A 57,671-nucleotide genomic window follows, 5' to 3' on the forward strand; every position below is an offset into this window, starting at 1 on the left:
ACTGCACCGATGAGAGTAAATGCGATCAGTGCCAGGAAGAACCAGCAGATCGGGGTATTAAAGAATACGCCGACATTGCCGCTGGACTTTAAGAGTGCGGTACGGAAGTTCTTCTCCGCCATCGGTCCAAGGATCAGGCCAAGGATCGCCGGGCTTGTCGAGATCTTTACTTTACCCATGAGCCAGCCGATGACACCTGCGATCAGCATCGTTCCTACATCGTAGAAGTTGCTTCTCATCGCATAACTTCCGACTACGCAGAGGATGAAGATGATCGGAGTAAGGATCGTCTTCGGAACGCTCAATACCTTTGTGAAAAGGCGGATGCAGGAGAATCCAAGGAGTACCATAATCGTGTTGGCAACGAACATTCCAAGGAAGAAAAACTGGCCCTCACCGTCAACCTGTCCGGCGCTTAGAACGCGTTAATTCGTGTGATAGATTGATAAAACAGATGTAAATTATGTCTAAGTTTTCTAAATTTTATATAAATTTTTCCGCCAGGGACGCAATATGCAGTGCTCCCTTTGCGGATGTCGGAACAGAATCCTCCGGGACGAATTCCGTCACATGGTGGAAGAAATGTTCCTCTGTGAAGAGATCCATGAGTGCTTCTCTCAACGGATTCTTTCCATAGATCACAACCGTCGTATCCGCGTCGCATTTCAATGCGCCGCTGTTCTTGACTGCCTCCATATCGTTCTGCAAAACAGCGCCCAATACATAGCTTGCGATCTTCGTCTTATCCGGCTCTGCGAACGTATTTAAGATCCTCGCGGAAAAGCATGCGCGGCCGATCCCGGTCTTTTTTGCAGTCTCATATCCGGCGAGAACATACTCTTTCGCATAAGTCTCCTCAGAGGCGAAGGAATGACCCACTGCATCCGCGATCAAGGTGTCGTTTGTGATCACAGAGAGGAGCTCTCCGCTGATCGTCGTAAGGCAGCCCGTGATCTTTCCGGCGCAGTCCACAGAGACAAACTTTGTGTGGGAACCCGGAAGGACGAGAAGGTACGCCTGTCCTTTCGGAAGGCTCTCAACGACCGCAACCGTCTCCACTTCCTCACCGCGCATCATATCCATGGACTCAAAAGTCACAAGATCCAGCTTTCCGTCACGGTTCTTTACCCCCGGGATAAAGAGGATCGGAAGCGGGCATACGTCCTCGATCAGCACGCACTTTGCAGCCTCTGCAAGGTCTTCGGCAGATGCCGGAGCAACCACATGCGGGATCTCCACAAGACCCACATTGGAGGTGATCATTCCGGAAGCAACGACTTTCTTCACCTCATCATAAGTGATCCCCGCCTGTTTCAGGACTTCTTCAAGGCAGCCCCTGATCGCCGTTTTTAACCGGTTATTATTTCCATCGATCGCGGTGATGCGGACACCGATCTCAGACTTCGCGGATGCCGCCACCTCATTTTTTCCATTAAACAGGAATACGCGAGTGTTGGTCGTACCTGTATCGATCGTGATCGTATAATTTTTCATTTTTGACTGGTTCTCCCCGTTTCTTATTTTTCAGCAGCCTGTAACTGTTCAGTACCTTCACAGTTACGCGCAAAAATCCATTCCAAATCGGCTTCGCCGATGGGATTTTTGCCTTCAAGCCGATGTTTTCTTACGGTCAGCGCAGTAAATGCGCAGACCTACTGAATAGTTACAGCTGCCTTCACATAAGTCTCGGCAAGGGCCTTCAGCTCGTCATATCTGCCCTCTTCGATCATCTTCTTATTTGTCAGGCTGGAGCCGATCCCAAGACCGATGAAACCTGCTTTTAAGAAATCCGGAAGGTTCTTGTCATCCACACCTCCAACCGCGATCATCGGAATATGGTTGATCGGCGCCATGACAGCTTTGCAGTAGGAAAGGCCAAGGTTTCCGGCCGGGAAAAGTTTTACGACAGATGCGCCGTAACGGTAAGCATCGGCGATCTCCGACGGAGTCATCGCACCCGGGATCGACTCCAGCCCGCAGGCTACTGTCTCCCTGATCACAGACTCATCCACGTTCGGAGCAAGGGTAAATGACGCACCAGCCTCTTTTGCAGCGTGAACTTCCTCCACAGACATCACAGTACCCGCTCCGATCACCATCTTGTCGCCGAGCGCCTCACGGACCGCGCGGATCGCATTCGGTGTATCGATGAGCTTTGTCTCGGATTTCTGGTTGAATGTGATCTCCAGAAGCCGGACACCGCCGTCATATAATGCTTTCGCAACATCGACAACCTTATCGGATGGTACTCCTCTTAAGATCGCGATGATCTTATGTTCTCTGATCAGACTTTCAATTTTCTTTTCCATGTTTGTTTCCTTCCTCTGATGCAATGTATTTTACGTCACCTTGTCTGTGGGCCGAATCTTTGGCTCACAGACGACATTTATTTTCGCAGGCCTGTCGTCTCCGGTTCCGGGAGCCGCCCTGTCCGCTCTTTTTTTAGTATAATACGCCCGTCTTTATCCCGCAACAGCTTTTTCTAATCCTGTATTTCGCGCAAAAAGAAAAGGAGCCGTCCCCAAAGGAACAGCCCCTGTACGCTTATTAGTTGTACTTGCGCTTTCTTGCCGCTTCAGACTTCTTTTTACGTCTTACGCTCGGCTTCTCATAATGCTCTCTTTTACGAATCTCCTGCTGAATACCTGCCTTTGCGCAGTTTCTTTTGAATCTGCGTAAAGCGCTGTCCAGGCTTTCGTTATCTTTAACGATTACGTTTGACATAGCTCACACCTAACCTCCCTCCAGTTGTGTAATTGTGCATAATACAACTGTTTGGGTATTTTTTAGCACTGGTATGATTATATCATAAATTACACATTCGTCAACCCGTTTTTACCGGAAAAATACATTTTTTTAAATTTTTTTGATTATATTACGATTTTAACTATTTTACCTGCTCAGAAACGACTTCTGCAACCTTTGCGAGTGCGTCCGCAACGCCCTCCGGTTTCTTTCCGCCGGCCTGCGCCATGTTCGGACGTCCACCGCCGCCGCCGCCTACAAGGCCTGCGATCGCCTTGATGAGGTTTCCTGCATGAGCGCCCTTCTTCTGGGCCTCATCGGTCACAGCAGCCATCAAGTTTACCTTGCCGTCGAGAACAGATGCGATCACAACAACGCCCTCGCCAAGCTTCTCCTTTAACTGGTCGCCCAAGTTTCTCAGACCATTCATATCAACGCCGTCTGCGCGGACTGCGAGAACTTTTACGCCCTTCACATCCTGAACCTGATCCATAACATCGCCCATTGCCTCTTTGGCAAGTTTGCTCTTTAACTTCTCATTCTCAGAGTGAAGCGCCTTGATCTCCTCCATCATGGACTCGATCTTTGTCTGTAAGTCTGCCGGAGTGGATTTTGCTGCAGCCGCTGCCGCATGAAGCTCCTGCTCCACATTCTCATAATGATGGATCAGACCGTCGGAGGTCAGTGCCTCGATACGTCTCACACCTGCTGCAACGCCAGCCTCAGAGAGGATCTTGAAACAGCTGATCTCAGAAGTATTCTTTACATGGGTTCCGCCGCAGAGCTCTGTGGAGAAGTCTCCCATTCTTACGACACGGACCTTATCGCCGTACTTCTCGCCGAAGAGCGCCATCGCGCCTGTCTTCTTCGCGTCCTCCAGACCCATAACGTCTGTAACCACCGGAAGTGCCGCACGGATTTCTTTATTTACGATCGCTTCTACTTCCTTGATCTCAGCCGGAGTCATCGCGGAGAAATGAGTGAAGTCGAAACGAAGTCTGTCTCTTGTCACAAGGGAGCCAGCCTGCTCAACATGAGTTCCGAGAACGGTTCTCAGAGCCTTATGGAGGATGTGGGTCGCACTGTGGTTTCTTCCGATCAGGGCACGGTTCTCCTCATCTACCTTCAGAGTTACCGCCTCGCCTGTCTGGAACATACCGCTTACCATGTGTCCGATGTGTCCGATCTTTCCGCCCTGAAGGTGGATCGTATCTTCTACCTCGAACTTGCCGTTTGCGCTCTCGATCACGCCGCGGTCGCCGACCTGACCACCCATGGTTCCGTAGAACGGAGTCTCGGATGTGATGACACATGCCTTCTCGCCGTCTGTCACTGCGTCTGTGATCTCATCCTCGCCCTCTTCATCGGAAGCAAGTCTTACAAGAGCTGTCAGTCTGGACTCAGCTTCGAGCTTATCATATCCGACAAAAGCGGATGTTAAGGATGCGTCGAGTTTCTGGTAGATATCGTCGCGTCCCATGTAGTTTGTAGTCTTTCTGGCGCTTCTCGCAGTCTCTCTCTGAACCTGCATTGCCTTGTGGAAACCTTCCTCATCGACAGTGAGTCCCTTATCGTCAAGGATCTCCTTTGTCAGATCGATCGGGAATCCGTAAGTATCGTAAAGTTTGAACGCATCCTCACCTGCAAGGACTTTTGTTCCCTTTGCTTCCATGTCTTTTTCAAGGTCAGCAAGGATCTCAAGTCCTTTGTCGATCGTGTTTGCGAAGCGCTCCTCCTCCTGGTCGATGACGCGGAGGATCATATCTTTCTTCTCTTCCAGTTCCGGATAACCGTCCTTGGAGAGGTCGATCACAACCTGGGCGAGCTTTGTCATGAAGTTTCCTTCGATCCCGAGGATACGTCCGTGACGTGCAGCTCTTCTTAAAAGTCTGCGGAATACATAGCCTCTGCCCTCGTTGGACGGCATGATCCCGTCAGATGCCATAAATGTGCAGCTCTTTACGTGGTCAGCGATGATACGGAGGGAAACGTCTTTCTTGTCGTCCTCCTCGTATCTGCAGTGAGCCAGAGTGCCCACCTCGTCCATCAGAGCGCGGTTTGTATCTACGTCGAAAAGGGATGCAACATCCTGGCAGACAACAGCCAGTCTCTCAAGTCCCATACCAGTATCGATGTTCTTCTGGATCAGATCGGTGTAATTTCCGTGTCCGTCATTGTTGAACTGGGAGAATACAACATTCCATACTTCCATGAAACGGTCTCCTTCGCCGCCCATAACGTCCTCCGGACCTGTTCCATACTTCTCTCCGCGGTCATAGTAGATCTCAGAGCACGGACCGCACGGACCTGCGCCATGTTCCCAGAAGTTGTCTTCCTTGCCGAAACGATAGATCCGCTCTTTCGGGATACCGATCTCCTCATTCCAGATACGGAATGCCTCATCGTCATCAAGATAAACAGACGGGTAGAGACGGTCAGCCGGGATTCCCACGCACTCTGTCAGGAACTCCCATGCCCAGTGGATCGCTTCTGTCTTGAAGTAATCGCCGAAGGAGAAGTTGCCCAGCATCTCAAAGAATGTGCCGTGGCGGGCTGTCTTACCGATATTCTCGATATCGCCGGTACGGATACATTTCTGACATGTGGTGACTCTGCGTCTCGGCGGGATCTCCTGTCCTGTGAAGTACGGCTTTAACGGTGCCATACCGGAGTTGATCAAAAGTAAGCTGTTATCGTTGTGCGGAACGAGGGAGAAACTCTTCATCGCAAGATGTCCCTTGCTCTCGAAGAATTTAAGGAACATTCTCCTCAGTTCGTTTACACCATATTTCTGCATGGTACTGCCTCCTGGTTACTGTTGTGTACTTTTTTTATCTCTGAATTTCTTACCCAGAACGATTCCCGCCAGGGCAACTGCGGCCAGAATCACAGCTTTGACGGCTGTTGAAACAAATGATGCGAAAAATGCGGACATAAAAACGCCTCCTTTTCCGGCTGTCCAAAATTCAGACGCCTGTGTTTAAAATGACACATTTGTACAGTTTCTATAATATTATTTTTTCGGGATCTGCCCGTAAAGCCGGTGGTCCGGTCTTTGGCGCAGATTCTCATAACTTATACTATAATCGTTTCTTGTTCGGTTGGCAAGATGTTTTTTACTTTTCCCCCGGATCTTCCCCAGGTTCCAGATAGTCCCCATAGCTCTTTAAGAGTTCATAGCACCGGTCCATTGTCATATTAGCCGATGTCCGGACATACTCGACGCTCTGGGCAGGTGTGCCGGATCTTTTTGCGCTGGCCTTATCTGCCGCAAGATCCCTCTTTTTGATCCACTCCACCTCCTCGTGCCGGAGCGATTCCGCCGCATTCTCGTCCATCGCTTTGTGGATCTCTGCGTAGATTATATTCAGCTCCCGGTCCCAGAGATTCCGCACATACTCCGCCGCAGCATACCGGGAAGTCTGGCTCATCGACGGATCATCCTGGTATTTTTCTGCCTCGGTCCGCGCCGTCTCAAGACGTTCTTTAAAGTCTGAGAGCGTATATTCCGCCGCAGATTTCTCGTTCTTCTGTGCCTCCGAAACGGCACTGCCTGTTTCCAGCGGGGATTTCACGGTCTCCTCAGAAGCCTGCAGATCTTTTGCTGCGTTCTCCGCCGCTGCCCCTTTTTCGCTCTCCTCCACTGCCATCTCATTCTCTGCCATTGCAAGGGCACTGACTTCCGCATCTTCCGGAGTCTGTGGATCCGGCGTTCCCGCCGCCTTCATCCTGTTTTCTACCGCATAGGGATTTCCCGCGTCCACAGGCCCCTGCGGCAGGGCATCCGCCTCAAAACCAACGACAGCCGCGGTATCCACTCCCCGTGAGGAAACAAACCGTTCCACTGCCCACGTGATGGATACCCCGGCTATCAGGATCCCGATAATGATCAACCATATTCTGCGTCTGCCCATATATGCTCTCTCCCGCTCTTTTCAGTCTCTTGTAACTGTTCGGTACTCTCACAGTTACAGCCCCTTTTACAGCTGCTGTCATTCTACTAAAAAGATACCATATCGGAAGATCTTTGTGAACAAAAAACGCAAATTAGTAATAGATTGTAAGACTTTTGTAAAAAGTGTCATCAAGCGACCGTGCAGACCAGCGGACTTTCATGCTGGAATACTCGGGCATTTGACAGTCCTAGTTTCCTACTCCTTCATCCACCAGCAGATTCCCTCCGTCCGCGGCGCCGGTGGCCAGCCGGTCACAGCGCTCGTTTCCGGGATGTCCGTCGTGGCCTTTGACCCAGTGGAACGTCACTTTATGCGGGTTCATCGCGGCAAGCAGCCGTTTCCAGAGGTCCGAGTTCTTCACCGGTCCTGTCTTCGGGCGGACCCAGTTGTTTCTCACCCAGCCATCGATCCATTTCTGGTTGAAGGCATCCACCAGATATTTCGAATCCGAATAGAGGTCCACCTCACAAGACCTGTTTAACGCCTCAAGTCCCGCGATCGCGGCCATCAGCTCCATCCGGTTATTGGTGGTCCGCACATATCCCGCGGACAGCTCCTTCTCGTGGAGAACCCCGTTTTTATCGATAAACTGGAGCACTGCTCCGTATCCGCCCGGCCCGTCCGGGTTTCCGCGGGCCGCTCCGTCCGTATAAAGTGTCACTTTCATGTCGTATTGTTTCCTCTCAGGATGTCTTATTTCATGATATTCCGGGCTCGCGCAGTCTTAAGCTGCTGTTAGAGATCCCATTTTTCGCAGAGTGCATTGACCTCCGCCGTAAACTTCTTGATATCCTTATTTGCACAGTCGCGGTTCTTCTGAATGATCCGCACCAGACGTTCTCCTGCAGCCACGAGAAGAGCGAAGATCGACTTGTTCTCCTTCTGTCTTGCAGTCTCCTTCTGGATCGGAACGCCGACGGTCTGTTTGAGCCATACACCCGCTGCCAGATCGAACTCCGATCCCGAGAACGGGGCGTCCGCCACAAGATCGTAATCCGTCCTCAGAAGGTTTGCAAACTTTGTACATACAAGGTCATCACCGTGTACCATGAACACACGGTCCGGTTTTTTCTTGAACGCGTTGATCCAGGCGAGAAGTCCTTCCCTGTCGGCATGACCGGAAAGTCCGTCCAGACGAACGATCTCCGCCTCGACATCGATCGTCTCGCCGAAGAGCTTCACGACCTCAGCGCCGTCGATCAGGCTCCGCCCCAGGGTGCCGACCGCCTGGTAGCCTGCAAACACGATCGTACACTCCGGTCTCCAGAGGTTATGTTTTAAGTGATGGCGGATTCGTCCGGCATCACACATGCCCGCTGCGGAGATGATGACTTTCGGCTCGGAATCAAAGTTGATCGCCCGGGAATCATCGGTGCTGACGGAAAGATTCAGTCCCGGGAACGCGATCGGGTTGATCCCGCGGTTCACGAGATCCATCGCCTCCTCATCAAAGCACTCGGAAATGTTCTTATTGAACACATGAGTCGCCTCGACGGCGAGCGGACTGTCGACATAGACCGGGAAGCCGTCATGTCCGGTGACAAGTCCCCCTTCCTTGATCTTACGGATAAAATAGAGGATCTCCTGCGTTCTGCCGACCGCAAACGCCGGGATCACAACGTTTCCGTGACGATCCAGTGTTCTCTGGATGATCTTCGCGAACTCTTCGATGTGCTCGTGGGTCCTGTCATGGGAGCGGTCGCCGTAAGTGCACTCCATCACCACATAATCCGCCTCATCCGTATACTGCGGATCCTTGATCAGCGGCTTATTCTTGTTTCCGATATCGCCGGAGAACACGATCTTTTTCTTTACGCCGTCCTCGTCGATCCAGATCTCGATGGACGCGGAGCCGAGCAGATGGCCGACATCAGTAAAGCGTACCTCGATCCCTTCACAGATCGTCAGGATATCGCCGTAGTGGCACGGGACAAAGTGCTTTAAGACGCCCTCAGCATCATTGACCGTGTAGAGTGCCTGAACTTCCGGATTTCCGGCACGTCTCGCCTTTCTGTTCTTCCACTCTGCCTCCATCTCCTGGATGTGGGCACTGTCCTTTAACATAATGTTGCAGAGATCACAGGTCGCCTGGGTCGCAAAGATCTGACCCTTGAAGCCCTTCGCGTAGATCAACGGCAAAAGGCCCGTGTGGTCGATATGGGCGTGGGTGATAAAGATGTAATCCACATCGGAGAACGGGATTGGAAGATCCGCATTCTCATAGACGTTTCCGCCCTGTTCCATACCATAATCGATCAGGATGTTTTTTCCAGCCGCATTGAGATAATGGCAACTGCCAGTCACTTCATGATCCGCGCCGATAAATGTCAGTTTCATGGAACCCCTCCTCGCGCTGCAAATCAGCTGTATTATTTGCATCTATTATAGCAAATTTCAGATAATTATGCAAATCATTCCTCCATTACTGTCATTGATAATTTTCTGTAGCGTATCCTGGAGTTTCATCTGGCAATCCTCTGTCATCTGGGAGATCTTCGCCTGCATGCCGTCCTCCACGATCTGTTCCACAGATTTTCCAAAGATATTCGTATCCCAGACGCCGTCCTCCGTCGCTTCCCCGTCCTTTATGTACGCGATCAGATCCTTCGCCTGCTGCTCGTTTCCGACGATCGGGGCGATCTCCGTCTCGATCCGCGCTTTGATAAGATTGATGGACGGAGCCTGAGCATGGATCTTCACCCCGTATTTGCTGCCGTGGCGGATCAACTCCGGCTCATCCAGGGAAATCTCCGTCTTATCCGGCAGGACGATGCCGTATCCTTTCTGCCGGACCTCCGCCAAGGCATTTTTCACCTTCTCATACTCGCCCTGCATCTCCGCTGAATCTTTTAGGATCTTAAACAGGCTGTATTCATCGCGCACCGGCAGTCCGGAGATGTCGCTCAGGACCTCAAAGTACGCATTCTCGTCGACGACGATCCGGATCGTCACGCGCCCGCTCGCAAGATCGAGTTCATCCGCGATCAGCTTTTTCACCGCCCGGTCTTCTTCCGGGACCGTCTCCTTCGGCACATCTTTCATCTGAACAGAACGTTTTAAAAGCGTTTCCGCCTCCGCGATCATGTCCGCCTTGATCGCATGGGTATCCGGCAGGATCTCCGCCCACTTCGGGATCTCGAGGTCGAGTTCCGTCACGGGGAACTCCAGAAGGACTGTCCCCAGAATCTCCTCAATGTCCTCCTTCTTTAACTGCTCACAGTTTGCCGCCCGGACCGGAACTCCGTACTGGTTTTCCATCTTAAGCGCCAGCGCTTTCGTATCCGCCGCATACGGTCTCGTGGAATTGAGCACGATCAGGAACGGCTTTCCGATCTCCTTTAGCTCTGAGATTGTCTGCTCTTCCGCTTCCCGGAAGTCCTCCCTGGTAAGCTCCCCGAAGCTCCCGTCGCAGGCCACGACAATACCGATGGTGGAATGGTCCCGGATCACCTTTCTTGTCCCGATCTCCGCCGCCTGGGTAAAGGGGATCTCGTAGTCGTACCAGGGAGTCTTCACAAGCCGTTCCTCCCCGTTTTCCGTGTGTCCCGCGGCGCCTTCCACCATAAATCCCACGCAGTCGATGAGCCGCACCTTCGCCCGGATCCCCTCCGCGAGTTCCAGCTCCGCCGCCTCCTTCGGGATAAACTTCGGCTCCGTGGTCATGATCGTCTTCCCAGCGGCGCTCTGCGGAAGTTCATCCCTGGTCTGCGACTTTTTCTGCCCGTCCGGAAGGTTCGGGAGAACGAGAAGTTCCATAAACCGCTTGATAAACGTAGATTTCCCGGTGCGCACGGGTCCCACGACGCCCACATAGATCTCGCCGCCCGTCCTCGCCTCGATATCCTTGTATACATGGAAATCATCCATAAAAATACCCCCTCGCATATACTGTTTCAGTGTATGCGCGAGGGGGATGTTTTTATTCACTCATGCGGCAGGTCTGTCCGGATCTTTATTCCCACGGAAGGTCGCTGTGCTCGATGCGCTTGTCGCGGAGCATCAGGTCAGCAACGGCCTCTTTCGCCGGTTTTCCTTCAAACAGGACCTCGTTGACCTGTTCAACGATCGGCATGGAGACGTTATATTTCTTTGCAAGCGCTCTCGCAGCCTTTGCGGAATAAACGCCTTCCACCACCATCTGGACTTCCTTCATGGCTTCCTCCATCGTGTATCCTTTTCCGATGAGGATCCCGGCACGGCGGTTTCTGCTGTGCATGCTTGCACATGTCACGATCAGGTCTCCGATCCCGGAGAGTCCTGTGTAAGTCTGATATTTTCCGCCCATGGCAACGCCAAGTCTCGCGATCTCCGCCATTCCGCGGGTGATGAGGGCCGCTTTTGCATTGTCCCCGTAACCAAGACCGTCAGCGATCCCGGCCGCCAGGGCAACAACGTTCTTCAACGCAGCTCCCGTCTCGATCCCCAGGACATCCGGACTCGTGTATACACGGAATACCGGGCTGATGAAGGTGGACTGGATATACTCTGCGATCTTCTTTTTGTGGGATCCCGCAACACAGAGCGTCGGGAGTCCGCGGCTTACCTCTTCCGCGTGGCTCGGTCCGGAGAGAACGGCTGTCTCTGCCATCGGGAGCTCCTCTTTGATGATCTGCGTCATTGTATCGAGAGTATTCTCCTCGATCCCCTTTGCGACATCGACAATGAGCTGGCCATCCTTACAGAACGGTTTCATCTTCTGCGCCGTACTGCGCACGAAAACAGACGGGACTGCCATCACAAGAAGGTCTTTATCCGCCATCGCCTTTTCAAGATCCGCAGTATAGATGAGTCCTTCCGGAAGTGTCACACCCGGAAGATTCCTGTGGGTCCTTGTCTTTGCCATCTCCTCGATCTCTGCCGGGATCGCGGACCAGAGTGTCACCTCATGTCCGTTATTTACCAGCAGTACCGCAATTGCGGTTCCCCATGTACCGGAACCGATAATACCAATCTTTTCCATGTTCAGGAACTCCTTTTTCTACGCCCTAAGGTTGATTTTCTTATGTACGCACCTGATGCCGGTTTATTTCTTTCCGCCCCAGAGCTTATTCTCCGTACCGGATAACAGTCGTTTAATATTTGCCCTGTGTCTCCAGATCGCCATCGCCATCAGAATAAAGGAGATGGCAAAAAACTCCATGAGACTTCCTTCGGACACACGGTAATCCCCCCGTGATCCATAGATCAGCATCTGGATGAAGAATGAGATCACGACCAGGATCGATCCCAGGGACACATATCTTGTGATGATCACAGCGCCGAGGAACAGAGCCGCACAGACGAGTGTCACGCGCCAGTCCATGGACACGAGGATCCCCGCCATGGATGCGATCCCTTTTCCGCCTTTAAAGTGCAGATAGCACGGGAAATTATGTCCAAGGACAACTCCGAGACCCGCATAGAGCACGTAGAGGTCTGTATCCGGGCTTGCTTTAAAGATGATCCGGGCTGCAAGACATGCGAAAACAGTCTTTAAAAAGTCGCCCGCAAAGACGATGAGTCCCGCCTTCTTTCCGAGAACCCGGAGCGCGTTTGTCGTTCCGGAGTTTCCGCTGCCGTAATTTCTGATATCGATATGGTTCATCTTCCCGTAAAGATATCCTGTCTGGAATAATCCAAACACATAACCCATAACAAGACAAAGCACTCTGCCCATCGCTTAATCCTTCTCCTTCCTCTCACGGATGATGAATTTCAGGGATGTTCCGCGGAAGCCAAAGGCCTCACGGATCTTGTTTTCCAGGTATCTCGTGTAGGAGAAATGCATTAACTCCTTATCGTTCACGAAAATTACGAAGGTCGGCGGTTTTACCGCAACCTGGGTCACATAGTAGATCTTTAAGCGTTTGCCCTTATCGGACGGCGGCTGCTGCATCGCGACAGCTTCTGTCACGATCTCGTTTAAGACGCCGGTCGCCACACGGAGCGTCTGGTTCTCGCGGACCATATCGATCAGCTCAAAGAGTTTTTCCATTCTCTGTCCGGTCAGGGCGGACACGAAGATATACTCCGCATACGGCATATAGGACAGGGTCTCTTTTAATTTTCTTGTGTACTCATAGATCGTCTTATCATTCTTCTCGATCGCATCCCACTTGTTGACAACGACGATCACGCCTTTTCCGCGGTCATGGGCGATCCCGGCGATCTTCGCATCCTGCTCGGTGATCCCCTCAACGGCGTCGATGACCATGAGGACCACGTCAGCGCGCTCAACGGCTGTTACCGTGCGGATGATGCTGTAGCGCTCGATATCCTCTTTGATCTTGCTCTTTCTTCTGAGACCGGCCGTATCGATAAAGATATATTCCGTGCCGTTTCTCACGATCTCCGTATCAACGGCGTCTCTCGTTGTTCCGGCGATGTTGGACACGATCACACGGTTCTCGCCGAGAAGCTTATTGATAATGGAAGATTTTCCGACATTCGGTTTTCCGACGATCGCGATCCTCGGACGGTCGTCCTCGCTGTCGTCATACTGGTCCTCACGGAAGTATTTTACTACCTCGTCAAGGAGCTCACCGAGACCGAGTCTCGACGCTGCGGATACCGGAACCGGATCGCCGATTCCGAGGTTGTAGAATTCGTATACATCATTTCCGAATTTTGCCATACTGTCCACTTTGTTGACCGCAAGAACGACCGGTTTCTTGGACTTTCTGAGCATGTCCGCAACCTTGGAATCCGCGTCAACAAGTCCCTGACGGACATCGACGATGAAAATGATCACGTCCGCGGTATCGATCGCGATCTGAGCCTGCTCCCGCATCTGGGCAAGGATGATGTCCTTGGAATCCGGCTCGATTCCGCCTGTATCGATCAGGGTAAAGTTGTTGTTTAACCAGGTGCAGTCCGCATAGATACGGTCTCTTGTCACACCCGGAGTATCTTTTACGATCGAGATCGTGCTGCCGGCAAGTACATTAAAGAGTGTGGATTTTCCCACATTCGGTCTGCCGACGATCGCCACTACTGGTTTACTCATATTCTTTCCTCATTTCTATACTTCGCCGTCCCAGTCCGGAATGACTTCTCCGTCTTCCGTGAGTCCGGCATCTTTCATTGTAAGCTCATATGCCCCGTGTTCCGCAGTCTGCTCTCTCGCCGCTTCCGGATCGAGGATCGCATCGACAAGGTCATATCCGCTTGATTTTACTATATTTATCGGAATCTGTAAAGCATCTTCCGCCTGGGTCTTTGTGATGTCATCCAGGAAAACTTCTTCTCCGCTTTTGAACATGACGGCCGGAAGAAGCAGTCTCTCTCCCAGCGGTCTTTCTTTCAGCTGTGCGATCAGATCCTGCCCCGTGATGAGGCCGGCCACCGTGATCTTCTCCCCGAAGAAGTCATTCCGGATCCGATATACATGGACGTTTCGTCCCGGATAGACCTTTTCGATCTCCCTCACAAGCCTTTCCAGATACGGGTACGGCAGGTATCCTGTCGCGATCGAGAGTTCTTCCTTCACCCCGTCGTCCTTCTTCCCGTCCAGGGCGTCCATCACCTCTTCCTGAAGGAGACGCAGCATGCCGACGCCATTTTCCAGCTGGATGTATCCGTCATAGCGTCCTTCCTCCGGCATCTCCCGTTCCGCCAGAATATACCACTCGTCGCTTGCATGGATAAAATGGATCCCGTGGCGCTCATAATTGATCTTCTGCCATTTTTCGATCAGGTCGATGACCTCACAGGCATCTTCCTTTGTAAACGGTTCCAGCGGATAAAGGCCGTCACGGTATTTGGAGAGTCCGACCGGAACAACCGACACACTCTGCATTACCGGCGCATACTTTGAGAGCTGCTCGATCGTGTACGCCAGTTCCTTTCCGTCATTGACGCCTTTGCAGAGAACGATCTGCCCGTTCATCTCCGTCTCCGCCTCGTAAAGCCGGTCGATCTTCTTTAACGCCTCCCCCGCAAACCGGTTGTGGAGCATTTTGCAGCGCAGCTCCGGGTTCATCGTCTGGACCGAGATATTGATCGGAGCCAGATGGAAACGGATGATACGCTCGATATCCTTGTCCTTCATATTTGTCAGGGTGATGTAGTTTCCCTGGAGGAACGAAAGTCTCGAGTCATCGTCCTTAAAGTAGAGAGTTTCACGCATTCCCGGCGGCATCTGGTCGATAAAGCAGAAGATGCACTTGTTGGAACATGACTTGTAGTCACTCATGAGTCCGTTCTCGAAGGTGAGTCCTAAGTCCTCCCCGCCGCTCTCGATCTCAAGTTCCCACTCTTCGCCGTCTGCTTTCCGGACGACCATCACGAAGCTCTCAGCGTCCGTCATATAATCATAGTCGAAGATATCTTCCAGTTCTTCCCCATCTATGGTAAGAAGCACATCGCCCGGCTCCAGTTCCAGTTCTTCTGCGATGGAACCGGGAGCGACTGCCGTAATTTTATGTCCCTGATATTTCACTTTATTTTCCCTTCCTGCATGGTTCTAAACACAATCATACCAATCTTCCTCCAATTTGTAAAGGAATGTTCTGACGAATTTTCATGCGAAACTATTGACGAAAAATGTCCGAAAATGGTATACTCGGCGTGGAATGCCTGCTCATCCCGTATAAATAAGGAAATGCAGGTCAAAAATATGATCGGACAGTCTGACCTGACAAGAGATCAGACCGCACCACTAAAAATCGGAGGATTATCTGACATGTCTAATCAGTACGTTTTCAACGACCGTCTGCCGCTCGCACCGCTTAAGATCGCTGCTCTTGAGAGCTGCCGTGATCTTGCGCAGAAAGTCAATGACCACATCGTAAACTTCCGCCGCAACGATACGGAAGAATTAATTCGCCGTCAGGGCAATTTACAGTACCGCGGCTACGATGTTGACTCCTACCTTCTCGACTGCGCATGCCCGCGTTTCGGAAGCGGTGAAGCAAAGGGAATCGTAAATGAGTCTGTTCGCGGAACCGATATTTTCTGCATGGTCGATGTGACAAACCACTCTCTCACCTACAAGATGTCCGGATATGTAAACCACATGTCCCCGGATGACCACTACCAGGACTTAAAGAGGATCATCGGTGCGACCGCATCAACTGCACACCGCATCAACGTGATCATGCCGTTCCTTTATGAGAGCCGTCAGCACAAACGTACTCACAGAGAGTCTTTAGACTGCGCAATGGCACTGGAAGAGCTGGTAAACATGGGTGTTTCCAACATCATCACCTTCGATGCGCATGACCCGCGTGTCCAGAACGCGATCCCGTTATCCGGCCTTGACAACTTCATGCCGACTTACCAGTTCGTGAAAGCACTGTTTAAACATGACAATACCTTAAAGATCGATAAAGACCACTTAATGGTCATCAGCCCGGACGAGGGCGCTATGAGCCGTGCCGTATACCTTGCCAACAACCTCGGCGTTGATATGGGTATGTTCTACAAGAGAAGAGACTACTCCAAAGTCATCAACGGAAGAAACCCGATCGTTGCCCATGAGTTCCTCGGAAGCTCTGTAGAAGGAAAGACTGTGATCGTTGTCGACGATATGATCGCATCCGGCGAGAGCATGCTCGACACCGCAAAAGAGTTAAAGGAGCGCAAGGCTGAGAAGGTTGTTGTATGCTGTACCTTCGGTCTCTTCACTGCAGGCTTCGACAAGTTCGATGAGTTCTACCAGAAGGGTTATATCGACAGCGTTGTCACAACAAACTTAAACTACCGTTCCCCGGACCTCTTCACAAAGGAATGGTATGTGGAAGCTGATATGAGCAAGTACATTGCTGCCATCATCAACTCCTTAAACCACGACGTTTCCATCGGAAACTCCCTGTCCCCGACAGACAAGATCCAGAAGCTCATCAGAAAGTACAACGAGGGACTTCTGTAATCCTGAATTTCAGAAAATCTTTTACGCCGCCCGGTTTCTATTATGGATCCCAGGCGGCGTTTTTAGTTTCATAAGAAAGTGCGGACTTTGGCTCGCTGTTCGCGTAAACTGGAAAAAGGGCGGGAACCCTGACACTTCTGCCGGGATTCCCGCCCCTTCTTATATTATTGCAATTTTTAGTTTCCGTTCGTACGTCTCACCTTGCTGATATCCAGCTTATCGGCTGCGGAGGAGTCAAACTCGACCGCAAACTGTACATTGTCAGGAAGTGCTTTCTTCTTCAGGACCTCGAAGTACTGGGATGCATCCTTGATGACAAGTCCTGTTGTATTCCAGTTGTCGCCCGGAAGGATCCATACCTTTACGTTTGCAACTTTCAGCTCATACGGAAGCTTCTGGGATACCCACTCGGTCTTTCCGTATTTGGACAGACAGTTATATACATCGCCCATCGTAAGTTTTCCAGTCGATCCGTCAAAGAGTTCCGTCTTCTCGTAAGTGTTTGTTCCGCCCTTGTCGCTTGCCTCCTGGAGCGTATCGGCATTCAGTTTCAGATTTCCGGAATTTACGGTTGCTGCCTGTGTCGGCTGCGGATTTGCCTTTGTGGTCTCCTTCACGGTTTCTTTTACCGCCGCTGTCGTCTCCTTTGCCGCAGCGGAAGTTTCCTCTTCGGTCTCTGCTGCCGTTTCTTCTTCCGTTTCATCTGCAGCATCCGTCTCATCGCCGGCTGTCTCATCATCCTCATATGGATTGTGATCCAACAATTTTCCGTCCACATCCGCGAAACGTCCGTCCGGAGTCGTGTCGTCCACCAGCATTCTTCCGTCATCCTCGAAGTAATATACCGCGCCGTCAAGCTGCTGGTATCCTGTCACTGCACTCGCATAGAGGCGTCCGGCCGCCGAGCTGAAGTAATAAGAGCCGCCGGTCTCATCCGTATACCATCCAAGTCTCCAGGAACCGTCCTTGTTAAGGCAATATGTATAATCTCCACCGCTGATCACGCCCGCGTCATAGTTGGACGGAGCCAGTGCGAACGCACGTTTGTAATATTTGGAAGCGCCTTCCACATCTCCGGCCTCCAGGAGTTCATCTGCTTTCGCATATGCCTCATCCGCTGCGGAAGAACGATAACTGTCCAGTTCCTCTTTATAGCTCTTATTTCCAGGTCTCATGGAAGCTGCCTTCTCCCAGAATTTCAGGCATGCATCCATATCCTCAAGTTCCATATAATAGGAGGATGCTGAATTTAAAAATTCATCCAGCTGCTCATCCGTCACCGTGGAATTCTGGTTGACAAAGCGCTCCAGTCCGCTCTGGACGATGCTCTCCGCCTCTTTTGCCTTTCCGGTATCAACATACACGGTGATCAGCATGGAATACGCATCGATCCGGTCCGGAGCCTCATCGATCACGGCCTTTAAAGTCTCGATCGCCTGGTCATTTTTCCCTTCGTCATAACAATACTGCCCGTAGGAAATTCTCGCCTCCAGCAGAGCACTTTTAATACTCTCATCGTTCTGATCCGCTTTCTGGAGGACTGCCACTGCGTTTTCGTAGTCATCCATCATGGAGTACGCTTCTGAGAGCTGTAAGGAGTTCTCCACGGTAACCCCGTCGATCTCCTGAAGCTTTAAGAGCCACGGGATCGCAGTCTCATAGTCTTCATTGTCTGTCAGGGCCTGGCAGATCGAGCGGATGCAGTTCTCCTGCTCTTTCTCCAGGGACGGATCTTTCGTCTTTTCATATCCCTGTTTTAAGATTGCCTCCGCCTCGTCATATTCCTCATTTCCGATATATGCCTTGGAAAGCTGGATATAAGCTTTGCTGTAATTCGGATCGAGTTCAATACATTTTAACAGTGATTCGATCGCACTCTCATAATCTTCTTCTCCAACATACCCGGCTCCTTCCTTATAAAGGCTCTCCGCTTCTGTTGAACTTGCCTGCGCTTCCTGGGTCACACCGTTCACCGAAGTGTCTTTCTTTCCGCACGCGGAGCAGAGTACAAGCGCCGCGGCCATGATCAAAAACCATTTTCTCATTCTAATTCCTCATTTTCTGTCGGAGCATTCTGCATCCCGGAAATCTTTTATCCGATCAGCAGGCTGTCACGTTCCAGTCTTTGTTCATAAAACGATCATCCATAAACTGTAACGATTTTTCCGTTCATTCGTCTGCATTTATAGCTTATCAGTTAATAACTATACCATTTTTCTCTCTTTCTGTCCAGATGGAAGTCAATGGAAAACTATGGCATAAGTTCGGCAAAACTGTGAACGTTCCGGGAAATCTCCTCACTCCGGTCAGGAAGTCTGTATTTTAACAAGACCACGGAAGTCTCTTACCTCTTCTGCAAGGTAATAGGCAGGGAATGGAATTTGCCTGTATCAGGCGGAACGTAAATATCTTTTGACCTCAACAAGTGAAAACACGCTTCGCGAGTTTCCCCTTGTTATCGCGACAGTCGCCAAGGTCTCGCGCAAGAGCGGACTTTGGCTCGTTGTTCGCGTAAAAAAGGGGACCAGCCTTGCGGCTGATCCCTGAATTCGTAGTCTGTTCGTAACTGTTCAGTGTCCTCACAGTTACGTGCAAAAATCCATTCCAAATCAGCTTCGCCGATGGAATTTTTGCCTTCCGTCCCATGTTTTATTACGGTCAGCGCAGCAAGTGAGCAGACCTACTGAATAGTTACCTCTATTCTTATCTTTCAAAAACTTTAAGCGTCCACTTCTCCGCCTGCGGTTCTCGCTTCCACTTCTTTCTTCTGTACATCGCCAGGAGCCTGCTCGTAACGGCTGAATTCATAGGAGAATTCTCCGATACCGCCGGTCATGGAGCGGAGATCCGTATTGTAGCCGAACATCTCGGACATCGGGACATCCGCCACGATCTCCTGTTTTCCGCCATGGAGAGAGTTCATTCCGAGAACGCGTCCTCTTCTTCTGTTCAAATCACCCATAACATCGCCGGTGAACTTATCCGGAACAACGACTTTCACAGAGGCGATCGGCTCTAAGAGAACAGGATTTGCTTCCATAAATCCTTTCTTGAAGGCCATTGTTGATGCCATCTTGAACGCCATCTCGGAGGAGTCTACCGGATGGTAGGAGCCATCGAGAAGAGTTGCCTTGATGCCGACTACCGGGTATCCTGCCAGAGGTCCCTTTAAGCAGCATTCCTGCACGCCTTTTTCAACTGCCGGGAAGTAGTTCTTCGGAACCGCTCCGCCGAATACTTTCTCTTCAAAAATATACGAGGTCTCAAGGTCGCCGGACGGTTCAAAGGACATCTTGACATCACCGAACTGTCCGTGTCCGCCGGACTGTTTCTTATAGCGGCCAGGAGCTTCCACTTTCTTGCGGATCGTTTCGCGGAACGCAAATTTCGGTTTGGAGAGTTCCACATCGACTTTGTAGCGGCCGAGAAGCTTGCTGACTGTAACTTCGAGCTGCTGGTCACCGATTCCGTAGAGTAAGCTCTGACGATTCTCCGTATCGTTCACAACGCGGAGTGTCAGATCCTCCTCCATCATTCTTGCGAGTGCGCTGGAGATCTTGTCCTCGTCTCCCTTTGTCTTGGCTGCAAAGCGCATATAAGTGTACGGTGTGGAGATCTTCGGTTTGTGGTATACGATCGGAGCAGATCTGAGGGCGATCGTATCGCCGGTCTGTGTCACGGAGAGTTTCGCTACAGCACCGATATCACCGGCCCTTAACTCCGGAACCTCGATCACATCCTTGCCTCTCAGCACGTAGACTTTTGCGATCTTTTCTTCTGCGTCTTTATTTACATTGTAAAGGGTGCTGTCCGGTTTTAATGTTCCGGTGCATACCTTCATTAAGGAATATTTTCCGATAAACGGGTCAACGATGGTCTTGAATACTCTCGCAGAGAGGGAAACCTCGTCATTGTATTTTGCGGTGAAATGCTCGCCGTTTGATACGTCAACGCCGACGCACTCGCCCTTATCCGGTGACGGGAAGTAGCGGTCGATCGCATTTAACAGCGCATTGAAGCCCTGGCAGTTGGTTCCGGAACCCATCATGACCGGAACGATCGAACCGTCGCACACATGAGTCTGTACTGCGGTATAAATCTCATCCTGCGTGAATTCTTCGCCGGAGAAGTAACGTTCCATGTACTCTTCACTCGTCTCGGCAACCGCCTCGATCAGGGCGTCACGGATAATTCCGAGGTTTTTCTTTGTGTACTCCGGGATCTCGCAGTCCTCATAATCGGACAGGTTCGTAAAGCGGCGGCCCTGCATCTTGACTGCGTTTACGAAACCGACGAATTTCTCGTTTTCGCGGATCGGCACCTGGAACGGAGCGATCTTTCTTCCGAACTTCTTCTCAAGTTTTAAGATCAGTTCACGGAAGGATGCGTGATCATCATCCATGTTTGTGACAAATATGATTCTCGGGAGTTTATATTCTTCACACAGATCCCATGCTTTTTCTGTACCAACTTCGATCCCTGCCTTGCAGTTTACAACAATGATCGCTGCGTCAGCGGCGCTGACAGCCTCTTCCACTTCACCAACGAAATCGAAGTAACCCGGGGTATCAAGAAGGTTGATCTTGATCTTTCCTTCTGCTCCCTCGTACTCGATCGGAACCATTGTAGTGGAGATCGAGAACTGTCTCTTGATCTCTTCTTTGTCATAGTCACTGATCGTATTTCCGTCAGCAACCTTGCCCATTCTCTTTGTAACGCCGGTCAGATAAGCCAGTGCCTCGGCTACCGTCGTCTTACCGGCGCCGCCGTGCCCTAAAAGTACAACATTTCGGATCTGTTTTGTTCCATAAATATCCATATGAATCCCTCCCGTATATGTTTTTTTGCCATTTTTTCAAAAGACTTCCGCAAATTACGGAGTTCAGATGTTCTGGCGATACTGCTTATTGCCTATGGTCATATTTTACCAAAACTTTTCGAATTTTTCAAGCTAAATATCGAAATTGCACAAAATATTTTCGATTATTTTTGGGATATTGCGGAAAACATGGGCGTTTTGGTGGAAAAGCTTTTAAAAATTGGGGTGGGATTTTTATTTTCTGCAATATTTTCAGGAGTGAGGAAGGATTTGTTTTTGCAGGTTGTCTCTGCGGTGAGTTTCCGGGTGGGAGTGCCGGGATGCGGGGAGGGTTCCTCTAAGCGTGCAGGAGACTGCTAAAGGCGGAGAACAAGGGACACGACTCGCTGCGCTCAGACAAGTGTCCCCTATTCTCCAACGCAGTCACCTGCGCGCCAAGAGGAAGCCAGCTCCCCGGACCAAGCACTCCCACCCGGAAACTCACCGCCTGCGAATGGAATGGCAGCGCGGGGTTTTTAATTTATAAAGTTTTATAGAATGTGAATAGGATCCCTCCTCCGCAGTCGTTACAGTGCCGTGCAGTTTTCTAAGTCAGAAAAAAGATGAGAAATGCATCGATGATCCGGGTCTTGATTTTGCCACTTTAAAGTGTTGATTTTTCTTGTTGACATTCCCACACCCATGTTATAAAATCGAAGAGATAAAGGAGGGCTTACAAAATGTCTGATTCTACTTTTGGTTTTATCGGTCTTGGTCTCATCGGCGGTTCGATCGCCAGAGGCCTGCGCCGCGCAAATAAAGATATTACCATTATGGCATACATGCGGACCCGCTCGAAGCTTGAGCAGGCAAAGAAAGAGGGGACGATCGATATCATCCTTGACGGGATCGATGAGACGCTCTCCGCATGTGACATCATCTTTCTCTGTACCCCGGTGGAGTACAATGCCATGTATCTGGAAAAGGTCCGTCCGTTCTTAAAACCGGGCGCCATTATCACGGATATCGGCAGCACAAAGACCGACATCCACAAGGCTGTGGAACGCCTCGGATATGAGGATGTCTTCATTGGCGGTCATCCGATGGCAGGCTCTGAAAAGACCGGTTATGAGAGTTCAACTGACCATCTTCTCGAAAATGCCTACTATATTATTACTCCGACCGCAAGATCGACTCCGGAACAGATCGACCGGATCCGCGAAGTCGCCCTGGCGATCGGTGCCCTGCCGCTTGTTCTGGATTACCATGAGCACGATTTTTCTGTCGCCGCGATCAGTCATCTCCCGCACCTTGTTGCGTCCAGTCTCGTCAATCTTGTCCATGACAATGATTCGAAGGACGAGATCATGAAGCGGCTGGCGGCCGGCGGTTTTAAAGATATCACGAGGATCGCCTCCTCCTCCCCTGTCATGTGGGAGCAGATCTGCATGACAAATACTGAAAATATCCTGACTCTCCTGAAGCGCTACATCGCGTCCCTGGAGTCCATCTGCGACACGCTCGAGCACCATGACGGAAGTGCGATCTACCGGATGTTCGAGGAATCCGGAAAATACCGTTCTTCCTTCCCGAACCGCGGCTGCGGGCCGATCGAGCGCGATTATTCCTTCAGTGTCGATGTTCTCGATGAACCGGGATCCATCTCCGTCCTCTCCGCGATCCTTGCCGCAAAGGGCATCAGTGTCAAAAACATGGGTATCAATCACAGCCGTGAGGAAGGGGAAGGCGCGCTCCGCATTTCCTTCTATAAAGAAGAACAGAAAAATGAGGCAGCAAGTCTCCTGAAGAGTCACAACTATGTCCTGACAAAATAACAAGTGAAAACACGCTTCGCAAGTTTCCCCTTGTTATCGCGACAGTCGCCAAGGCCTCGCGCAAGCGCGGACTTTGGCTCGTTGTTCACGCAAATAAAAACATCGAGGTATTTACTATGAAACTCCATAAAGCAGCTCATATCCGGGGCGAGATCACCGTCCCGGGCGATAAATCAATCTCCCACCGCAGTGTCATGTTCGGCTCCATTGCGAAGGGGACCACGGAGATCCACAATTTCTTAGAGGGCGCTGACTGCCTTTCGACCATCGGCTGTTTCCGCCGCATGGGGATCGAGATTGAAAATAAAAACGGTACCGTCATCGTCCACGGAAAGGGCATGCACGGGCTGACCGCCCCGTCCGGGACGCTTGACTGCGGAAATTCCGGAACGACAACGAGACTCATCTCCGGCATTCTCGCTCCTCAGAATTTTGATGTAACGCTGACCGGTGACGAATCGATCCAGAAGCGCCCCATGAAGCGGATCATCGAACCGCTGTCCATGATGGGCGCTGACATCAAGAGCATCCGCGGCAATGACTGTGCGCCGCTTAAAATCTGTGGAATGCCGCTCGCAGGCATCCACTACACATCAAAAGTTGCCTCCGCCCAGGTGAAATCCGCCATTCTTCTCGCAGGTCTCTATGCAGACGGTCTCACGACTGTCACTGAGCCGCAGGTATCGAGAAACCACACGGAACTCATGCTGAAATTTTTCGGCGCTGAACTGGAGTCCAAAGAAACTTCCGTGACGATCTGGCCGGCAACGGAGCTTTTCGGCAACCGGATCGATGTCCCGGGTGACATCTCCTCATCCGTCTATTTTGTCGCAGCCGGCCTCATCCTGCCAAATTCCGAAGTCCTGATAAAAAATGTCGGGATCAATCCGACAAGAGCCGGACTCATCAAAGTCTGTGAGGCGATGGGCGCTGATCTGACGCTCTTAAATGAGAACCACGGGAACGCGGAGCCAACGGCCGATCTCCTCGTCCGTACCAGCAGCTTAAAAGCCTGCACCATCGAAGGGGATATCATCCCGACGCTCATCGACGAACTTCCGACGATCGCCATGATGGCATGTTTTGCAGAAGGTACCACCGTGATCCGCGACGCCGCCGAATTGAAAGTAAAGGAATCCAACCGGATCGCCATCATGGTCGAAAACCTGCGTGCGATGGGCGCTGATGTCGAAGAGACCGATGACGGCATGATCATCCACGGCGGAAAGCCGCTCCACGGCGCTGTCGTTGACAGCCATAAAGATCACCGGATCGCAATGACCTTCGCAGTTGCCGCGCTGGCCGCTGAGGGGGAGACGGAAATCCATGACGCAGACTGCGTGAATATCTCCTATCCGGCGTTTTACGAGGAACTGGAGAGACTGACAGAATAAGAGCAAAGATTCGTATAAAAAAGGACATGGAACCATCCAATAACTGATGGTCCATGTCCTTTTTATACGGATCGAACACACGTGAGACTTCATGCGTATTTTGTGGAAAGTCTAAAAAAAGGCAAAGAAAAAAGATAACCCCAGGCACATAGGAATGCTCAGTACTAAGTACCTACCCCATTTTGGGACCCAGTGTTAATCCTTCACAAGTTATCTTATTTGTATAATAATATTATGTTTGATCTTTGTCAATGTATAACATTAAACAGTAAAAAAGTATCATCACGGCAAGACCAAGCAAGAATACAAATCCAAGCAGGGCCGACATTTTTTATGGATCCTTGATCATCCCATTGCAATCCGGTACAAAAAGCATACGTCAAAGCACGGAAGAGGTGGCAAACATCATGTCAGACACGCTTCTGAATGATCCTGTAGTTGTCAATCACAGATAAAAATTCAACAGTAGACAAATCACCTTTTTTGCCCTCTTTCGGACCTACTTTTCAAACCTGTAAAAACACGAAAACCCCTTGATTTCTCAAGGGGTTTTGTAATCAGCTCCCGGCCGGACTCGAACCGGCGACCTACGCATTACGAATGCGTTGCTCTACCAACTGAGCCACGGAAGCACCTTTAAAAAATGCTGCTGCTTACGCAACAGCAAGTGACCTGTCCGGGAATCGAACCCGGGTTTACGCCGTGAGAGGGCGTCGTCTTGACCGCTTGACCAACAGGCCTTGGTTTGTATAAGTCGAGGCGACAAGATTCGAACTTGCGACCTCTGCGTCCCGAACGCAGCGCTCTACCAAACTGAGCCACGCCTCGATTACGTACGTAAGTATAATACAGATTTGCGGAAATGTCAACAGCTTTTTTTGATTTTTTTCTATTTTTTGCATTTTTTCTACATTAGCTACACTTTTGGCGTTTCTTCACTGTAAAACAGTCTCCTGCCAGGGAGTCTCTGGACTCCGCACCCTCTCCCACAAGCTGCTGTCAAAGGTTTTGTATACTATTTTCACTCTTCTTGCGGATCACCTTTTCATTATCCTGAATTTCCGCAAAGAAATTAACAGAAAAGTTTTCCATTTTATCAAAATTGTGGTATAATATCTGTACACAAATATATTCATCAGAGGGGGCGTTCTTATGAAGGCAATCAGAATCATTCTTTCTATCGCAATGCTGGTCACTGCCGGTCTCGGCGCATTCAATGTGATCCCGCTTCGGACCGCATATTTCACACTGATCATTCTCGTTGCCGTTACGGTCTGTATCCGCATCACCCGCAGGATCATCAGCAATGACACCCCGCACACAGTCGTCCGCATTATCAGCGAGATCATCGCATCCCTCTGTATTCTAGGATTCGCGTTTTTTACTTACCGCACGATCGGATAAATGTTCATAAATCGCAAAAGCCTGGCATCGCATATATGATGCCAGGCTTTTCTTTTACATCATCTTCTTGATCGTCTCGCAGAGCTCCGCCACTGCAGTCTCCTCATTCCCATTCCGGATATCTTCCACCACACAGGTTTTGATATGATTTGACAGCAGGACCTTGCAGAAGCCATTCAGTGCAGACTGCACCGCCGATACCTGGACCAGGATATCCGGGCAGTAGCGCTCGTCCTGGACCATGGCTTTGATGCCGCGGACCTGTCCTTCGATCCGGCTCAAACGGTTTAAAAGGTCCTTCTCTTCTTTTTCTGTCCTGTGTTTGTGGCGGCAGTGACAGACTGCATCATCGGTCCCTGCATCCGCAGCCGCCGCGTTTTCTGCCGCTTCTGCACCTGTTTCCATATTTATGTTCATTGCCCCGTCTTCCCCGGAACAACATGATCGTTTTTCCATGTGCGACCTCCCAAATTTTTATATGTCCATGATAGCAGGAAAAGCCGCCCCGGAAGTATTTCATCCCGGGACAGCACATCTTCGGCATCTGAGAAAATGCCATGATCCGTCTGAAAAACTGATCAGCCGATCACCTTATAATCCTTATCCTCGATCGCTTTCTTTAACACTTCTGTCGGAACATCCTTTGTAAGTGTCACAGTCGCAGTTCCTTTTACGTGATCTGCCTCTGCTGCAGATACACCGTCGATCGCCTCGAGCGCCTTCTTTACAGTCGCCTCACAGTGACCGCACATCATACCTTCTACTTTCAGTGTCTTTTCCATAGTTTTACTCTCCTTCTCTTTCTTATGAGATTTTGTTTTTATCTTTTTGTCCCTGTCGGAACGCCGGATATCAAAGAAATTTAAACGCAGGGCGTTGGATACGACGCAGAAGCTCGATAAGCTCATCGCCGCAGCGCCGAACATCGGATTTAATTTCCACCCGAATACCGGGATCCAGAGTCCCATCGCGAGCGGAATTCCGATCACATTGTAGAAAAATGCCCAAAACAGATTCTCGTGAATATTTGTGAGCGTCGCACGGCTCAGGCGGATCGCTGCCGGAACATCTGACAGGCGGTTCTTCATGAGGACCACATCCGCCGCATCGATTGCGACATCCGTTCCCGCTCCGATCGCAATTCCCATATCGGCTCTCGTGAGCGCCGGGGCATCGTTGATCCCGTCACCGACCATGGCAACCTTGCCTTTTTCTTTCAGCTTCCGGATCACGCTCTCTTTGCCGTCCGGAAAGACTCCGGCGATGACCTCGTCGACGCCGGCCTCTTTTCCGACCGCCTTCGCGGTGCGCTCATTGTCTCCGGTCAGCATGACCACATGGATTCCCATGTTCTGAAGCTCCCTGATTGCCTGCGGGCTGTCTTCCTTGATCATATCCGCAACGGCGATGATGCCGATAAGTCTCTCATTCTCTGCAAAGAACAGCGGAGTCTTTCCACTCTCCGCGAGAGTTTCCGATTTCTGTTTCATCTCTTCCGGCACATTCACATGACTTCCGATAAAGTTCATGTTTCCGCCGTAGATCGTATTTCCGTTTAATTTCGCGGAAAGTCCGTTTCCCGGAAGTGCCGCAAAATCTGCCACATCGGCTGCGGAAAGTCCCATTTCCTCACCTTTTAAAAGAACCGCCTTTGCGAGCGGATGTTCACTCTTCTTCTCGAGCGCATACGCCATCGATAAAAGTTCTGTCTCTGTGATCCCCTCCGCCGGGACAATGTCTGTCACGCGGGGTTCGCCGCTTGTGATCGTTCCCGTCTTATCCAGGGCAACGATCTCCACTTTGCCCGTCTCCTCAAGGGAAACCGCTGTCTTAAAGAGAATTCCGTTCTTCGCTCCCATTCCGTTGCCGACCATAATGGCAACCGGAGTCGCAAGGCCTAACGCACACGGGCAGCTGATCACAAGAACGGAAATTCCTCTCGCCAGAGCGAATGCCATCGTCTCACCCGCAAGGAGCCAGCCGATCGTCGTGATCACTGCGATCGTGATGACTGCCGGCACGAACACGCCGGAGACTTTATCTGCGATCTTCGCGATCGGAGCTTTTGTGGCTGCCGCATTGCTGACCATTTTGATAATCTGGGAGAGCGTCGTGTCCTCTCCAACTCTGGACGCCTCGCAGCGGATAAATCCGGACTGGTTTAAGGTTGCTGCCGAAACAAGATCGCCTGCTGCCTTATCGACCGGAATGCTCTCACCCGTGAGGGCGGACTCGTTCACCGCGCTGTTTCCTTCCAGCACGATACCATCCACGGGTATATTTTCACCCGGGCGGACAACAAAGACATCGCCTTTCTTGACCTGTGCGATCGGGACTGTGGTCTCCACGCCGTCCTTTTCGATCACCGCAGTCTTCGGTGCCAGCTTCATTAAGCCCTTTAAAGCATCTGTGGTGCGGCCCTTTGATCTCGCTTCCAGCATTTTTCCGACCGTGATCAGCGTCAGGATCATTGCCGCAGATTCAAAATAGAACTCGTGCATATATTCCATGACCGCGTCCATGTTTCCCTTTACCTGGGCATCCGTCATCATGAACAGCGCGTATGTGCTCCACGCGAAGGACGCACTCGATCCAAGGGCGACCAGAGTGTCCATATTCGGGGCGCCGTGAAGCAGACTCTTAAAGCCGCTGATGAAGAATTTCTGGTTGATCACCATGACGATCACGGTGAGAAGAAGCTGTGTAAGCCCCATCGCCACATGGTTTCCGTCGAAAAATTTCGGAAGTGGCCAGTTCCACATCATATGCCCCATGGAGAAATACATGAGGACCAGGAGAAAACCGATGGAGGAGACAAGTCTTTTTTTCAGGACCGGAGTCTCATGGTCTTCCAGGGCCGATTCATCGTAGAGCGCGCTGTCTCCGTCTCCATCTGATTTTTCTGCATCTTTTACGGACGCCCCGTATCCGGCAGCCTGGACCGCCGCAATAATTTCCGAGGAAGAAGCTGTCCCTTCGACTCCCATCGAGTTCGTGAGCAGACTCACAGAACACGAGGTGACGCCAGGCACTTTGGAAACCGCCTTTTCCACGCGGGTCTGGCAGGCAGCGCAGCTCATTCCTGTAACTGTATACTGTTCCATATCGTCGTTCCTTTCTGTTGCTGTATACCCATACCGGGTATATGTAAATAATAACATAGAATACGGAAATGTCAAGGGCTGTTATTGAGATTTTTTGTCACTGATCCGTATACATGCAATCCGCCAAAGTCCTGTATCATCGGTACTCTTCTTGCACATTCCATTCTTTTATTCTATAATGATCGTAAAATATTATTCAGGAACACTCTTCTCTTAAAGAACACCAGAATCAGAACAAACAGGAGGAACTAAAATGGCAGTTGTAAAACCATTTATATGCATCAGACCAGCAAAGGAACATGCAGCGGAAGTAGCTGCTCTCCCCTATGATGTGTATAACCGGAAAGAGGCATGTGCGGCGGTAAAAGGAAATCCTCTTTCTTTTTTAAATATCGACCGGGCGGAGACCCAGTTTTCCGATGATGTCGATACCTATGCGGACTGTGTATACGAAAAGGCAAGAGAGCTGCTCGATTCGCAGATCGCGGACGGGATCTACGTGACAGACGCAGGGGATCACTACTATCTTTACGAGCTGACGATGGACGGACGCAGCCAGACAGGGATCGTCGCCTGCTGTTCCATTGATGATTATGTGAACGGTGTGATCAAAAAGCATGAAAACACCAGGGAGGAAAAAGAACTGGACCGCATCCGCCATGTGGATACCGTCAATGCGCAGACAGGTCCTATTTTTCTGGCCTACCGGCAAAATACAGTCTTAAAGGAGATCGTTGCAGAAGAAAAAACGAAACCGGCTCTCTATGATTTTGTGTCCGACGACGGGATCCGCCACCGGGTATGGCGGATCGACGGAGCAGACCGGACAGACGCCATTGAAGCTGCATTTGCTGCGATTCCGTCCACCTACATCGCAGACGGGCATCACAGAGCCGCCTCCGCCGTAAAAGTCGGTCTGAAGCGCCGTACAAAGCATCCCGGTTATACGGGTGAAGAACCGTTCAACTATTTTCTCTCTGTATTATTCCCGGATGAGGAACTTATGATCCTCCCATATAACCGCGTGGTCAGGGATCTGAACGGGATGAGCACGAAACAGTTTTTTGAGAAATTAAAAGAAAAATTCGAACTGGAAGGAATCGGGAAAGAACCTTATGCTCCGGTTCAAAAAGGAACCTTCGGCATGTATCTTGGCGGGACATGGTACGCGTTAAAGATCCTTCCGCAGTACAGAAACGCTGATACGGTAAAGGGACTGGATGTTTCGATCCTTCAGGATCATCTTCTTGCACCGGTTCTTGGGATCGGTGATCCGAGAACCGATAAACGGATCGACTTTATCGGCGGAATCCGCGGATTAAAGGAGCTGGAACGCCGCGTTGGCGAAGATATGGAAGTCGCATTTTCCATGTATCCGACGTCCATCGAAGAACTTCTTTCCGTGGCGGACGCAGGACTCCTGATGCCGCCGAAGTCTACCTGGTTTGAGCCGAAGCTCCGAAGCGGATTATTTATCCACCGATTAAGCTGATCACAAGACGCCCGCCCAGTGTTCATTCACCGGACGGGCGTCTGACCAGTTCAAATCCTGAACCGACAATATAAAACTCTAGTAAAGCGGACATTCGCAATCCGCTTCGCTACTTGCTCATGAACGCAGTCGCTTCGCGATCTGTCAGTGGGAGCTTTCAACTCCCACTGACATAAGCATCCCACTCACCCCCCGCTTAGTGCTCCACACACTTGAAGCGGGGGAATGCTTATCTGCGTTCAAAATGAATGTCAACCGTTTTTTCGGGCGGTACACTTACTGTCTACAGGATCCTCCTGATCCTCTCCAGACACTCCTCCACCGTCTTCCGAGGCGCTGCCACGTTGATCCGCTGGAATCCGGCTCCCGTCTTTCCAAAGATCTTTCCGCTGTCAAGCCACAGCTTTGCATCATAGATGATCCTGCGGTCAAGCTCGGCCGGATCAATTCCTGTCTTACGGAAGTCAAGCCACAAAAGATACGTTCCTTCCCCGTCGATGACGTTTACGCCCGGCATATGATCTGCGACATATGTTTTCAGATAAGTGATGTTCTCCCGCACATAGGAAAGCATCGCATGATACCACTCATCGCCTTTTTTATACGCCGTCTGGGCCGCCACGATCCCCAGTGCGCTCAACTGGCTGATCCCCGCGGCATCCACTTCATGCTGGAACTTCTTTCTCATCTCCTCACCTGGGATGAAAATATTGGAAATCAGCATGCTGGCCAGATTGAACGTCTTGCTCGGAGACGTGCAGACCACGCAGAGATCCTCATATTCCTTCTTTACAGAGGCGAACACCGTATGCTCTCCCTGGAATACGAAGTCGTTGTGGATCTCATCGCTGACTACCTTGACGCCGTATTTCACGCAGAGATCTCCCATCCCGGTCAGCTCCTCCTTCGTGAACACTCTTCCGGACGGATTGTGCGGGTTGCAGAGAAGGAACAACTTCACATCATGATCCACGATCTGCTTTTCGAAGTCTTCCAGATCAATGTGATACCGGTTGTCCTCACCCAGTATCAGGTCGCTGCTTACGATCACACGGTCATTGTCCCGGATCACCTCCGAAAACGGATAGTAGACCGGCTGCTGGATCAGGACACTGTCCCCAGGTTCCGTAAATGCTTTCACTGCCATCGCGAGAGCAAATACCACACCGGGCGTCTTGATCAGCCACTCCTCCCGGATTTTCCAGTGGTGATGGCGCTCCATCCATCCGGCCACCGCATTAAAATACTCCTCCTGGGTATCACTGTAACCAAAGATCCCATGCTCCGTCCTCTCGATCAGGGCATCCACCACATAAGAGGAGGTCTTGAAATCCATGTCGGCCACCCAGAGAGGAAGCACATCCTCCGGCTTTCCTCTTCTCTTAGCGAAATCGTATTTCAGGCAGTCCGTTCCGCGCCGCTCCACGATCTCATCAAAATTCAAATTTCTCTCTGCCATGCTCATGCCCTCTTTTCTCTATTTATCTCTCGAAACAGTCTTATTGACCACACATCCGTGACCTGCTGCCGGCAACTTTTACGGCTTCATGACTGACATCAACCCCGTCATCTCCAGGCTTCCTTTGTATGCACATCAGCTTATCCTGTTACGGGATATTATTTCAGTGACTGAAATACACCCGATAATTCTGCAAGAAGGTCTTCGACATCTTCGATCCCCACCGATAACCGGAGTGTACACGGCGTGATCCCGTTTTTCAGGCGCACTTCCTCCGGCACATCCGCATGAGTCTGGGTCGTCGGGTATGTGATCAAGGTCTCCACGCCGCCAAGGCTCTCCGCAAACTTGATCATCCTGACGCTCTCGAGGATCTGCAGCGCATGTTCTTTGCTGTCCACATCGAAGGTGAGCATCGAACCGAAGCCTCTCGCCTGTTTCTTCATGATCTCATAGCCCGGGTGCTCCGGCAGTCCCGGATAATAGACATGTTTCACGACCGGCTGCTCTTTCAGCCAGTTAGCGATCTCCATGGCATTTTTCTGGGACCGCTCCATACGGATCCCCAGGGTTTTAATCCCTCTTAAGATCAGCCAGCTGTCGAACGGAGCAAGTCCGGCTCCTGTGGTCTTGATGATAAACCGCAGTTTCTCCTGGACTTCTTCGTTGTTTGTCACAATAAATCCGGCTAATGTATCGTTATGTCCACCAAGAAATTTTGTCCCGCTGTGGATCACGATGTCTGCGCCGAGTTTTAACGGATTCTGAAAATATGGGGACAGGAATGTGTTGTCAACGATCAGGAGGAGGCCGTGTTTTCTGGCAATCTCAGAGATCCTGGAAATATCGGATACATTCATCATCGGATTTGTCGGTGTCTCAATGTAGATTGCTTTCGTATTTTCCCGGATCGCGCCCTCGATATCGTCCTTCGAGCAGTTCAGACTGGTAAACTCATAATGATTCTTTTTCGATACATTGTCAAACAGACGGATGCTTCCGCCGTAGAGGTCCTCCTCCGCGATGATATGATCACCCGGCTCAAAGATCTCCATCAGCAGCGTGATCGCCGCCATTCCACTGGAAAGCGCAAACGCATCGATACCACCCTCCAGGCTGGCAACGACCTTTTCCAGGTGCTCTCTCGTCGGGTTCTGAAGTCTGCTGTAATCATAACCGGTACTCTTTCCGACTCCGACATGGGCGTATGTGGCCGTCTGATAGATCGGGTAACTCAGCGAACCATAATGTTCCGTTTTCCCTTCTGTTTCCTCCAAGTGTAAACATCGAGTGTTAATTCCTCTCTCCATATCATTCAACTCCTGTTCCAGCACAGTTCACAGATCTTTGAACTGCAGCTTCTATTATGTTTTCAATCAAATGTCCATATTCCTACTACATTAATAGGATATTTGCTAACAATCTACCACAGGAGGACCATTCTGTATAATCTTTCTATTTTATGGTTCGATATAAGGAAAAACTATAGCAATATCTCTGCCATCACTCAATGCGCGGCTGTGCTCTACACTCCGTATCGGTCAGCGCAACCCATACTTGACCGCCTCTTTATACTTCTGCTCCCGCATTTTTTCATTCTCCACCCAGGCCGTCGGGATCTCCGGGATCTTTTCGATCAATTCCCACGCACTCTCCTTTGTCATGCACGGTCTCAGTCCCGAGCCTGCATTCGTGACAGAGACATAGATCTTCTCCCTCTCATCTCCGACCGGACGCATCAGATAATATAATTTATTCTCTTTTTTACCCTGCGGATCCAGGTATAAAATATCCTCGATCTTACACACTCCGGTGACCGGTTTGCTGACAAAATCTCCAATCTCAAACATCATGATACTCTCTCCTCATTGAACGCGGTCCTCAGTTTTATCTCCCCTGCTCAGACTTCGCGCCTTTCAAGTGGCAAGCAACCACAAACTCGTCCCAGCAGGAGAAAACGATCAATCAAGATAGCTTCCGACTGGAGATGTATGATACTGTTTTTTGATCTCGATCACGATCGATCCGTCCTCATTCGTCTTTTCCGACAAGATTTTATATATTGCCCCGCTTCTCTCCAGCTGGATCTTATACTTCTCATATTCCTGCCGGATCATTTTCTTCGCGTATTCACCCGCATCGCCGTCATGACTGGAAAAACATACCGTCTGGATCAGGCAGGCCGCCTTGATTCTTTTCATTGTAATTACCTCTCATCTCTCATTCACATCCCCCGGATATTTCACCCCGGGACATATCCTGTGCTATATTCATTATAACAATTCTTGATTCAAAAGGCATTTTTTACAATTTTTCCCAGCCGCACTATTGGTACTTTTTACCATATCCTCTTTTTGTCTTTTCGATCAGCTTCGCGTACACACGCTCCACAAACCACGGTTCCGTGGACTTCTTCAGTGCTTCCTCCGGTGTAAACCACGCGACTCCGCTGTTCTCATCCGCCTTTACCGACACAGCCTCATCCGAATCCGCTTCCAATAGATACGTCACGTTCAGATGCAGATGGCTGGACACATATTTCCCCCTCTTTACATGCCCATCCACCGTCAGCGATTCCAGCGAAAAGATCTCCTCCGACACCGGACGCACCTCTTTGATCCCGGCCTCCTCCTTCACCTCGCGGATCGCGACTGCTAAAAGATCCGGCTCCCCGTCTGCATGTCCGCCAAGCCATGACCACGAATGATAAATATTATGGTACACCATAAGGACCTTGCTCCTGTCCTCATTTACCACCCAGGCCGACGCTGTCATATGCGCCACCACATTCTCCCTGAGAAATGCATCATCATGATTCCTGATCCAGTCTAAGATCAAAACCTTATCTGCCTCTTCCTGCTCATTGTAAGGAAGATATCTTCTTATCTGTTCCTCAAGTTCCTGTCGGTTCATCGTATAACCTCTCTCAAAATATCATTCATAAACCTTCAGTTCCAGCACATCCGGTCTTGCGTAATGCCCGACTGCATCATGTTCCATTTTGCAGGCTGCCGGAAGCTCCATATCCAGCTCTGCGTAAATGATCGTCTCCTTATCCCAGACAGGTTCTGTGACATAGTGACCATACGGATCTACAACGCAGCTTCCGCCGCGGCAAACCATCTCCGGCAGACGTGAAATTTCTTCTGGTTCATGCAGATCAGAAGGATAGGACGATTTTCTGACGATCATATCTGCATTGATAAAATAACATTTTCCTTCGATCGCAATATGCCGGATCGTCGACTGCCATTCCGGATTGTCATTGGTATTCGGTGAAATATAGATCGTAATCCCTTTCTGATAAAGTGCGACCCGCGCCAGCGGCATATAACTTTCCCAGCAGATCAGGCTGCCGATCGGGCCCCATGGTGTCTGCGTAACAGGAAAATACCCTTTATTTGCATCTCCCCATATCATCCGCTCGGAACCGGTCGGTTTCAGTTTCCGATGAACCTGGTATGTCCCGTCCGGCTCAAAGATCACATTGCTGTTATACAGCGTTCCGTTGACCGCATCCCGCTCTGAAAAGCCAAGACTGATATACACTCCCGCTTCCTTTGCCGCATCAGAAATCGCCTGAAATTCCGGATCTCCTACAACCATGGAAGCATCGTAATAGCGTTTCCAGTCGGCCCGTCCCTCTTCTGTCCGCTTTCCTACACTGAATCCGAAATTCATACCGATCGGGTATCCCGGAATAAAAAGTTCCGGAAAGATGATCAGATCCGGCTTTTGAGCCATGCTTTCTTTTATATATTCCTTCACTTTTGCAAGTGAAGCCTTTTTATCAAACATCACCGGCTCGGCCTGTACCAGTGCGACTTTGCAGACTGATCTTAAATCTCTCATTGCTAAATCCTCCCGCTTTCTTAAAAAATAAATTGAATGGCATAAAGACCGTTATACAGTCAATCTTTTCCTGTCAATAGTTCTTGAGATCTCACCTATTTTCCACTTCCGATCAGTTTTCAGCAATCATTACTGTTCACGCGCTGCACAAACAGCAACGGATTTTGCCGATACTTCGCATTCCAAATCGGTAAAACCTGCTGCCGCAACTGTATTACACGGAATTTTCAGTTCAGGAAATTCCCGCCGTGTACAGTAACCATCACTCAATTATCTGATAAAATGCGTCCGCACGACCGGCTCCTTCTCCGGAAGACCATATTTCTCTTTTCCGAGCTCAATACTCCTCATAAGAAATGTCATATTTCTCGCAAGAACACGCATCGTCTGCTTTCCTTCCTCGTCCTGCTCCGCCTCTCCCACTGCACGTCCGTGGATCGAATTCCAGTACTGGCTGGATGCGATCGGCATATTACTGATCGTAAAAAACTTGTTCAGCTCATCAAAAGTCGCCGAACATCCGCCGCGTCTCGCACAGACAACACTCGCTCCCACCTTCATCGTCTTATCAAACGACGTACTGTAAAATAACCGGTCCAGGACCGCGATCAACGTCGCATTCGCAGACGCATAATACACCGGACTCGCGACCACAAGCCCATCCGCCTCCTCAAACTTCGGCGCCAGCTCATTCACCACATCATCAAACACACACTTCCCGATCTCCGCACACCGGTTACAGGCCACACACCCTCTCACCGCCTGATTCCCGACCCGCACGATCTCCACGTCCACGCCTTCCTTCTCAAACACCTTCCTCATCTCATCCAGCGCGATCGACGTATTTCCATTCACTCTCGGACTTCCATTGATCATCAAAACCTTCATTCGTCAAAATCTCCTTTCAAAAACCTCATATCATCTATATTATCACAATACTTCATGATACCAAAGTGTATTTTTCACTCCCGCAACAATCCTCAAATAGCCACAAACAACCTAGCGATGCCGCGGGCGCCCACCGGGCCCCCGCGCATCGTCCCGCCCTCGCCAACACCCTCTCTCCCGTCTCAACCTTCCCTTAATCCCTTAATCCCTTCCTCCCTCACTCCCTCCAATACACAGCGCCGGGCGGGTTCCGGGCACGGACCGCCTTGATCACGGGAGCTGGCTTCCTCTTGGCTCGCGGAAGAATGCGTTGGAGTACATGGGACACTTGTCTGAGCGAAGCGAGTTGTGTCCCATGTACTCCGCCCTTAGCATTCTTTCGCAAGCCTAGAGGAACCCTCCCGGGATCCCCGAAGCGTCCGCGCCCGGAACCCGCCCGGCGCGTATCTTTCAATTTAAAAGTCAAACAACGACAACTGATTCGACTCCGGCAACCCCTTCAGGATCCCCAGCTCCTCCATCAGATCACAGATCGTCTTACTAACCTTCGTCCTGTTCCTGAAATCCTCCTTCGAAAGGAACTTCCCATCCTTCGCAGCCTCCTCGATCGAATCCGCCGCCTTCTCACCAAGCCCGTCAATACTATTGATCGAAGGCATCAGCTTATCCCCGATCACCTGGAAATGCCTTGCCTTCGCCCTATAAATATCGAGCGGCAAAAAATCAAACCCACGCGCATACATCTCCTGCACGATTCTCATATCCCTGAGCGTATCCTGCTCCTTCTTCGAGAGCGTATCCGCTCGCTTCTTATAATCCGCCAGATGATACTCCAGCTTCTCACGCCCGAGACACATGATCTCGTAAGAAAACGCACTCGCGCGAATGCTGAAAAACGCCGCATAATAAGCCAGCGGATAAAACACCTTGCAGTACGCGATACGCCATGCCATCATAACATACGCCGCCGCATGCGCCTTCGGGAACATGTACTTGATCTTCTTACAGGACCAGATATACCAGTCCGGCACCCCATGCTTCGTCATCTCCTCTTCCCACTCAGGTTTCAGTCCCTTACCCTTACGGACCGCCTCCATGATCGTAAACGCAAGACCTTCCTCAAGTCCCTGCTGGATCAGATAGATCATGATATCATCACGCGTACAGATCGCAGTCTGAATCGTCGCCTTGCCCTCCTGGATGAGCGTCTGGGCATTCCCCAGCCATACATCCGTACCATGGGCCAGACCCGCGATACGCACAAGGTCCGAAAAATACTTCGGCTTCGTGTCAATCAACATCTGCATCGCGAAATCCGTACCGAACTCCGGAACCCCGAGCGCGCCAAGCTTACAACCGCCGATATCCTCCGGCTTGATCCCCAGCGCATCCGTACTCTGGAACAGACTCATGACCTCCCGCGAATCCAGAGGGATATCCTTAACAGGATCAAGTCCCGTGAGGTCCTGCAGCATACGGATCATCGTCGGATCATCGTGCCCGAGAATATCAAGCTTTAACAGGTTGTGGTCGATCGAGTGGTAATCGAAATGCGTCGTGATCGTCTTCGTCGTCATATCGTTCGCCGGATGCTGGACCGGTGTGAACGAATAGATCATCTCGCCGAGTGGAAGAACAACGATACCGCCCGGATGCTGTCCCGTTGTCCGTCGGACGCCGACACAGCCCTGAACGATCCGGTTGATCTCACAGTTTCTCTTCCGCTCTCCATGCTCCTCAAAATAGTTCTTCACATAACCGTACGCCGTCTTGTCCGCCAGCGTACCGATCGTCCCCGCGCGGAACGTCTGGCCTTTACCGAAAATAACCTCCGTGTAGTCATGCGCACGGCTCTGGTACTCACCGGAGAAGTTTAAGTCGATATCCGGCTCCTTATCTCCCTTGAATCCCAGGAATGTCTCGAACGGGATGTCAAACCCGTCCTTCACCATCGGATGTCCGCAGACCGGGCACACCTTATCAGGCATATCACATCCCGCCATTCCGGCATACTTCTTCACCTCGTCCGAGTCAAAATCATAATAATGACAGTTCGGGCACGAATAATGCGGACTTAACGGATTTACCTCCGTGATACCGGACATCGTCGCGACAAAGGATGAACCGACCGATCCTCGGGAACCGACCAGATATCCGTCCTCATTCGACTTCCACACGAGCTTCTGCGCGATGATATACATAACCGCGAATCCGTTGGAAATGATGGAGTGCAGCTCTCTTTCCAGACGGTCCACAACGATCTTCGGAAGATTCTCGCCATACATCTCGTGTGCACGGTTGTAACAGATATTTCGCAGCGTCTCATCCGACTTTTCGATGACAGGCGGACACTTATCCGGGCGCACCGGCGCGATCGGCTCACACATATCGGCGATCATCCTGGTGTTCGTGACAACGACCTCGTAGCACTTGTCGCTGCCCAGATATTCGAACTCTGAGAGCATCTCCTCCGTCGTCCGCAGGAACAGCGGCGCCTGCTCGTCCGCATCCTTAAAGCCCATTCCGGCCATCAGGATCTTCCGGTAGATCGCGTCGTCCGGGTCCATGAAATGCACATCACAGGTCGCGCAGACCGGCTTGTTGAACTGCTCGCCGAGGGAGACGATCTTCCGGTTGATGTCCATGAGGTCATCCACCGTCTTCACCGTGCTCTTCTCGTCCCGCAGCATGAACATGTCGTTTCCGAGCGGCTGGATCTCCAGATAGTCGTAGAATTTTACGATCTTCGCAAGCTCCGCATCCGGAACCCCGCGGAGGATCGCCTGGTAAAGCTCTCCCGCCTCACAGGCCGAGCCGATGATCAGACCTTCCCGGTACTCATTCAGCACACTCTTCGGGATCCTCGGTCTTCTCGAGAAATACTTCAGGTGCGACCATGACACGAGGCGGTACAAATTCACGCGTCCCAGATCATTCTTTGCGATGATGATGACATGGTACGTCGGCATCTTCATGATCGTCTCGTCACTCACATGACTGAACTCCTCGAGCTGGTCGAGCGTCGTCATATCGTGCTGTTTTTTCAGCATTTCCACGAATTTCAGGAAAATTCCGGCAGTTGCCTCCGCATCATCGACCGCGCGATGATGATTTTCCAGAGAGACGCCGAGCGCCTTCGCCACCGTGTCAAGCTTAAATCGATTCAGGTTCGGGAGGAGCGCTCTTGCAAGCGTCACCGTATCGAGGACCGTCGGATCAAACGGCAGTCCCAGAAGTCCCGCATTGTGGGAGATAAAGCTCACATCGAAGGACGCGTTGTGCGCCACTAACGCCGCATCCCCGACAAACTCCAGGAATCTCGGCAGGACCTTGTCCACCGTGTCCGCGCCCATGACCATCGCGTCGTTGATCCCGGTCAGGCGCTCGATGTCAAACGGGATCGGGACCTCCGGATTTACAAACTCATCCATCCGGTCAATGATCTCCCCGTTTCTCACCTTCACGGCGCCGATCTCGATGATCTTATTCTTTGTCGGGGAAAATCCTGTGGTCTCGATATCGAATACGACATACTCGCCGTCAAGACTCTGGTTCCTGGAATTGACAACCATCTCCTTCATGTCGTCGACGAGGTACCCCTCAACTCCATAGAGGACTTTGAAGGTATCCCCCTTGTCGAGCGCATGGTTCGCGTCCGGGAACGCCTGGACGCAGCCGTGGTCCGTGACCGCGAGTGCCGGCATCCCCCACTTCTTGGCACGCTTTACGAGGTCTTTCACCTCGGAGACACCGTCCATGTCGCTCATCTTCGTGTGACAGTGGAGCTCCACACGCTTCACCGGGGCATTATCCACACGCTTGGACGTGAAGTCCTCGCTCTTTTTGATGCCGACGATGGAACCGATCGTGAGCTCACCGTCGAACTTGTCGATCGTCGTGATGCCCTTGATCTTGATGAAGTTTCCTTCCTTGATCGCCGCTGTCGCATCTTCCTCCTGGCCTTCCCTGAGGAACATTTTGACCGTGATGCTGTCCGTAAAGTCCGTGATATCGAAGATCATGAGCTTGTTTCCGCTCCGGAGCTCCCTCTTCTCCGCGCGGATCACCTTGCCGCGGATTACAACCTCGCCGATCTCACCGTCAATATCGTGAATATCTACCGCATCGCCTTCAAAATCGCGCCCAAACAGAACATCCGGATTCTCCGATTTCCGGTACGGGATCCTTCCGTCGGAACCTTTCCGGAAGCCGCCGGAAAAACCGCCTTTTCCCTTCTCGCCGAAAGTCTTCTTTGTAAAACCGCCGCCGTTCTGTCCACCACCGGCAGACTTTCCGTTCTGGTTTCCGCCGGGCTTTCCTGCCGCATCCGTCTTCTGCTTCGATGCTCCGGAACCAGACGCCGTTTTTTCTCCGGGGGCTTTTTTACCGCCGTCCGCCGCGCCGGACCGTCCTGCGAATCCGGAATTTCCAGCGCTCTGTGCTGTGATCCCGGCCCCCGCGTCTCCATTGCCGTCTCCGAACGTTCCGCTGAATCCGCCGTTCGCCGGACCTTCGTCCCACGGCGCACTTTCCACGGTGCCTTCCAGGTAATTCTCCTCATTCCGGGTTCCCATGATGAGCTCTCCGCCCGGCTTCATGAACACCGGCTGGTCCATCGGGTCCTTCTTCTCCGCTTCTTTATATAAAAACTCCACTTCCGCCGCAAGTCCGCAGCGCTCCGTAAAGATCTTCTCGAGGACACGCCCGACTTCCTTCGACCGCTCCCTGTAGATCAGGTTGTCCTCGATCGTCATAACCATCTTGTCGTCGGTCACAAATTTTGTGTCCGCCCGGCGGAGAATGTTGTACTCGATCATGCCGTAATTCTTAAGCTCCATGAGGATGCTGTCCCGGTAGACATCGTAGAGCTTCTCCGGGGTATACTGTGCCGACAGACGATACTTCTCAAGGATCTTGATCGTGATCGGTCTTCCCGGAAACAGCTGCTTCGCGATCCCGTCTTCCAGGGCATAAATGTTCTTTTTATGAATGAGTCTGGGACTTCTGATATAAACACGAATAGAGCTTCTGTCCTTTGTCATGGTGACCTTTTCCACCACGACAAGTTTCAAAAGCTCTTTCAGTTCATCCGCAATATGAAGCCCCGGGAAAACTTCAAGGAATGGTTTTTCCATACTTATTTCTGCATCTCCTGCATCTTCAAAAGTTCTTCCCGCAGAACGGAAAGAAGCTCATTTTCCGGTACCTTCTTGATGATCTCTCCCTTTTTGATCAGGAGACCTTCGCCGATCCCTCCGGCGATCCCGATATCCGCGCTTCTCGCCTCGCCCGGACCATTGACCACGCAGCCCATAACGGCAACTTTCACGTCAAGATCCATGCCGGATACCATATTTTCGACCTGGTTTGCGAGGTGGATCAGATCGATCTGGGTTCTTCCGCAGGTCGGACAGGAAACAACTTCCACGCCGCCTTTTCTGAGTCCCAGAGTCCTCAGGATCAGCTTTGCACTCTTTACTTCCTCCACCGGATCACCGGTCAGGGAGACACGGATCGTATCGCCGATCCCCTCATGGAGAATAATTCCAAGTCCTACGGAGGACTTGATATTGCCGGAAAGCAACGTTCCGGACTCCGTGATCCCGACATGGAGCGGATAATCCGTCTTTTTCGCAATGAGTTCATGCGCTGCCACGCACATCAAAACGTCGGAGGACTTGATGCTGATCACGATATTATCGTAGCCGAGCTCCTCGACAACGGCAACCTCCTTCAACGCGCTCTCAACGAGCGCCTCCGCGGTCACGCCGCCGTATTTCTCCAGAAGATCTTTTTCCAGGGAACCGCTGTTCACGCCCACACGGATCGGGATCCCGTACTCCTTCGCCTTATCCACGACAGCTTTTACGCGCTCCCGCGCCCCGATATTGCCCGGGTTGATCCGGATCTTATCCGCTCCGCTCTCGATCGCAGCGATGGCAAGGCGGTAATCAAAGTGGATATCTGCGACGAGCGGGATATGGATCTGTTTCTTGATCTCGCGGATCGCAGCCGCAGCCTCCATCGTCGGGACTGCCACGCGGATGATATCGCATCCGGCTTCCTCGAGGCGGTGAATCTGCTCCACCGTTGCCGAGACGTTCTCTGTCTTCGTGTTGCACATGGACTGGATCAGGACAGGATTTCCCCCTCCGATCTTTCTGTCCCCTATCTGAATTACTCTTGTATGATCTCTAAACATACATTTCTCTCCCAATTTCAAAAACTATAAAATGATCCTCAGATCATTAAAGATGACAAATACCATAAATGTCATGAGAAGCGCCATCCCGGCCATATTGACTGCGCCCTCGACTCTCTGGCTCACCGGATGTCTCGTCACGAGCTCCCAAAGCAGGAACACCAGCCGCCCGCCGTCAAGCGCCGGAAACGGGAGCAGGTTCATGACTCCGAGGTTTGCCGAGAACATGACCATGAGATTTAAGAGGTTCATCACAACCGTCACAAAGCCGTACTGCGTATTCTCCTCCACCGTCTGGTCGATGATCGTGACGATCCGCACAGGACCGGCGATATCGTTGGTCGAAACCTTTCCGCCGGCGATCATCTTTAAGCTGTCGATCACCGTGAGGATCCAGTAGCGCACCTCGTAGGCGCTGTACTGGAGAAGCTGAAGCGGGGATTCCGCCGCACTCCGGTATCCGCGCAGGATCACGCCGAGATAATATCTCCCATCTTTAAGCTCCGGCTGGATCACCGTATGTCCCGTCGTCCAGGAGGCAGAGCTCTCATCGTACCGTTGATATTCCACCTGCACCGAATCCTGTCCCGAATACATGAGGTACATGGAGATCTCTCTTGACAGATGGATCTTTCTGCCGTCAAGCTTCGTGATCACATCGCCTTCCTGAAGTCCTGCTGTCTGTGCAGGCATTCCCTCGGAAGTTCCCGCAAGGACCGGAAGATCGATCCCCGCCCAGGATAAGATCACAAACGAGAACACAAAAGCCAGAATAAAATTAAAAATCGGTCCGGCCGCGATCACCGCCATTTTCGCAAGCGGTCCTTTATCGAAAAAGGAAACTCCCTTCACATCCGGAATTTCTTCCTTTTCATCCTCATCTTCCCCGAATTCTCCCAGCATGGCGCAGGATCCGCCGAGCGGCAAAAGTTTTAATGAGTACCGGATCCCGGTCTTTTTGCTCACCCAGGAGAGAAGTCTCGGCCCAAAACCCACCGAAAACTCCACAACAGCGACCCCGTTTAACCTCGCCAGGAGATAATGTCCAAACTCATGGAACAGGATGATACCGCCAAGGACCACCACCGCTGCCAGATAACCAAGGTTCAACTTTATTGTTCACCTGCTTTCTATTATTCGTTAGAATCCCCGTAACTGTTCAGTACCTTCACAGTTACGCGCAAAATTCCATTCCAAATCGGCTACGCCGATAGGATTTTTGCCTTCAAACCAATGTTTTCTTACGGTCAGCGCAGTAAATGCGCAGACCTACTGAATAGTTACGAATCCCCACTGTTTTTTCAGGAATTCATACGTCTCCGCTTCCGCCTCGAGCACTTCGTCCAGGGACGGGTGAGCGATCTTTTTATGATGCTCCATCGCCGCCTCGATCATATCCGTGATCTCAAGGTATCCGATCTTCTTCGCGAGGAATTTTGCGACCGCGAACTCATTCGCCGCGTTGAAGACGACCGGAACGGATCCGCCCGCTTTTCCTGCATCTCTCGCGAGCGCCAGGCCGCGGAAATTCTCATAATCCGGCTTGTCGAAGACGATCTCCTTCATTGTCCAGAAATCCAGACGGTCTCCCTTCATCGGTCTGCGCTCCGGGTAATAGAGTGCATACTGGATCGGAAGCTTCATGTCCGGCGTGCCGAGCTGCGCCATCACCGCGCCGTCCTCAAACTGCACCATCGAATGGATCACGCTCTTCGGCTGCACAACAACCTGGACATCGTCCATTCCGACGTCAAAGAGCCATTTTGCCTCCATGACCTCGAGTCCTTTGTTGACCATCGTGGAGCTGTCGATCGTGATCTTCGCACCCATGGACCAGTTCGGATGCTTTAAGGCGTCCTCAACCTGTACATCTTTCATCTGTTCTCTCGTCCAGCCGCGGAATGGACCGCCGGATGCTGTCAGGAGGATCTTTTCAATCTTATTCCCGTGTTCCCCGTTTAAGCACTGGAAGATCGCGCTGTGTTCGCTGTCCACCGGGAGAAGACGGACTTTCTTCTCCTTTACGAGCGGGATGATCAGATGTCCCGCCGTCACGAGCGTCTCCTTGTTTGCCAGTGCAATATCCTTTCCGGCTTCGATGGCCGCCATTGTCGGTCGGATACCGATCATGCCTACCACCGCTGTCACGAGGATCTCATAGCCCTCCATGACTGCGATCTCTAAAAGTCCTTCCATGCCGGAGACGATCTTCGTATCTGTATCTGCCACACGGACAGCCAGTTCTTTCGCCTTCTCCTCATCCCAGACGCCGCAGATCTTCGGGGAAAATTCCCGGATCTGGCTCTCCAGCGCCTGAATATTTCTGCCCGCCGCGATCCCGACAACTTCAATATCGCCATTCGCACGGACTACATCAAGCGTCTGGGTCCCGATCGATCCCGTAGAACCCAGAATAGCAATTCTTTTCATAATTAAAACCCTTTCGTTTTCCGCAGGCGGCGGTCTTCTGTCTCTCGCGCCGGACTGCCGGTCTCATCCTTTTCCTAGCGGATCCCCATGAATGTGATCGCAAAATAGATCGCCGGGGCCGTAAAGATCATACTGTCAAACCGGTCCAGGATCCCTCCATGACCCGGGATCAGATTTCCGTAATCCTTGATATCATGGTTTCTCTTGATAGCGGATGCCGCCAGATCTCCCACCATGGAGATCACTGCTGCGATCGCACAGGCAGCCGCTGAGATCACACCCGGGTTCGTCACCTGGATCATATTGTTCTTAAAGAAGGTTCCGTAGAGGAAACCCAGCACTGCTGCGCCGACGATACCGCCGACCGCGCCTTCCACCGTCTTTTTCGGGCTCAGTTTCGGCGTCATTTTATGTTTTCCGAAAAGCTTTCCCGCACAGTAGGCAAAGGTATCACAGCCCCAGGAACTTAAAAGGATCAGCCAGACAAGGTATTTTCCGTCCGGCATCTCCCGCACCTGATAGAGATAGGAAAACATGATCCCGACATAAAAGATCCCGAAAAATGCGACCGTGATCTGCTCCGTCCCGTATTTCGGGAACGTCACCACGTAGATCGTCATTAAGATCATGAGGGAAACGATCGCGAGGAACGTCACATACTGCTCTCTGCTTCCCATGATCCAGTAATAGGCCACGACAGCCGCATAGCCCACATAGCCCGGCGCTGACTTTTCGATCTTCATGACCCGGTAAAGCTCATAAAGTCCGATCAAAGAGATCGCCAGGGAGCCAAAATAGAGGACCGTGCTGCCCTCAACAAGCAGAAACGCCGCGATGATCACAAGGACGATTCCGCTGATCAGTCTGGTCGTAAACATAAGATCACCTCTTACTCTGTTTTTACCGCCGTAACTCCTCCGAACCGGCGTTCTCTCTTATTATACTGGCGGATCGCATTCAATAATTCTTCCTTATTGAAGTCCGGCCACAGGCATTCGGTCACGTAGAGTTCTGAGTACGCGAGCTGCCATAACAGATAGTTGGAAAGGCGGAGTTCCCCGCTCGTGCGGATCATGAGATCCGGATCCGGGATCCCCGCGGTGTCGAGATAGGAGGCGAAGACCTGCTCCGTCATCTCCTCCGGCGCGATCTTTCCGTCCTTACAGTCCGCCATGATCTTTCTCACGGCTCTCGTGATCTCGTCACGGCTTCCATAGTTTACGGCGATCACGAAGGTCATTCCTGTATTCTCTTTCGTCTTTTCTTCCAGACCGTTGATCGCCTCGACGATATCCGGTGCAAACCGGTTTCTCTCGCCGATCATGCGAACCCGGATGTTATTCTTTTCCGCCATCGCGAGAAGTCTCTTCGCATAGAAGCGGAACAGCTGCATCAACGCACCGACTTCCTCCTCCGGGCGCTTCCAGTTTTCCGTGGAAAATCCATATACGGTCAGATACCGGATTCCAAGCCGTGCTGCGTCCTTAACGACCTGCTCCAGTGTCTCACAGCCTTTTTTATGTCCAAGCTGTCTCGGAAGTCCGCGCTTCTTCGCCCATCTTCCGTTTCCATCCAGGATCAGCGCCACATGGGCGGGGATCTTTAAATTCTCTTCCATGATATTTGTTCTCCCTTTTATAACCAATGTAAAAACAAGGGACAGGAAATCTTCCCCTGTCCCCGTCTGTCATGTACCGTCATCCTGAACGATTTGGGATCTTCCATCTGGAAATTTCCCTCTGCTCAGGAATCAGGCTGTTCGTTTTTATACGGTAAGAACTTCCTTCGTCTTGTTCTCCACGGCCTTATCGATCTTGTCGATCGCCTTGTCTGTCAGCTTCTGTACCTTCTCGGTAAGATCCTTTAAATCGTCCTCAGAGATCTCATCGTTCTTTTCCATCTTTTTGAACGCTTCGTTCGCATCGCGGCGGATGTTGCGGATCGCAACCTTCGCTCCGTCACCTTTCTTCTTTACGTCCTTTGCGAGTTCTTTACGTCTGTCCTCTGTGAGCTCCGGGAATACAAGGCGGATCACTGTTCCGTCGTTGCTCGGGTTGATTCCAAGCTCGGAAGTCTGGATCGCTTTCTCGATCGGACGGATCAGGCTCTTCTCCCACGGCTGGATCAGGATCATTCTCGCTTCCGGAACGGAGATATTTCCGACCTGCTGGATCGGAGTCGGAGTTCCGTAGTAATCTACTTTGATCTTGTCAAGTACATGCGGGTTTGCACGTCCTGCGCGGATGGATGCGTACTCGTTTAAGAGGGCATCGATGGATTTTTCCATTTTCTCTTCATATACTTTTAATTCTTCGCTCATGGTTTCCTCCTGTTATCAGACGGTAACGATCGTACCGTTAATTTTTCCCTGCATGGCGTTCGCGATTCCATCCTTTTCGTTTAAGGAGAATACCGCCATCGGCATTTTGTGTTCCATACACATAATGGAAGCAGTCAGGTCAACGACTCCGAGCTGCTTGTCGATCACTTCCTGGATCGAGATCTCGTCATACTTTTTCGCATTCGGATTTACCTTCGGATCACTGTCGTATACGCCGTCGATGGACTTTGCGAGGAGAATGCAGTCCGCATCCATCTCGATTGCCATCAGAGTGATCGTTGTGTCGGTAGAGAAATACGGCTGTCCGATCCCGCCGGCAAAAAATACGACCATTCCGTGCTCAAAATACTTGTTCGCACGGTCCTTGGAGAACAGTTTTGTCATATTTCCGCACTCGAACGGGGTGAGGATCTGTGTCTTCATTCCCGCATTGCGGAAGATCTCGGATACATAAATACAGTTCATCACAGTCGCGAGCATTCCGATCTGATCCGCCTTCGGACGGTCGATCGCGTCACTCGTGCGTCCGCGCCAGAAATTTCCGCCGCCGATCACGATCCCGACCTGTACACCGGCATCTACAGACGCCTTGACCTGTCTTGCGACTTCCTTCACCGTATCTTCGTCAAAGCCAGTTTTTTTCGGACCTGCAAGGGCCTCTCCGCTGAGCTTTAAAAAAACTCTTCTGTTTTTCATCTTCTCTGCACTCCTCGTAAATCTTCTGTGACTTTTTCGTTCCAGACGCCACAGCTCTCTTTTTTCCTTCCCGCCAGGCAGCCCCCAGCCGCCCCGCGGACTTAGAATAAGTATATCACACTTTTACCTGTTTGCCAACGCTTCGTTATCTTTTCTTATCTTCCCGGAAGCTCTTGAGGACCAGCGTCGTCGGATACCGGTATGCGTAGGTGCAGCTCTTCATGAGCTCCACTTCCTCCGGATTTCTGCAGACACTTAAGATCATGTTCTCTTCCTCGGAGGTCAGATATGCCTCTCCGTTTCCGTCGCGATCCTTGATATCTTTGTAGATCCGGTATTTCTTATAGAAATCCGGGCAGGATCCCTGCCGCATCTTTACCGGCTCCGGAACGATATTGACCCGGTACTGATCCGACATTCTTGCCAGAATGTTGTGGATCCTTTCACAGTATTCCCTCGAGACGAGTCTCGGTGAAGGAATACAGATCATATAGTTCATATTTGTGCCTTCCTTTGTCATTTTTAAGAAGCAAATGGCAGACTTCTGCCACATGCCTGCATTAGTATAGCATGAAATCCGCCGCTTGTGAACCACTAAATCGAACACAGCCGGACTCCTGACAGGCGCGGCACAACAAGTGAAAACACGCTTCGCGAGTTTCCCCTTGTTATCGCGACAGTCGCCAAGGTCTCGCGCAAGCGCGGACTTTGGCTCGTTGTTCGCGTAAAAAATACCCGCAGCCGGATGTTTCCGGCCGCGGGCAGATCGGTCATTCTTATAGTTTAATGTTTTTTCTCCTCATCCTTCAGGAGATTCGTCATGCTGTGCATGCTGATGCACAGAGTTGACGTATTGTGGAGCAGGGCGGATGTCGCCGGAGCGAGTACCCCCATCACTCCCAGGATGATGAGACCGAAGTTAAAGCTGATGACAAAGCGGTAATTTCTGTGGACACGCTGCATCAGCGCATTGCTGATCGCTTTTAAGGTCACAAGCTGGAACATCGCATCCTCAGAGATCGTGATATCCGCGATCTCTCGCGCTATCTCAGCGCCCTCACTGATCGCGATGCCGACGCTGGCTGCGGAAAGAGCCGGGGAATCGTTGATGCCATCGCCGACCATGATGACCTTGTGGCCTGCGTTCTTCTCCGCCTCCACAAAGTTTGCCTTATCTTCCGGGAGAACCTCTGAGTGGTATTCATCCACACCGACTCTCGCAGCGATCGCACGCGCTGTTCTCTCGCTGTCGCCTGTCATCATGACGATCTTTTTGATTCCGAGTTTCCGGAGTTCTTTCATGACCTCCGGAGCTTCCGGACGGAGCGGATCCTCGATGCAGATCACAGCCGCCAGTCTTCCCGCGATCGCGAGATACAGGTGGGAGTACTCTGCCGGGAGTGCCTCAAACTTCTCTTCCTCGCCCTCCGGGATCACGCACTTCTCATCCTCAAATACGAAGTGGTAGCTTCCGATCAGGACCTTATCCTCTCCGATATGGGAGGCAATTCCATGGGCCACGATATAGTCGACTTTGGAATGCATCTCCTCATGGACGAGTCCTTTTTCTTTGGATGCCGCAACAACCGCGTTCGCCATGGAGTGTGGGAAATGCTCTTCCAGGCAGGCAGCGATCCGGAGCATCTCATCCTGATCGCGTCCCTCAAAGGTGACAACATCGGCAACGACCGGCTGTGCCTTTGTGAGTGTGCCGGTCTTATCAAAGACGATCGTGTCCGCCTCTGCAACGGCTTCCATGAAGGAACCGCCTTTGACGGTCATCTTGTAGCTGCTCGCCTCTCTCATCGCGGAGAGAACGGAAAGCGGCATCGCAAGCTTTAACGCGCAGGAGAAATCGACCATAAGGATCGAAATCGCCTTCGTCACGTTTCTTGTGAGAAGGTAGGTCACGATCGTGCCGCCGAGACTCCACGGAACGAGAGCGTCCGCAAGACCGGATGCCTTCGTCTCAAGGGAAGATTTCAGTTTTTCTGAATCCTCGATCATCTTGACGATGCGCTCAAATCTTGTAGATCCGGCTGCCTTCTTGACACGGACAACGATATTTCCTTCCTCGACCGCAGTTCCTGCATAGACGTACATGCCGTTCTCTTTGCGGACCGGTTCGGACTCGCCGGTCATGGACGCCTGGTTTACCATCGCCTCGCCGGACTCAACGACGCCGTCAAGCGGGATCACGCTGCCGACATGGATGGAAACGAGATCTCCTTCCCTGATATCGGAGATCGGGACAAGGACTTCCGCATCTCCTGTCTTCTGCCATACCTTCTCGATATTTAAGGACATGCTGCCAGCAAGATCGCTGACGGACTTCTTGTGGGTCCAGTCTTCAAGAAGCTCACCGATCCCGAGAAGGAACATGACGGATCCTGCCGTGTTGAAATCGCTTCTCAACATGGAAACCGTGATCGCGGTCGCATCGAGGACCTCGACTTCCAGTTTTCTTCCTGCAAGCTTTCTGACTCCTTTGATGATATACGGAACAGACTGGATCGCAGTCCATACCGCGCGGATCGGAGCCGGAAGGAAGATCTTTGTGAAGCATCTTGTGAGACACTTAGTCACAAGCTTTTCCTGGAATTCCTGATTTAACGCTCTGGTTCCGGTTGTCGGCACGAGTTCATTTAATTTCTCATCGTCAAACGAGAATTTTAAGATCTCTGCAATGAGATCTTCCTTCGTGCCAGTATAACTGATCGCCGCATCTCCGATTCTCTCATATACCTTTGCTGCCGTTACCTGTGGAAGGGATGCGAGATAAAAGGAAAAGAGGTCCGCCTGTCTGATCGACAGGCGTCCTCTGGTGAGATGGATTCGGATACGGCCTCTGATTTCATGTTTTACCGTAAATCTGATTCCTGTTTTCATGATGATTATTCAGCGTCCTCTGTATTTTCTGCAGTCTCTGTGAGATCCTCTGCTGTCTCTTCTTCCTCACCGAACTCTTCTTCCGCACGGGCACGGTTGATCTCCTTTGCCTCTGCAAGAACATCCTCAGCGTTTGCCTGGATGTTGGAAGCAGTTGTCATCACGCACTCTTTTGCGCGGAGACCTGCTGCGAGACAGTTAATATATAATTTCTTTGCATCCTGGCTTCCAAGGACCTTGATACCTGCTGTTCCAAAGAGAACACCACTTGCGAATACAGCGACATTTTTTAATTTTAAGCATTTCTTTACATCTAACATTTTTAAATCCTCCTGTAAATAAAAAATAGAATCACTAGTTTATCTGTAACTGTAAAGATACGAAACAGTTACGGTCATCCCGGTCACTTATGTTTATAACCGGTATACATGACCATAGCAAAGCAGAAAACGGTTGCCCACGCCCAGAATTTATGGTGTTTCATCGGTCCTCACTTCCTTGCTTTCTTTTTTATACACAACGGGAAAAACCGGAAGGTCTTTCTGCGTTTCCAACATGGTAACACCACGCCTCCCGGTTAGTCAAATATAATGTCTTTAATTGAGAAACTTTGTCAATTTTTGACAATTATCTCTTTTATGACGCGCTGACGGAACAGCATTTTTCGTCGTCTTTTTCAGTCTTTCTGAGCCCGCTTTTTCCGTGAAATTCCGGTGCGATGATCTCGCTCTCCCCATCGACCTGTTCTCCCGATTCATCGGTAAAAACATACTGGTAAACACGCTTTAAAACGCCCATCTCCTCCAGCATCCGGATCGTCCGGTAGACAGTGGAAAGTCCCACAGTCGAATCCCTCTGCACAGCCTCATAGTAAACTTCCTTGCAGTCTGTCCAGTTCTGTTCCAGGATCACGTCAAGGATGACCATTCTCTGTTTTGTAATGCGTTTTCCAAGCCTCTGGAATTCATTCACGATGTCTTTTTTCTGCCACATCCGGCATCCCTCTCATTCCTGTAAAATCGTTGCTGCCTGTACACAACATATCCGGCAATCTGATCTTGCCGATACTTCGCATTCCGAATTTAAAAATTTCCTACGCCTGCTTCCATTCAATATCGCGGAGCACATATCCGGCTTTGCTCACGGTATCGCGGATCTCACGGTCCGTCATTTTTGTCTTCATCCGGACATCGGCTTCCTTCTTCTCGAGGTTTACCTCCGCCCAGTTGCCGTCCTTCTCGTTGAACGCATTCTCCACATGGAGCTTGCAGTGTTTGCATTTCATTCCATCGACGCCGACAACTGCATAGTACGGATAATCCGACGTATTTTTATCCTGCACCTTGATCTTTTTCTCCACGTCCTTCGATCCGCAGCAGCCGTAGACGAACTGGTGCATCGTCCCTTTCACTGCAAAGATCGCGACCACGATCAGTACAACGATAATAATTCCGTTTATCATTGATCACGCCTCCTTTTTATCGCAGCCATGCCATGACTTCACAACCGCAAAAACAGCACATTTCGGATTCCCTGTGGGGGTATCTTTATCGGCTGTTAGTTCCTACTAACAAAGATTAGCACTAACTAACCAAGTTGTCAATCCTATTTGAGAAATTTTTTGAACAAGTGAAAACACGCTTCGCGAGTTTCCCCTTGTTATCACGACAGTCGCCAAGGTCTCGCGCAAGCGCAGACTTTGGCTCGTTGTTCGCGTAAATTAAAAGAATATGCCTCAGTACATTTGGGCGTCTCGCGCGGTCGCTTGCGACAACCTTCATCTCGCGCGAGTGCGCATCTTAGGCGCACAGTGCCTTTTTGCTTACAGGAAGTTCCATCGGAATTTTCTGTAAGCAAAAAGGACAGCCCTCTTTCAGGCTGCCCTCTGTTTTATATTTGTCTCAGCAATTTAGAAAAATCTTATGAATTCATACTGACCAGAATGATACGCCAAGTCATACATGCATTCGGCATAAAGTTTTTACTGCGAAATCGAAAACATCTCATTTACGGTCTTCGGATCCAGGCTGTGGTTGTATACAAGGTTCTCGTACTCCATCAGCTGTTCCTTCCACTCGTACTCTCCGCTCTCCGCGTCCTCCCAGCCATGGTAAGTTCCGTCCGACTCCCAGATGCCGAGATGATGGATGATCGGGAGCTTTTCGGAAAGCTGCAGTAAAAACTCGTTGTACGGAGTCAGTGAGAGGTTCGCGCGCTTTAACACGTAGGAAGAAAGGTAGATCGCACCTAAGCGTCCCATATCCTCCGCAGGCTGGTCGTAGTTGGTCCAGATCACGAACGGAGTCTCGTACCAGCACATCTTCTGCTCGTTCGGGGCCTTCGCGCTCTCCACTCCCATCGCCTCGTCAAAGAACTCGTCCTCGATCCCTGGCTGGTGGTCGCCGAACATGACGATCATCGTCGGCTGGTCGCACTGGGAGAAATAATTTACGAGCCACTCAAATGCCTCATCCGATTTTTTCACAAGAGACAGGTACATATCCGCCTCCGGATACTTTCCTTCCATGTCCCCTGTAAGCCATACTTCCTGATCGAAGTTTGCGAACGGGATCGTATATCCGCCATGGTTCTGCATCGTCACATTGAAGAGGAATAACTTGTCATCAGGATTTGCCTTCTTTTCGACATAGTCCGTGATGAGTTTAAAATCGCTCAGATCGCTGATATAATTTCGGAGCTCATCCCGGCCCTCATAGGCGCTGATATCCATGAAATCGTCAAATCCCATGTTATTGTAGCAGATCCGGCGGTTCCAGTTCTCTGCCGGGTACGGGTGCATGGCGACAGCCGTGTATCCCTGGTCTTTCACCGTGCTGACCATGGAGCGGACGCCGGGATTTACATAGAACTGGTAAGCGATGCTGCCTCTCGGCATCAGGTACATGGAATCACCGATCAGGAACTCAAACTCAGAGTTGCTGGTCATCGCGCCGAACACCGGCATGCAGAGTTTTCCCTTTACGGTATTCTCCGTCAGACTGTTGAGGAACGGGAAATACTCTGTATTCGTCGTAAATTCCCCATCCACCGACAGGTCGGAAAGACTCTCGTTCATGATGCAGATGATGTTGGTCGGCTGGACCGCATCTCCCGCTTCCACCGCGGCCGCCGTCTCCTCGTTCTGCTCTTCTTCGCTTCCCACATATTTTTCATAGATCTCCTGGATCTTCGCCTGGGAATAGCCCTCCGGAGCTTTCTTTACCAGATATTTTAAGGATACCGCCGACGCCAGCACATAGCCGTTCTCCGCGTAGGAAGTCGTCGGGTCCCAGAGATTTACCTCCAGTCCCAGTTTCGGGACAAGGACCGTGTAGAAGCCGCCGATAAACACCGCGACCGCAGCAGCGGATCCGCCAAACACGGCAGCTCTTTTTTTCTTCCCCCTGATCCTCACCGGCACGAGCTGCGCCAGTACATTCCACATGATCAGGAGGATCCCGCAGATGATCATCATAAAGGTCGGTGTGTAGTTATAGCTCCCGGCCACCGTCATCGCGGTCTTCACCGCAAGGACATCACTCATCATGATCGGGCGGCTTCTGAAGGATACGACAAAGGCTTCCGCCAGAGAGATCACATAAAGGATCACGGAGGATACAGGGATGGAGATCCGGCTGCTTCCGGAGATTCCGAATACCAGAAGGTACAGCGCAAACATCCACACCATGTTCAGCACCGCATTTTTCGGCAGCACTGCGGCAAGATTTCCTGTCACTAGTTCAAACATGATGTAGGATAATACCGGCGACAAGAAGAATATCGCCGCGGCTCCCGCGCGCTCGAGCCCACTCCCTTCTTTTCTCTCGTATTCCTCTGTTGTTTCTTCTATCTTTTTGTTCATAATCTATTTCTCTTTCTGATTCTGTCTTCCGGAAACCATTCCGCCAAATGAATACTAAGATTTGCTGAACCGTTTCCTTCTCTCATTTCCAAATTCCGTTTCCGAGCCTGTTTTTTCTTTACATCCTGTGCGGATTTTCGCCATCCCGGATCGCCCAGCGCATCTTTGTGGATCTTGCACGCGGGTTTCTCTGGCATTCTTCCGCCGATGGACGGATCACATCGCTCGCAACGTCGCTGTAGATTTCTTCCTTTTTGCCGTCCTTAAAGTAATACTTTACAAGGCGGTCTTCCCCGGAATGGAAGGTCAGGATCGCAGCTCTTCCGCCCGGTGCCAGGATCCCCGGCAGTTTTGAGAGGAAGCTTTCCAGAACCTCGAATTCCTGGTTGACATCGATCCTCAGCGCCTGGAAACATCTCTGGCAGGATTTCTTCACGGCTTCCTTCCGCTCTTTTTCCGGGATAAAAGAAAGCACCTGCTCGATCACTTCTTTTAATTCCGTGGTCGTCTCAATATACTGACGTTTCCGGTTTCTCTTTGCGATCTCCCGTGCGATCTCCTCCGCATAAGGCTCATCGGAGTTTTCCGCGAACATGCCCGCGATCTCTTCCATATCCATCTGTTTTAAGCGCTCCGCCGCAGATATTCCTTTTTCCGGGTTCAGGCGAAGATCCAGCGGACCATCGGCCTTATAAGTGAAACCGCGCTCCGGGTTGTCGATCTGCATCGAGGAGACACCGAGATCTGCCAGGACAAAGTCAAACAGCCCCGCCTCCGGGACGAGCCTGTCGATATCAGCAAAGTTCATCTGTTTTATCGTAAGGATCTCCTCTCCGAAGCCGCGTTCCTTCAGGCGTTCCTTTGTCTTTACGATCTCGATCGGATCCACGTCAAGAGCATACATATGCCCCTGTCCTTCCAGCTTTTTTAACATCTCCGTCGTGTGACCGCCGTATCCAAGTGTGGCGTCCAGCCCCTGCATTCCCGGCTTGATATCCAGGAAATCCAGGATCTCTTTCACGCAGATCGAGATGTGCATGCCGGCCGGAGTGCTGCCCTTTTTGATGACCTTTTCGATCGTATCGGCATATTTCTCCGGATTCTGCTCTTTATACTTTTCTTCAAACCGTCTCGGGTGTGTCCCGCTGTAACGGACACGCCGTTTGTGCACCGATGCTCCCTGTACCTCTTTTTCTTCCATCTTAAAACCTCATTTATCCTGTATTCAGCTTCCATGCGCCTTGCGCTCTTTCTGTTTATCTTAACACAAAAAGGCGCGGCATGTAAATCTGAGCATTTTCTGCCATAAGTAGCATAACGGGATGAGGTTCCCGTGTCAAGCGTCAAAAAGTACAAAAATATGACAAAAGACCTCCGCCCGGGATCCTGCGGCCTGATCTACACCGCATCATCCCTGCAGAGGTCTCGTTCTGAGAAGAATTTATCAGCTTCCACCGGCCGGAATTACGCGTCAAGTCTCACATGCGTTCGGCCTGAACTTGTTATGCGTCAGATCTTGAAAACGCGTTCTTCATGGAATTGCTGAGCTCAAAGAGCACATGATCCAGGGTATTCCCCGTCTCTTCCTTTAACATCTTTGCGATCTCACGGTTCGCTTTCTCCAGAAGTCTTCTGCTCTCCGCCGGATCCGTGATCTTTGCAGCCTCGGCGTCATACTTGCGGAGCAGGGCATGTCCTTTCGCCTGGACCGCATTCTGGTAGCGCTCGATGTGGATCGCAGATTTCGCAAAAGATGCGTCCGCCATCGCGGCGATCATTCTTGCCGACCAGTAGAAATTCTCTGTGGAAACTTCCTTTGTGGTGTTCGCAAGGTATTCCGGAGTCTCGTCAACAGCCGCATAGAATGGGACCAGCGTATTGAACGCGTTGGACGCGAATGCAAGCCACTGGACTGCCTGGCAGTTTGCCGGAACGTCCGGGCGCATCTGGATCAGAGCCAGGAAATCGTTGCGGTTGATCCCGATCGCGCGGTATTTACCCTTCTGGAGGCCGTCCCCGCTCTTCGCATACGGGTCGAACGGAGTTCCCTGGAAATGGGAGGAAAGTGCATATTTGACATCCTCGACTGTCACCTTCTTCTCCGGCACCATGCTCCACGGGATATCATCGGACTCCGGCGTATAGTCCGCATCCGGTCCATCCCACTTCTTTGTATGCGGGTTAAAGTAGCGGCACATGAACCATGCCCTCGGAGTATTGTAGATGTGATCGGAATCACTGTGGCTTCCAAACGCAGCTCTCGCATCAAAATGACTGCCATTTCCGCCGTTTAAAGAGAGGTCCAGATGGTTCTCTGCGATAAATTCACGAAGGTCCGAAGAACACATATGCTCCTTCTGCTCAGAGAACGCATCGTTTAAGTCAAACTCATCGATACCGAACTGGTTCGGCATCACCACATACCGGTCATCCGGAACACGCTTTGCGATCCAGTGATGGCCGCCGATCGTCTC

Annotated in this window: 47 protein-coding genes and 3 tRNA genes (2 of these 50 only partly in view); 6 read left to right on the plus strand and 44 right to left on the minus strand. The window is 51.1% G+C overall.

Annotated elements, in window-relative coordinates:
- From FN001_RS09535 to FN001_RS09595, 14 genes are all read right to left on the minus strand, one after another.
- Positions 1–371 carry the 5' portion of a tripartite tricarboxylate transporter permease gene (locus FN001_RS09535; protein WP_243121982.1) on the minus strand. 37 nt of this gene lie to the left of the window's left edge, so the window shows 371 of its 408 coding nt (coding positions 1–371); the start codon lies at positions 369–371; its stop codon lies beyond the left edge, outside the window.
- 112 nt (positions 372–483) lie between these two features.
- Entirely contained in the window at positions 484–1,494 is a 1,011-nt protein-coding gene (locus tag FN001_RS09540; protein WP_142411653.1) for a 2-dehydro-3-deoxygalactonokinase, read from the minus strand.
- A gap of 158 nt (positions 1,495–1,652) precedes the next feature.
- A complete protein-coding gene (locus tag FN001_RS09545; protein WP_142411654.1) occupies positions 1,653–2,309 on the minus strand; it encodes a bifunctional 4-hydroxy-2-oxoglutarate aldolase/2-dehydro-3-deoxy-phosphogluconate aldolase in 657 nt (218 codons plus the stop codon).
- A 238-nt stretch (positions 2,310–2,547) separates the two neighbouring features.
- Positions 2,548–2,724, minus strand: coding sequence for a 30S ribosomal protein S21 (rpsU, locus tag FN001_RS09550; RefSeq protein ID WP_003504099.1), 177 nt, complete (start codon positions 2,722–2,724; stop codon positions 2,548–2,550).
- Positions 2,725–2,887: 163 nt separating this feature from the next.
- Positions 2,888–5,542: an alanine--tRNA ligase gene (gene alaS, locus FN001_RS09555; RefSeq protein ID WP_142411655.1), complete on the minus strand. Its 2,655-nt coding sequence runs from the start codon at positions 5,540–5,542 to the stop codon at positions 2,888–2,890.
- Between the two features lie 15 nt (positions 5,543–5,557).
- Complete coding sequence (locus FN001_RS18615; RefSeq protein WP_275950589.1) at positions 5,558–5,680, minus strand: hypothetical protein; 123 nt, start codon at positions 5,678–5,680, stop codon at positions 5,558–5,560.
- 181 nt (positions 5,681–5,861) lie between these two features.
- Entirely contained in the window at positions 5,862–6,659 is a 798-nt protein-coding gene (locus tag FN001_RS09560; protein ID WP_142411656.1) for a lysozyme inhibitor LprI family protein, read from the minus strand.
- 229 nt (positions 6,660–6,888) lie between these two features.
- Positions 6,889–7,368: a ribonuclease HI gene (gene rnhA, locus FN001_RS09565; RefSeq protein WP_118297913.1), complete on the minus strand. Its 480-nt coding sequence runs from the start codon at positions 7,366–7,368 to the stop codon at positions 6,889–6,891.
- Positions 7,369–7,436: 68 nt separating this feature from the next.
- Positions 7,437–9,038: an MBL fold metallo-hydrolase RNA specificity domain-containing protein gene (locus tag FN001_RS09570; RefSeq protein WP_142411657.1), complete on the minus strand. Its 1,602-nt coding sequence runs from the start codon at positions 9,036–9,038 to the stop codon at positions 7,437–7,439.
- A 57-nt stretch (positions 9,039–9,095) separates the two neighbouring features.
- The gene (spoIVA, locus tag FN001_RS09575; RefSeq protein ID WP_142411658.1) at positions 9,096–10,568 is read right to left on the minus strand and encodes a stage IV sporulation protein A; all 1,473 of its coding nucleotides are present in this window, start codon (positions 10,566–10,568) and stop codon (positions 9,096–9,098) included.
- Between the two features lie 85 nt (positions 10,569–10,653).
- Positions 10,654–11,661 (minus strand): NAD(P)H-dependent glycerol-3-phosphate dehydrogenase, encoded by a 1,008-nt coding sequence (locus FN001_RS09580; protein WP_118529754.1) that lies wholly within the window; start codon positions 11,659–11,661, stop codon positions 10,654–10,656.
- A 63-nt stretch (positions 11,662–11,724) separates the two neighbouring features.
- Entirely contained in the window at positions 11,725–12,357 is a 633-nt protein-coding gene (plsY, locus tag FN001_RS09585; protein ID WP_118297908.1) for a glycerol-3-phosphate 1-O-acyltransferase PlsY, read from the minus strand.
- 3 nt (positions 12,358–12,360) lie between these two features.
- Complete coding sequence (gene der, locus FN001_RS09590) at positions 12,361–13,686, minus strand: ribosome biogenesis GTPase Der (protein ID WP_015554291.1); 1,326 nt, start codon at positions 13,684–13,686, stop codon at positions 12,361–12,363.
- Between the two features lie 15 nt (positions 13,687–13,701).
- Positions 13,702–15,120, minus strand: a complete 1,419-nt coding sequence (locus FN001_RS09595) for a DUF512 domain-containing protein (RefSeq protein ID WP_142411659.1) — start codon at positions 15,118–15,120, stop codon at positions 13,702–13,704.
- A gap of 243 nt (positions 15,121–15,363) precedes the next feature.
- Here FN001_RS09595 and FN001_RS09600 point away from each other — a divergent pair, with 243 nt between their 5' ends.
- Entirely contained in the window at positions 15,364–16,551 is a 1,188-nt protein-coding gene (locus FN001_RS09600; protein WP_142411660.1) for a ribose-phosphate pyrophosphokinase, read from the plus strand.
- Between the two features lie 176 nt (positions 16,552–16,727).
- Here the strand turns inward: FN001_RS09600 and FN001_RS09605 are convergent, their stop codons facing one another.
- Both FN001_RS09605 and FN001_RS09610 read right to left on the minus strand, forming a co-directional pair.
- A complete protein-coding gene (locus tag FN001_RS09605) occupies positions 16,728–18,596 on the minus strand; it encodes a tetratricopeptide repeat protein (RefSeq protein WP_142411661.1) in 1,869 nt (622 codons plus the stop codon).
- Positions 18,597–19,270: 674 nt separating this feature from the next.
- Complete coding sequence (locus tag FN001_RS09610; protein WP_142411662.1) at positions 19,271–21,370, minus strand: elongation factor G; 2,100 nt, start codon at positions 21,368–21,370, stop codon at positions 19,271–19,273.
- On the opposite strand from FN001_RS09610, the gene FN001_RS09615 reads away from it, so the two are divergent.
- From FN001_RS09615 to aroA, 3 genes are all read left to right on the plus strand, one after another.
- Entirely contained in the window at positions 21,371–21,730 is a 360-nt protein-coding gene (locus FN001_RS09615; protein WP_142411663.1) for a hypothetical protein, read from the plus strand. It begins immediately after the preceding gene.
- Between the two features lie 359 nt (positions 21,731–22,089).
- Positions 22,090–23,184, plus strand: a complete 1,095-nt coding sequence (locus tag FN001_RS09620) for a prephenate dehydrogenase (RefSeq protein ID WP_142411664.1) — start codon at positions 22,090–22,092, stop codon at positions 23,182–23,184.
- A gap of 116 nt (positions 23,185–23,300) precedes the next feature.
- The gene (aroA, locus tag FN001_RS09625) at positions 23,301–24,578 is read left to right on the plus strand and encodes a 3-phosphoshikimate 1-carboxyvinyltransferase (protein WP_142411665.1); all 1,278 of its coding nucleotides are present in this window, start codon (positions 23,301–23,303) and stop codon (positions 24,576–24,578) included.
- A gap of 559 nt (positions 24,579–25,137) precedes the next feature.
- On the opposite strand, the gene FN001_RS09630 is transcribed toward aroA, so the two are convergent.
- From FN001_RS09630 to FN001_RS09640, 3 genes are all read right to left on the minus strand, one after another.
- Positions 25,138–25,210, minus strand: a tRNA-Thr gene (locus FN001_RS09630).
- Between the two features lie 36 nt (positions 25,211–25,246).
- Positions 25,247–25,318: transfer RNA gene (locus tag FN001_RS09635), tRNA-Glu, on the minus strand.
- 14 nt (positions 25,319–25,332) lie between these two features.
- A tRNA-Pro gene (locus FN001_RS09640) sits at positions 25,333–25,406 on the minus strand.
- A 324-nt stretch (positions 25,407–25,730) separates the two neighbouring features.
- On the opposite strand from FN001_RS09640, the gene FN001_RS09645 reads away from it, so the two are divergent.
- Positions 25,731–25,982: a hypothetical protein gene (locus FN001_RS09645; RefSeq protein ID WP_118529748.1), complete on the plus strand. Its 252-nt coding sequence runs from the start codon at positions 25,731–25,733 to the stop codon at positions 25,980–25,982.
- A 54-nt stretch (positions 25,983–26,036) separates the two neighbouring features.
- On the opposite strand, the gene FN001_RS09650 is transcribed toward FN001_RS09645, so the two are convergent.
- Together FN001_RS09650 and FN001_RS09655 are read right to left on the minus strand one after the other, a co-directional pair.
- The gene (locus FN001_RS09650; RefSeq protein WP_185911888.1) at positions 26,037–26,438 is read right to left on the minus strand and encodes a metal-sensing transcriptional repressor; all 402 of its coding nucleotides are present in this window, start codon (positions 26,436–26,438) and stop codon (positions 26,037–26,039) included.
- Between the two features lie 122 nt (positions 26,439–26,560).
- The gene (locus tag FN001_RS09655) at positions 26,561–29,086 is read right to left on the minus strand and encodes a heavy metal translocating P-type ATPase (protein WP_142411666.1); all 2,526 of its coding nucleotides are present in this window, start codon (positions 29,084–29,086) and stop codon (positions 26,561–26,563) included.
- Positions 29,087–29,339: 253 nt separating this feature from the next.
- Here FN001_RS09655 and FN001_RS09660 point away from each other — a divergent pair, with 253 nt between their 5' ends.
- Positions 29,340–30,578 (plus strand): DUF1015 domain-containing protein, encoded by a 1,239-nt coding sequence (locus tag FN001_RS09660; protein ID WP_142411667.1) that lies wholly within the window; start codon positions 29,340–29,342, stop codon positions 30,576–30,578.
- Positions 30,579–30,861: 283 nt separating this feature from the next.
- Here FN001_RS09660 and FN001_RS09665 read toward each other — a convergent pair whose 3' ends face one another.
- The 23 genes from FN001_RS09665 to FN001_RS09775 all read right to left on the minus strand — a co-directional run.
- The gene (locus tag FN001_RS09665) at positions 30,862–32,037 is read right to left on the minus strand and encodes a MalY/PatB family protein (protein ID WP_142411668.1); all 1,176 of its coding nucleotides are present in this window, start codon (positions 32,035–32,037) and stop codon (positions 30,862–30,864) included.
- A 158-nt stretch (positions 32,038–32,195) separates the two neighbouring features.
- The gene (locus tag FN001_RS09670) at positions 32,196–33,347 is read right to left on the minus strand and encodes a trans-sulfuration enzyme family protein (RefSeq protein ID WP_142411669.1); all 1,152 of its coding nucleotides are present in this window, start codon (positions 33,345–33,347) and stop codon (positions 32,196–32,198) included.
- A 231-nt stretch (positions 33,348–33,578) separates the two neighbouring features.
- Positions 33,579–33,890, minus strand: a complete 312-nt coding sequence (locus FN001_RS09675) for a CarD family transcriptional regulator (protein WP_142411670.1) — start codon at positions 33,888–33,890, stop codon at positions 33,579–33,581.
- A 108-nt stretch (positions 33,891–33,998) separates the two neighbouring features.
- The gene (locus FN001_RS09680; protein WP_142411671.1) at positions 33,999–34,238 is read right to left on the minus strand and encodes a hypothetical protein; all 240 of its coding nucleotides are present in this window, start codon (positions 34,236–34,238) and stop codon (positions 33,999–34,001) included.
- Positions 34,239–34,362: 124 nt separating this feature from the next.
- On the minus strand, positions 34,363–34,950 hold the full coding sequence (locus FN001_RS09685; RefSeq protein WP_142411672.1) for an NUDIX hydrolase: 588 nt from the start codon (positions 34,948–34,950) through the stop codon (positions 34,363–34,365).
- A 21-nt stretch (positions 34,951–34,971) separates the two neighbouring features.
- Entirely contained in the window at positions 34,972–35,889 is a 918-nt protein-coding gene (locus FN001_RS09690; protein WP_142411673.1) for a carbon-nitrogen hydrolase family protein, read from the minus strand.
- A 270-nt stretch (positions 35,890–36,159) separates the two neighbouring features.
- The gene (locus FN001_RS09695; protein ID WP_142411674.1) at positions 36,160–36,777 is read right to left on the minus strand and encodes a flavodoxin family protein; all 618 of its coding nucleotides are present in this window, start codon (positions 36,775–36,777) and stop codon (positions 36,160–36,162) included.
- Between the two features lie 455 nt (positions 36,778–37,232).
- On the minus strand, positions 37,233–41,912 hold the full coding sequence (locus FN001_RS09700) for a PolC-type DNA polymerase III (protein WP_142411675.1): 4,680 nt from the start codon (positions 41,910–41,912) through the stop codon (positions 37,233–37,235).
- A 2-nt stretch (positions 41,913–41,914) separates the two neighbouring features.
- Positions 41,915–42,979, minus strand: coding sequence for a flavodoxin-dependent (E)-4-hydroxy-3-methylbut-2-enyl-diphosphate synthase (ispG, locus tag FN001_RS09705; protein ID WP_142411676.1), 1,065 nt, complete (start codon positions 42,977–42,979; stop codon positions 41,915–41,917).
- A gap of 24 nt (positions 42,980–43,003) precedes the next feature.
- Complete coding sequence (locus FN001_RS09710; protein ID WP_118322073.1) at positions 43,004–44,089, minus strand: M50 family metallopeptidase; 1,086 nt, start codon at positions 44,087–44,089, stop codon at positions 43,004–43,006.
- Between the two features lie 159 nt (positions 44,090–44,248).
- Complete coding sequence (locus FN001_RS09715; protein WP_118650562.1) at positions 44,249–45,409, minus strand: 1-deoxy-D-xylulose-5-phosphate reductoisomerase; 1,161 nt, start codon at positions 45,407–45,409, stop codon at positions 44,249–44,251.
- A 74-nt stretch (positions 45,410–45,483) separates the two neighbouring features.
- Positions 45,484–46,287, minus strand: coding sequence for a phosphatidate cytidylyltransferase (locus tag FN001_RS09720; protein WP_142411677.1), 804 nt, complete (start codon positions 46,285–46,287; stop codon positions 45,484–45,486).
- Positions 46,288–46,298: 11 nt separating this feature from the next.
- Positions 46,299–47,027 (minus strand): undecaprenyl pyrophosphate synthase, encoded by a 729-nt coding sequence (gene uppS / locus FN001_RS09725; protein WP_142411678.1) that lies wholly within the window; start codon positions 47,025–47,027, stop codon positions 46,299–46,301.
- Positions 47,028–47,174: 147 nt separating this feature from the next.
- Entirely contained in the window at positions 47,175–47,729 is a 555-nt protein-coding gene (gene frr / locus FN001_RS09730) for a ribosome recycling factor (RefSeq protein WP_118322076.1), read from the minus strand.
- Positions 47,730–47,744: 15 nt separating this feature from the next.
- Complete coding sequence (gene pyrH / locus FN001_RS09735) at positions 47,745–48,446, minus strand: UMP kinase (protein WP_118298446.1); 702 nt, start codon at positions 48,444–48,446, stop codon at positions 47,745–47,747.
- 145 nt (positions 48,447–48,591) lie between these two features.
- The gene (locus FN001_RS09740; RefSeq protein WP_118298487.1) at positions 48,592–48,945 is read right to left on the minus strand and encodes a hypothetical protein; all 354 of its coding nucleotides are present in this window, start codon (positions 48,943–48,945) and stop codon (positions 48,592–48,594) included.
- A gap of 284 nt (positions 48,946–49,229) precedes the next feature.
- Entirely contained in the window at positions 49,230–51,335 is a 2,106-nt protein-coding gene (locus FN001_RS09745) for a heavy metal translocating P-type ATPase (RefSeq protein WP_486463502.1), read from the minus strand.
- 5 nt (positions 51,336–51,340) lie between these two features.
- Positions 51,341–51,655 (minus strand): DUF6110 family protein, encoded by a 315-nt coding sequence (locus FN001_RS09750; RefSeq protein WP_118298445.1) that lies wholly within the window; start codon positions 51,653–51,655, stop codon positions 51,341–51,343.
- A 316-nt stretch (positions 51,656–51,971) separates the two neighbouring features.
- Positions 51,972–52,328 carry a Fur family transcriptional regulator gene (locus FN001_RS18730; protein ID WP_118298444.1) on the minus strand — a complete coding sequence of 119 codons (357 nt, stop codon included), beginning with the start codon at positions 52,326–52,328 and terminating at the stop codon, positions 51,972–51,974.
- A 100-nt stretch (positions 52,329–52,428) separates the two neighbouring features.
- Complete coding sequence (locus FN001_RS09760; protein ID WP_118298443.1) at positions 52,429–52,797, minus strand: heavy-metal-associated domain-containing protein; 369 nt, start codon at positions 52,795–52,797, stop codon at positions 52,429–52,431.
- A gap of 519 nt (positions 52,798–53,316) precedes the next feature.
- The gene (locus FN001_RS09765) at positions 53,317–55,197 is read right to left on the minus strand and encodes an LTA synthase family protein (protein ID WP_142411679.1); all 1,881 of its coding nucleotides are present in this window, start codon (positions 55,195–55,197) and stop codon (positions 53,317–53,319) included.
- A gap of 118 nt (positions 55,198–55,315) precedes the next feature.
- Positions 55,316–56,398, minus strand: coding sequence for a 16S rRNA (cytosine(1402)-N(4))-methyltransferase RsmH (gene rsmH / locus FN001_RS09770; RefSeq protein WP_142411680.1), 1,083 nt, complete (start codon positions 56,396–56,398; stop codon positions 55,316–55,318).
- Positions 56,399–56,699: 301 nt separating this feature from the next.
- On the minus strand, positions 56,700–57,671 hold the 3' portion of the coding sequence (locus tag FN001_RS09775) for a C69 family dipeptidase (protein WP_142411681.1). Its footprint extends 525 nt past the window's final position; the window shows 972 of its 1,497 coding nt (coding positions 526–1,497); its start codon lies off the right edge, out of view — the gene reads right to left on this strand; its stop codon occupies positions 56,700–56,702.

Source organism: Clostridium sp. Marseille-P7770 (assembly GCF_902143525.1).
Taxonomy (GTDB): domain Bacteria; phylum Bacillota; class Clostridia; order Lachnospirales; family Lachnospiraceae; genus Pilosibacter.

Coding starts and splice junctions, on each gene's coding strand:
- FN001_RS09700 (WP_142411675.1), bottom strand. CDS start 41,912: ATGGAAAAACCATTCCTTGAAGTTTTCCCGGGGCTTCATATTGCGGAT.
- pyrH (WP_118298446.1), bottom strand. CDS start 48,446: ATGAAAAACAGAAGAGTTTTTTTAAAGCTCAGCGGAGAGGCCCTTGCA.
- FN001_RS09660 (WP_142411667.1), top strand. CDS start 29,340: ATGGCAGTTGTAAAACCATTTATATGCATCAGACCAGCAAAGGAACAT.
- der (WP_015554291.1), bottom strand. CDS start 13,686: ATGAGTAAACCAGTAGTGGCGATCGTCGGCAGACCGAATGTGGGAAAA.
- FN001_RS09560 (WP_142411656.1), bottom strand. CDS start 6,659: ATGGGCAGACGCAGAATATGGTTGATCATTATCGGGATCCTGATAGCC.
- FN001_RS09675 (WP_142411670.1), bottom strand. CDS start 33,890: ATGATGTTTGAGATTGGAGATTTTGTCAGCAAACCGGTCACCGGAGTG.
- FN001_RS09680 (WP_142411671.1), bottom strand. CDS start 34,238: ATGAAAAGAATCAAGGCGGCCTGCCTGATCCAGACGGTATGTTTTTCC.
- aroA (WP_142411665.1), top strand. CDS start 23,301: ATGAAACTCCATAAAGCAGCTCATATCCGGGGCGAGATCACCGTCCCG.
- spoIVA (WP_142411658.1), bottom strand. CDS start 10,568: ATGGATGATTTCCATGTATACAAGGATATCGAGGCGAGGACGGGCGGC.
- FN001_RS18615 (WP_275950589.1), bottom strand. CDS start 5,680: ATGTCCGCATTTTTCGCATCATTTGTTTCAACAGCCGTCAAAGCTGTG.
- FN001_RS09765 (WP_142411679.1), bottom strand. CDS start 55,197: ATGAACAAAAAGATAGAAGAAACAACAGAGGAATACGAGAGAAAAGAA.
- rpsU (WP_003504099.1), bottom strand. CDS start 2,724: ATGTCAAACGTAATCGTTAAAGATAACGAAAGCCTGGACAGCGCTTTA.
- FN001_RS09605 (WP_142411661.1), bottom strand. CDS start 18,596: ATGAGAAAATGGTTTTTGATCATGGCCGCGGCGCTTGTACTCTGCTCC.
- alaS (WP_142411655.1), bottom strand. CDS start 5,542: ATGCAGAAATATGGTGTAAACGAACTGAGGAGAATGTTCCTTAAATTC.
- rnhA (WP_118297913.1), bottom strand. CDS start 7,368: ATGAAAGTGACACTTTATACGGACGGAGCGGCCCGCGGAAACCCGGAC.
- FN001_RS09600 (WP_142411660.1), top strand. CDS start 15,364: ATGTCTAATCAGTACGTTTTCAACGACCGTCTGCCGCTCGCACCGCTT.
- frr (WP_118322076.1), bottom strand. CDS start 47,729: ATGAGCGAAGAATTAAAAGTATATGAAGAGAAAATGGAAAAATCCATC.
- FN001_RS09665 (WP_142411668.1), bottom strand. CDS start 32,037: ATGGCAGAGAGAAATTTGAATTTTGATGAGATCGTGGAGCGGCGCGGA.
- FN001_RS09740 (WP_118298487.1), bottom strand. CDS start 48,945: ATGAACTATATGATCTGTATTCCTTCACCGAGACTCGTCTCGAGGGAA.
- FN001_RS09715 (WP_118650562.1), bottom strand. CDS start 45,409: ATGAAAAGAATTGCTATTCTGGGTTCTACGGGATCGATCGGGACCCAG.
- plsY (WP_118297908.1), bottom strand. CDS start 12,357: ATGGGCAGAGTGCTTTGTCTTGTTATGGGTTATGTGTTTGGATTATTC.
- FN001_RS18730 (WP_118298444.1), bottom strand. CDS start 52,328: ATGTGGCAGAAAAAAGACATCGTGAATGAATTCCAGAGGCTTGGAAAA.
- FN001_RS09695 (WP_142411674.1), bottom strand. CDS start 36,777: ATGAAGGTTTTGATGATCAATGGAAGTCCGAGAGTGAATGGAAATACG.
- ispG (WP_142411676.1), bottom strand. CDS start 42,979: ATGTTTAGAGATCATACAAGAGTAATTCAGATAGGGGACAGAAAGATC.
- FN001_RS09720 (WP_142411677.1), bottom strand. CDS start 46,287: ATGTTTACGACCAGACTGATCAGCGGAATCGTCCTTGTGATCATCGCG.
- FN001_RS09545 (WP_142411654.1), bottom strand. CDS start 2,309: ATGGAAAAGAAAATTGAAAGTCTGATCAGAGAACATAAGATCATCGCG.
- FN001_RS09685 (WP_142411672.1), bottom strand. CDS start 34,950: ATGAACCGACAGGAACTTGAGGAACAGATAAGAAGATATCTTCCTTAC.
- FN001_RS09615 (WP_142411663.1), top strand. CDS start 21,371: ATGAATCCCTCCCGTATATGTTTTTTTGCCATTTTTTCAAAAGACTTC.
- FN001_RS09620 (WP_142411664.1), top strand. CDS start 22,090: ATGTCTGATTCTACTTTTGGTTTTATCGGTCTTGGTCTCATCGGCGGT.
- FN001_RS09670 (WP_142411669.1), bottom strand. CDS start 33,347: ATGGAGAGAGGAATTAACACTCGATGTTTACACTTGGAGGAAACAGAA.
- FN001_RS09760 (WP_118298443.1), bottom strand. CDS start 52,797: ATGATAAACGGAATTATTATCGTTGTACTGATCGTGGTCGCGATCTTT.
- FN001_RS09650 (WP_185911888.1), bottom strand. CDS start 26,438: ATGGAAAAACGATCATGTTGTTCCGGGGAAGACGGGGCAATGAACATA.
- rsmH (WP_142411680.1), bottom strand. CDS start 56,398: ATGGAAGAAAAAGAGGTACAGGGAGCATCGGTGCACAAACGGCGTGTC.
- FN001_RS09745 (WP_486463502.1), bottom strand. CDS start 51,335: ATGAAAACAGGAATCAGATTTACGGTAAAACATGAAATCAGAGGCCGT.
- FN001_RS09610 (WP_142411662.1), bottom strand. CDS start 21,370: ATGGATATTTATGGAACAAAACAGATCCGAAATGTTGTACTTTTAGGG.
- FN001_RS09645 (WP_118529748.1), top strand. CDS start 25,731: ATGAAGGCAATCAGAATCATTCTTTCTATCGCAATGCTGGTCACTGCC.
- FN001_RS09690 (WP_142411673.1), bottom strand. CDS start 35,889: ATGAGAGATTTAAGATCAGTCTGCAAAGTCGCACTGGTACAGGCCGAG.
- FN001_RS09580 (WP_118529754.1), bottom strand. CDS start 11,661: ATGGAAAAGATTGGTATTATCGGTTCCGGTACATGGGGAACCGCAATT.
- FN001_RS09655 (WP_142411666.1), bottom strand. CDS start 29,086: ATGGAACAGTATACAGTTACAGGAATGAGCTGCGCTGCCTGCCAGACC.
- FN001_RS09750 (WP_118298445.1), bottom strand. CDS start 51,655: ATGTTAGATGTAAAGAAATGCTTAAAATTAAAAAATGTCGCTGTATTC.
- uppS (WP_142411678.1), bottom strand. CDS start 47,027: ATGGAAGAGAATTTAAAGATCCCCGCCCATGTGGCGCTGATCCTGGAT.
- FN001_RS09540 (WP_142411653.1), bottom strand. CDS start 1,494: ATGAAAAATTATACGATCACGATCGATACAGGTACGACCAACACTCGC.
- FN001_RS09570 (WP_142411657.1), bottom strand. CDS start 9,038: ATGAAACTGACATTTATCGGCGCGGATCATGAAGTGACTGGCAGTTGC.